Genomic DNA, 55805 nt, shown 5'->3' on the forward strand with positions numbered 1-55805 from the left:
TCTTGTTTGCCGTTTCGCGGAGGCGATCAAGCGCCTCACGCTCCGTCAGCGCCGCGCCCCAGGCAAGCGGCGTCTTCTGGCGGATGGAGGACGGCACGGTTGCGTCGATGAGGCCATCGAGGCTGTTATAGCCGATGACCTTGAGCATATCCGTCATTTCCGACGGAGACGGCCCGATGTGACGACGGTTTGCGAAGTCGTAGGGCTGGTAGTCGGTGAAATGGAACTCTGTGGGAGTCGTCATTACGCGATAAGCTCCTTATAGGCGGCTTCGTCCAGAAGCGCGTCGGCATCGGCTGCATTGGACAGCTTCAGCTTGAAGAACCAGCCGGCTCCCTGCGGATCGGAGTTGACCAGCGACGGATCCTCAACGATGGCCTGGTTGATCTCGACAACTTCGCCATCCAGAGGACAATAAACGTCGGAGGCAGCCTTCACGCTTTCCACCGTCGCAGCATCGCCATCCTTGGAGAAGGTCGAGCCGACTTCCGGCAGTTCAACGAAGACGAGGTCGCCAAGCTGTTCTGCTGCGTGGCTGGTAATGCCGACAGTGGCGACGTCGCCTTCAATCTTCAGCCACTCATGTTCTTGAGTAAATTTCAGCATGGGAATCTCCGCGGATTAGCGTTTGTATGTGGGGGTGATGAAGGGCAGGGCGGCGACGGTCACCGGCAGGTACTTGCCGCGCACTTCTGCGAAAATCTCTGTGCCGGGTGCGGCAAAGTCCTGTGGAACGTAGCCCATGGCAACCGGGCCTTCGACGGTTGGACCGAAGCCACCCGAGGTGACTTCACCCAGTTCCGTCTTGCCTTCGGCATCCGCAAACAGCTTTGCGTGGCCGCGCACCGGGGCCTTGCCTTCCGGCTTCAGACCCACGCGACGACGGGAGGTTCCGTTGGTCAGTTCACCCAAGATACGTTCGGCACCGGGGAAGCCGCCTGCGCGATCGCCGCCCGTCCGGCGGGCTTTCTGGATTGCCCATTCCAGCGATGCCTCGATGGGGGACGTCGTCGTGTCGATATCGTTGCCGTAGAGGCACAGGCCAGCTTCGAGGCGCAGGCTGTCGCGGGCACCAAGACCGATCGGCTCACAGTCAGGGTGCTCCAGCAATGCGCGAGCAATGGTTTCGGCCTTATCGGATGGAATGGAAATTTCAAAACCGTCTTCGCCGGAATATCCAGACCGGGACACGATGCAGGGCACGTCCAGCAGCGGCACTTCGCGTACATCCATAAACTTCATGCCTGAGACGCCCGCCCACAATTCGGCAAGAACGGCTTCCGCACGGGGGCCCTGAAGAGCGATGAGGGCGCGGTCTTCAAGCAGCGTTACGTCGCACGTGTCAGACAGGTGCGCTTTCATATGGCTGAGATCGGCGTCCTTGCAAGCCGCATTGACCACGACGAACAAATGGTCGCCGCGGTTGGTAATCATGAGGTCGTCGAGGATGCCGCCGGTTTCATCGGTGAAGAAGCCGTAACGCTGGCGGCCTTCCTTCAGGCCCAGAATATCGACCGGCACCAGCTTTTCTAAAGCGAGCGCAGCATCTTCCAGCTTGCCGGACTTTGCTTTCACGATGACTTGCCCCATGTGGGAGACGTCGAACAGGCCAGCGGACGCGCGGGTGTGCAAGTGCTCTTTCATCACGCCTGCAGGATACTGCACGGGCATATCGTAGCCCGCAAAAGGAACCATGCGGGCGCCAAGCGACAGATGAAGGGAATGAAGCGGGGTGACTTGTAGCGCGGCGGTATCGGCCAAGAACGCCTCCAGGGTAGCGCGATTCCGCGCGGGCTCATGTCATGACACTGTTAAAAGTGCCGGGTTCAAGAGCCCCCTCTGTCCTTTTCGCCTGAGATTGTTATCCCTTCGGCGAGCCGTCCTTATGCAGGTGGCTTCTCTCCAGAGTTCCGTCCCATCCGTTGGTCCTTTTGCCTGAGAGTTTCCGGGGCGGTTGCTCCTTCGGCACCGCATTCAAGCGGTTTCTCCCAACGGGATGGAAGCTCATTATCTGCTAAGCCACTTTCTTGGCAAGGACCAAATGACGCAGCGAAACAGTTTTTTGTTCAGCTTGCGCCATCAGGTAATTGAGCCGCAGCGCGGACGACATTGGTTAGGCAATGTGGGCTTCAACTGTCTTTCTTTTCCGGTAGCGTCTTGCGCTTAGTCGATGCTATGTCTTCAAGTTCTTTTTCTGTCATGGACTTAGCCATGCTTTTTGAAGCACCTTGTAAACGTGATTTTGGCATGTCGCCACGCTTGGCTGCAAGTGCGGCACCGGCGGCTTTCTGTTGGGACTTGGATTTTGCGGGCATGGAAACGGCCTCCTTGCTGTCTTTGACCAGGCAAAGAACGTGTCTTTTAACGGACCGGTTCCGCACTCTCGCAATTGCACTTTGATTTACAGCAAAAAGCGCGATATCGCTTCGTGGCATGAGAGGTTTCATGAGCAAAAAACCGGCACCATCGATAAAGCTGCTGCGCATATTATGCGCCACGCTGATGCTGTCGCTTGGTTTTGCTCATAAGCCCGCCGTCGCAATTGCCGCCACAACAGTAGTCCTGGACGAATCCTACCGCCTTCCGGATGGAAGTTTTGCAGAGATCTGCGAGGGGCATACAGGTGTGCAGACGGCACATGAACGGGGCAGGGCAAACCACTCCGACATGCCCTCGCTGTTTTGTGAGGCCTGCCTTCTGGTATCCTCGATCCTGCTGCCAGCCCCTGATGCAAATTCATGGGTGAGGACGCAATTTGCCTGGCTTCTGAACCGGCCCAATCTTGTGGTCGCCGCCGCGCGTCATGTCGATGATCCAAGACCACGTGCGCGTGCGCCTCCCTCTTTCGCTTGATCCCAGACACTAGCCCGACAGGGTTTCCTAAAAAAATGCACGATTGGCGCTGCCTTTGAGAGCCGCCATCTAAAGGATCAAGACATGACCATTCGCAAAGTCACCGCCCTTGGCGCGCTTGCCGCAGTAACCTTCTCCATTCCCGCACTTGCACATACCAGCTTCGTCAATCCCACAGCCGAGCAGGACAGCACCATTGTTGCAGCACTTCAGGTGCCGCATGGCTGCGAAGGCGGGCTGGCAACCACCGAGGTGCGCGTCGAGCTGCCTGAGGGGTTCATTGCGGCCAAGCCACAGCCGAAGCCGGGCTGGGAGCTGGAAATCATTTCCGCCGACTACAAGAAAACCTACAGCAACCACGGAAAAGACGTGAAAAGCGGTCCGGTGGAAATACGCTGGAAGGATGGCGATTTGCCCGACGCCTTTTACGACACCTTTAATATCCAGGGGAAGGTTGCCGGGGTGGATGCCGGAACCGCTTTGCCATTCAAGGTAACGCAGCTATGCGGCGCCAAGGGTAGCGTCAAGTGGGATCAGATTGCCGAGGCAGGTCAGGATCCGCACTCTCTGGACAACCCCGCACCGACCATCAAGGTTGTCGCTAAAAAGGTGGGTGCTGCCGGGCACGATCATGGTGCTGCTGATCATACGGCTGACGTCGTGAAGGTCGGCGCACTGGAAGTTTCAGGTGCTGCATCCAAGGCAATGCTGCCGGGACAGCCTGTTGGCGGCGGCTTTGTCACGATCAGGAATGATGGAACGTCTGACGACCGGCTGGTGGCCGTGGCCTCGCCACTCGCTGGCCGCGCTGAAATTCACGAAATGGCCATGGTCAACGATGTCATGAAGATGCGCAAACTGGATGCAGGCATCGTCATTCCCGCAGGCAAGACGGTCGAACTGACGCCGGGCGGCCTGCACTTCATGTTCTTCAATGTCAGCAAACCGTTCGCCGAAGGAGACAAGGTGCCGGTCACGTTGACGTTCGAGAAGGCTGGTAAGGTCGATGTGATGATGGATGTCGGGTCTGCCAAGGGTGAGCAGGAGCATCATCACCACAATTGATGAAAGAGCGACCGGGGCTGACATTCAGCCCCGGTCACTTTTCAATCCGGATCTTGTTGCGGGATTTCCTGGCGTTCCTTGTTGTCCTCATAGGCCTCGATAACCTCTTCAAGGGTCGCTTGCGGGTTCTGCTGTTGGCCCGCGGTGAGGAAATGAAGCGAAAGCGCGTTTTGCTGGACGACGATCGGCGGCTGCCCGACGTCGGAATCATCCACGTTGCCGGTTTTGACGGCCAGTTCGCGGGCGGCCTGCTCGACTTCTGTCTTTCTGGAAGGACGCTGGATCGCCTTGATGGAGTCGGCGACATAGCCGGCGGTGGTCGCCGAAACTGTCAAGACTTGCACCATGCGATCACCCTCCTGGTCTTCAATTGATCAAGCGTATCACCCCCGGCTTTTGCCCCGATTAAATCCTGCGGGTGCATTTTATGAGAAATTTAATGAATTGGTGGGGCCGCTTTTCCGCGTGAGTGGGCTGCGGGAATTTCTCTTTTTCACCGTTTGTCGTAGAAACAACAAACATACCGCTTCTGGAGATTCTTCATGCTCAACATCGCGCTTGTTGCCCTGGGCGGCGCAATCGGTTCCGTCGCCCGCTATCTCGTGGGTATCTGGGGTTTGCGCCTTGGCGGCCCCAATTTTCCCTGGGGTACCTTGACCGTCAATGTCGCAGGCGCTTTTCTGATAGGGTTGATGGTGGAGATGATCGCGCGCCGTTTCGACGCTTCCGCGGAAATGAGGGTCTTTATCGTCACCGGTATCCTCGGTGGTTTCACCACATGGTCTTCATTCACGCTGGATGCTGTCGTTCTGTTTGAGCGCGGAGATTTGGGGCTGGCGGCGGTTTATCTTGCGGCAAGTCTGTTCGTTTCTTTTGCGGCAATCTTCGCCGGGCTGGCCTTAGGCCGCGCTTTGTTCTAAAGGCAACGGAAAATACCGCACGCTGACGATGCGGGCACGAGAAAAGAAAGACTGGAATTGCCATGGCAGGTATCGAGCACATCAAGGTCGAAGCCGAAGAAGCCGGAATGCGCCTCGATCGCTGGTTCAAGATCCACTATCCAGGTCTTGGCTTTGGTCCGCTTCAGAAGCTGTTGCGTTCCGGTCAGGTTCGCGTCGATGGTGGCCGGGTGAAAACCGATGCGCGCGTGGAAGCGGGACAGACGGTGCGCGTTCCGCCGCTCGATGTTGACGCCAAGGTAAAGGGCGGCCCCATCAGCTCCAGCGACCTCAAGAATTCCGACGATGTCGAGCTCTTGAAGCGTATGTTGCTGCACGAAGACGAGAAAGTCTTTGTCTTCAACAAGCCTGCGGGCATTGCGGTTCAGGGTGGTTCCGGCGTCAACCGTCATATCGATGGGCTCCTTGAGGCATGGACCAGTTCCAAGGGTGAGAAGCCGCGTCTGGTTCACCGTATCGACCGTGATACGTCCGGCGTGCTTGTCGTCGCCCGCACCAGAGGTGCCGCACAGAAGCTGACAGCAGCCTTCCGTGAACGCGATACAAAGAAGACCTACTGGTCGCTGGTCAAGGGCGTGCCGCGCAAGCACAGCGACAAGATCTCATCCTGGCTGGTCAAGGAACAGACGCCGGATGGCGACCGGATGCGCATTGCCAAACATGGCGAAGAGGGCGCGGACCACGCTGTTTCGTACTACCGCGTGATCGATACTGCCGCGCAGAACCTCGCGTGGCTGGAGATGGAGCCCTATACGGGCCGAACCCACCAGCTGCGCGTTCATGCGTTGCACATGGGCCACCCCATTATCGGCGACCCCAAATATTATGTCGAAGATCCGAACTGGGACTTTCCGGGCGGCATTCAGAAGCGGCTGCACCTGCACGCCCGTCGTATCGACATTCCGCATCCCTCCGGTGGGCGTCTGCGCGTAACCGCACCCTTGCCGCCGCACATGGTGCAAAGCTGGAACCTGCTGGGTCTTGACGTGGCCGATGGCGACAGGGACGACGAATGAAGCTGGTTCTCTTCGATTGCGATGGCACGCTGGTCGACAGCGTGGGTCTCATTCATGAGGTCATGGCGCGGACCTTCGTGCATTTCGGTTTCGACCGCCCTGACGTGGCGCTGACGAAATCGATCATAGGCCTGACGCTTGATATCGCCATTGCGCGTATGCAGGGCAAGCCTCATGTCGATGACCAGGCGACCGCCATGACCGCGCATTACAAGGCTATCTTCGCCGAGACCAGGGCAGAGCCAGGTTTCGAAGAGCCTCTGTTCGATGGCATCAGTGCGATGATTTTAAAACTCGCCGAGCGCCAGGAAATATTGATGGGCGCGGTTACGGGCAAGTCCCGGCGTGGCCTCAACCTCATCATGGATACGCACGGCTTTCGCAAGCATTTCATCGTATCTCGGACTGCAGATGATTGCCCTTCCAAGCCGCATCCGGGCATGGTGACGGAATGCTGTGACGAAACTGGAATGTTGCCCGCCGACACCATTGTTATCGGCGATGCGATTTACGATATGCAGATGGCAAAGGCAGCCGGTGCCACGGCAATTGGCGTGGCCTGGGGCTATGCCTCGGTGGATGATCTCTGGAAAGCCGGAGCCGATGCCATTGTCCATCATCCAAGCGAAATTCCCGGACATATTCCGGGCTGAGAAGGACGTATCATGCGCGACCTGTTGAATGATCTGACGGAAGGCCTGAGCCACCCGGATCCCATCCGCCGTTCCCAAATCCAGATGCAGAAACCTTTGCCAAAGCGTTTTTACAAGGAGGTCACGGTAGGCGAGACGGAAGAGGGTGCATTCAATGTTCTTCTCGACGGTAAAGCCATGCGTACGCCCGCAAAGAGTGCCATGGTCGTGCCGACGCGGGCACTTGCCCAGTTGCTGCGCGATGAGTGGGACGCACAGGTCGACGTCATAGATCCGAACCTGATGCCGGTCTCGCGCCACGTCAACACAGCTATCGACGGCATTGCCGCCGATACGCAGGCGGTGTTCGAGGACATACTGCGCTTCTCGTCCAGCGATCTTCTCTGCTATCGCGCTGGCGAGCCCGAGGCGCTCGTCGCGCGTCAGGCGGAGCATTGGGACCCTGTCATCGATTGGGCGTCGCATAAGCTTGGAGCGCGCTTCATACTGGTCGAAGGCGTGATGCATCAGGAACAGCCCCGCGAGGCAATTGCGGCCTTTGCGGTGACCCTGCGCAAATACGACACGCCGATCCAGCTTGCGGCTCTCCACACGATGACGACGCTGACGGGATCAGCCATTCTGGCGCTTGCGCTTGCAGAAGGCGAACGCAGCCTTGAAGAAGGATGGGCGCTGGCGCATCTGGACGAGGACTGGACTGCCGAACAATGGGGCGAGGACGAAGAAGCGCAGATCAGGCGCGCAAAGCGGCTGGTTGAAATGCGCGCTGCGGTTGATGTTCTCAAGGCTTCCAGAGACGCAGGCGTGTAGCCTCTTAACGCTTTTCTAACCGTAATCGTGGATGGTGGACGCTGAACCTGACGTTAGGGGAGCGTCTATCCATGCATCACTCGCTCAAGCGCCTCGGCATTGTTTTGCTGGCGTCTTTTGCGCTCATGTCTTTCAGGCTGGAGCCTGAAGTGAGCGACAGCGACAAGCTGCTGTTTGACGTGCGTGGTGCTTTCGTTGCCGCGCGGCCAGACGTTTCCGGCGAGCTGATGCAATCCATCCAATACCAGATTTCGAACGCCATTCGCTCCACAACCCGGGACCGGGGGCGTCCGCGCGTCGTACTGACCATTCGCGTCATGAATGTATCCAGGGGATCCTTCATTCTTGGGGAGCGCGCATCCGCCCGCGTCGTTGTTCGCGCGGCTGCGGTGCAGACGGGTGAAGTCATTGCGCAGGCAGCCTTTACCGCATCCATTCTGGGTATCGATAAATCCCTCATCGATCACGAGCTGGCCACCGGCATCGCAGAGCGCGTCATCACGGAGTTTCGCCTCAACCGTCCGGCCCCGCTTGCAACGGCCTTGTTTCCGGGGCGATTTTAATAGACCGTCATATACTTGAGTTAGGGAGCGCGTTCGTGACCTTGGGAGCATATGATGAAATACACCGGCGTCGTTGGTTTGGCAGTTCTGCTTGTCATGCCTTTTAGTGTGCAGGCTACCGAAAACCGTGTCGATCGCATCAGGCCAGATGCACCCGCTCTGGCGGCCTATGGCAATTATCCGGTTGGCGTACGCACGATTACCGCCGTGAATGCGGATCAGGTCGATGTTGTCAACATTGAGCCCGGCAAACCATTTCCGCGATATGAACGCAAGCTCGCTTTGGAAGTCTGGTATCCGGCCACCAAGGCCGGGCAGGGAGATGACTATCACGTCTTCTTGCGGGATGGAAAAACCGAGGTTTCCATCAAGGGGCGGGCGCAACGAGATGCCGAACCCCTGAAACAGGACGGCAAGACATTTCCGCTCATCATCGTTTCACATGGTTATCCCGGCAATCGTTATTTGTTGACGCCGCTTGCGGAGAACCTTGCCAGCAAAGGCTATGTCGTCGCGTCCATCGATCATACCGATAGCACATACAACGACCCGGGCGCATTCGGCAGCACATTGGTCAATCGGCCGCTCGACCAGCGCTTCGTGTTGCAGGAAATGGCGCGGCTGGGCGATGACAAGGCCAGCTTCCTTTCCGGTCTCGTCGATGTGTCGCATACGGGACTGATCGGATATTCCATGGGTGGTTACGGCGCCGTCGTCACCGCTGGCGCTGGCGTTTCCGAAAAGGCAATCGCGGCGGACTGGAGTGCAAAGCAGCGTGCGCTTGCCATTCACGCGGCGGGAAGCAAGGACCATGCGGATCTGTTCGATCGCCGTTTCAAGGCCATCATCTCAATCGCGCCCTGGGGAATGCAGCGCGACATGTGGGACGAACAGGGCCTCTCGGAAGTAAAGGTGCCGATGTTCTTCATGGCAGGCAGCGCCGATGATGTTTCTGACTACTCCAGGGGCATAAGACGCATCTTCGAAGGTAAGATGCCCGTCGACCGCTATCTGCTGACATTTGCCGATGCCAACCACAACGCGGCAGCGCCCATGCCCGCACCTGTCGAAAGCTGGCAGATGAGCGAGAAGCTCGGTTTTGCCCCCTTTGAACATTACGCCGACCCGGTGTGGGACACAGTGCGGATGAACAATATCGCGCAGCATTTCGCAACCGCGTGGTTCGATCTCAAGCTCAAGAATGACCAGAGCAAGGCTCCGTTTCTTGAACTGGTTGAGAATTCCGACAAGGGTGTATGGGCGGCAAACAAGGATGGCAGCTTCAAGCCGGAGCACAGCTATTGGACCGGCTTTGCCAACCGCACAGCCAAGGGCCTGCGGCTGGAACACCGCAAGCCCGATTGACGTCTGAAAGCGTGTCTCAGCCCAGACGCTCCGCGTGCCATTTCAGGTGGTCGTCCATGAATGTGGAAATGAAATAGTAGGAGTGGTCATAGCGTTCGTGCATCCGCAAGGTCAGCGAGATGTCCGTTTCCTTGACCGCTTCCTCAAACAACCAGGGGCGAAGCCCATTTTCCAGGAAGTTGTCGGCCTTGCCCTGATCGATGAGGAATTCCGGGAAGCGCGCGCCATCCTCCACCAGCGCGCAAGCATCATATTGCCGCCACGCTGTCTTGTCAGCTCCCAGATATTTCTCGAAAGCGGGCTCCGACCAGTCGGCGGAGGAGGGCGCGACGATGGGGGCGAAGGCTGAGCAGCTTTTGAAGCGATCAGGGTTTTTCAGCGCAATCGTCATAGCGCCGTGGCCGCCCATGGAATGGCCGAAAATACCCTGCCGGCTCATATCGACGCGGAACTGTTCTCCAATCAGAGTTGGCAGTTCCTCGGTGATGTAGTCGTACATCTGGTAATGTCTAGACCAGGGTGTTTCGGTTGCGTTGAGGTAGAAGCCCGCGCCCTTGCCCATCTGCCAGTTGGTCAGTTCATCCGGCACGTCATTGCCACGCGGGCTCGTATCCGGGCAGACGACAACAAGGCCAAGCTCTGACGCCATGCGGCGGTACTCGCCCTTGTCCATGACGTTGGCGTGGGTGCATGTCAGGCCCGAAAGATACCAGAGCACCGGGCAGGGCTCCTGAATGGCCTTTGGCGGAACATAAACCGCAAACGTCATCTCGCAATTCGTGGTCTCGGATTCATGGGAAAACACGCCTTGCATGCCGCCGAACGCAGAGTTTTGAGAGATGATTTTCATGGCGTATTCCTTATGTGGAGAATGAATTCAGCCCGCCAGCGAAACGGCAGCGTTGACTGCCGCAGCCACAAGCACGGTGTTGAAGAAGAAAGAAACGATGGAATGCAGGAGAACGACCTTGCGCATCGATGTTCTGGTAACGGCGACATCCGATGTCTGGGCCGTCATGCCGATGACAACGGAGAAATAAAGGAACTCGTGGATGCCGGGATTGTCTGTCTCGGGAAAGTCCATACCGCCGCGAGGTTCGGTTTTTCCGGCACTTGCCGAAGGGCGCCAGAACAGGTGGGCGTAGTGGACGGCCGTCATGGTGTGAATGGTAAGCCAGCCCAGAAAGACGGAGAGAAACGCAAGCGTCAGGGACCACACGGTTTCTCCCGCCGTGTGGTTGAGGGCAACGAACAGCGACACGACGGAGACGGCGACCGCAAAAAATGTAATTGCGATGATGGCAACTGCTGGCAGATCGTCACTGTCCGCATGTGCTTTCAAATGCGCGGCTGTTAGGCGAGGCACGTGCGAAGAGAAAATCGCGAGATAGGTCACAAAGAAGACAATGGCTGCACCCTCGATGGCGATTGAGGGGCTGAGAACGAGGAGAGCCGCCAGCGTGGCAAGGCTCAGCGCGGCCGCAATCAGAAAAGGTCTGTGCCTGGCGTAATTTCTGGCTTTGGACTGCGGCTTTGTCATCGACGTGGTCTCCGTATGCGCTACTTCTTGATGCGGCGGCACATGCGGTCAAGCGTTTCAAGAAATTGCGAGCGGTCCTTCGGTGAAAAAGCGGCGTTATAGCCCTTGCTTTCCCCGGTTTCGCGCAAATGGGCACCCAGATCGCGCATTGCCGTTGCCATACCGATATTGCTCTTGTCGAAGCCGCGACCCGTTGGCCCGGTGACTTGAGCGCCGTTGGCAACGCAACGACCCGCCAGCGGTACATCCGCCGTAATGACGATGTCTTCCGGTCCGGCACGCTCGGCAATCCAGTCATCGGCAGCGTCAAAAGAGCTGGAAACGATAACGTTCTTGACCATGGGGTCGCGGGACGGTCGAAGCCCGGAATTGGCGACGAATGTCACCTCCAGCCCGTGGCGTTCGGCAACTTTCAATATTTCCGGCTTAACCGGACATGCATCGGCATCGACATAGATTTGCGGCATCAGTATTTCTTCTGAAGATCAGGCGTTGAATGTCTTTTAGAAGGGCAGCCGGAAATTCCCAAGCGCTAATTATGCGCAGGCTGTGCGGCACGTACAGGCGAGGGGTCGCTTCGCAGGCCGATCTCCGCAAGAACGAGCGAGCAAATGCTGGCGACGACGAAGCCCGCCGCAAGATAGAGTGAATTTCCATCATAGAAACGGCCGAATACGAGAGCAAAGACTGTCGAAACGAGGCTTGATCCTGATGCGATGATGGACGCGCCAAAGCCTGCAATTTCGCCCAGAGACTGCATGGCCAGCGCGTTGAGATTGCCAAACAGCAGTCCGGTCGCAAAGAAGGTGACGAAGAGCGTTGCAAGAAAGGCCGGGAAGGGCAGTTCGTTATCGAGCAAAAGGCAGGCCGACATCATCGACACGGCTGAACCAGCAAAGCCGATGAAGGCCGCGCGCGCCATGGCCTCCATGCCGAAGCGTTGGACCAGTCTTGAATTGAGAAAGAAGGCCAGTGCCATGGAGATGGCAAGGCCAGCAAAATACAGGGGCAGGCTCTCTGTGACGCCATAGGCATCGTGGAAAATATCCGCAGCCGTGCTGAGATAGAGCAACTGAGCGCCGAAGACGAGGCCGGTCGCCACGGTCAGCAACATCACGCGGGCATTTGCAACTATTCTAAAGCCGTTGGTCAGGAGAAGGCGAGGGCGGACAGGAATGCGCCGGTGCGCGGGAAGAGTTTCCGGATGGCGGATGGCCAGCCAAAGACCGAGGGTAAGCGCAATCAACAGATAAGCGACGAAGATGCTGCGCCAGCCAGCGACGGAAATCAGCCCCATGGCAAGAGCAGGGGCAATCATAGGCACCAGAATAAAGAGCGTAAACATGAGTGACATGACGCGCGCCATCGCGCTGCCGTCGAATTGATCGCGGATCATGGCGCGTGTCGCGATCTTCGGACCGGAGACACCGGCACCCTGTAAGAACCGCCCCAGAACGACCATTTCCAGAGATTGGGATGAGAGTGCTATGAGCGTCCCGATTGCGTAGAGCCCAAGCCCAAACAGGAGGGCGCGCTTTCTTCCGATCGCGTCAGACAAAGGCCCGAGCAACAGTTCACCAAATGCCATACCGAAGATGAAAAGCGAAATGACATGCTGCGTCGAAAGAAGCGGCGTGGCGCCGAACTCCTCTCCGATTGCGCGCAGACCTGGCAAAAGAGCGTCGATACTGAGCGCTGTCAGCGAGGTCAAAGATGCATAGAGAATAAGGCTTTCTCGAAATTTCATGTGGCAGGCCGCTTGCGTCATCCAAATACGACCGTGCCTATATCAAATGAAAGTTGTGGCAAAGCCTCTTCATCCCAACGTGCTTTTATCCTGCCGCTGGCAGTCACCATCGTGCTGTCCGTGCTCGGGAAATGCCTCGGCAATGTCAGACAGCGTGACGCTTGCAAATCTTCGGCGCAAAAGCTCTTCTGCCTCATTGAAGACGCCCTTCAACGTCCCGTTGACTGCCTGCTCGATAGGGCATCCGGGCATGTCATAGGCGGGTCCGACGGCAAAGATCGATGGCTCGCCAACGGCTTGGTAGACATCGAGAAGAGTGAGCTCGCTAAGGGGGCGTGCCAGTGTCCAGCCTCCGCCGTGACCCTTAACGGAGCTGACATAACCTCTGTCCCGCAAACCCGCCATCGTCCGCCTGATCACCACGGGATTGGCATCCAGCATATGCGCGATCATCTCGGAGGTCATCGCCCCGTCATGACGGCCCATATGAATAAGGACGTGAAGCATCCGTGAAAGCCGACTGTCCTGCCGCATGTTGTTTTCCTCATCGCACCTGGTGGAGGCACTCTAGCACAATCAATTTTCAAGTTACAATCGAAGTGTCGTGAAGCGTTGACATCAAAAATCACGACACTTATGATGTTGCGAGAAAAAGGAGTGTGTCATGAGCGAGAATATTTGCGACGTCATCATAATAGGCGGCAGCTACGGGGGGCTCTCTGCGGCGATGCAGTTGGGGCGTGCCCGTCGAAAGGTGCTGATCATTGACGAAGGCAAAAGGCGCAATCGCTTTGCTTCACACTCACATGGGTTCATTACGCAAGATGGCGCGGATCCCGCAGCGATTGCCGCGAAGGCTCGCGAACAGGTCATGCGGTACAGCACGGTGGGTTGGTTGGCGGGGCGCGCAGAGACCGCACAGTGCCGCGAAAATTCCGACGCAGAATCGTTTTCTTTCGAAGTGACTGTTGGGACAGATAAATTCATCTCCCGTCGCCTGGTCCTCGCTCTCGGGGTGAGGGACATTCTTCCCAGCATTTCCGGCTTGAGCGAGCGATGGGGAAAGAGCGTGTTCCATTGCCCCTATTGCCATGGCTATGAATTGAACCAGGGCGAGATCGGTGTTCTCGCGGGCTCGGAGCTTTCCATGCATCACGCCTTGATGCTTCCGGATTGGGGGCCGACAACCTTGCTCGTCAACGGGGCATTCGACCCGACTTCGGATCAGGTCGCAGCCCTTGCAGCTCGTGGTGTTACCATTGATACAACGCCAGTGGAGGCGATTAGGGGCCACGCCGATGTGCAACTCGCCGACGGACGCATTTTACCCTTTGCCGGTCTGTTTGCGCTTGCACCGTTCGAAATCGCAACATCGATCCCACAACAGCTCGGCCTCGATATGGAGCACGGACCTTTGGGCTCGACTATCAAGACCGATGCAATGAAGGCAACAAGCGCGCCCGGCATCTTCGCCTGCGGCGACGCCGCCCGTCCGATGGCATCGGTTGCTCTGGCTGTAGGCGATGGGAGCCTGGCGGGCGTCAATGCCCACAGATCATTGATGTTCGGACCAGGCTTGTTACGATGAGGCGGGGTGTGATTTCAAAGCGGATGAGGCAATTTTCTCAGGCCTTTGCACTGAAATGACAGGAAACGGGTGGTCACGAAGAAAAAATAGACGCCTGAAAAACGGCGGCAATCTGCTGCAAGCGATTCTAGGATTTCCACATGCTGTTTGACCTTCCTGACCCTGATACACTTTACGCCGCCCTGCTTGCCAGAAACGAAAGTTTCGACGGCCAAGCCTTCGTTTGCGTCTCGACAACCGGCGTTTTTTGCCGGTTGACGTGCCCTGCACGAAAGCCGAAGCGGGAGAACTGCACGTTCTTTCCCACGATCGGCCAGTGCATCGAGGCTGGTTTCCGCCCTTGCAAGCGCTGCCATCCGCTTCAGGCCGCCGCGCTTGCAGATCCTACAATTGCCGCCCTGCTGCAGGAACTGGACAAGCGTCCTTATCTGCGGTGGTCCGAAGACCATGTGGCAAAGCTCGGTTATGACCTCTCGACGGTGCGACGAAGCTTCAAGCGGCAATTCGGGATGACATTTCTTGAAATGGCTCGCCAACGCCGCATACGGGAGGGCTTTGAGACGTTGGCTCTGGGTGGAAAGGTCATTACCGCGCAGCATGAGGCCAGCTTTGACTCTGCCAGCGCGTTTCGTGCCGCATTTGCTCGTCTGCTTGGCAAATCGCCAGCCGAGCTGCAATCCGATAAGCTGCTGCGGGCAACATGGATACCAACGCCGCTTGGCGACATGATCGCCGTCAGTAGCCGAAACCACCTTCATCTTCTGGAATTCGTGGATCGAAAGGGGCTGCCCGCCGAGCTGAAGAAGCTGGAGCGAAATTCTAAAGAGGGCATCGGTATTGGCACCATGCCTCCTTCGGAGCAGGCTGCGGCAGAGCTTGCCGAGTATTTCGCTGCCCGTTCTGCCAGGTTTCTGACGCCACTCGCGGCACCGGCAAGCGCTTTTACCCAGCACGTTTGGGATGCCCTGCGGCAGATACCGGCAGGCGAAACCCGAAGCTACTCGGACATTGCCCGCCAGATCGGGCATCCTGCGGCCACACGCGCCGTGGCCCGTGCCAACGGCGCAAATCAAATAGCCATCATGATCCCTTGTCATCGCGTTATCGGGGCCGACGGTTCTCTGACCGGCTACGGTGGCGGGCTTTGGCGCAAGCAGCGACTGATTGAAATCGAGCGAGATCTCAAGAAGGTGACCTGTTCGGCATCAACGGTCATCGATTAGCGTCAGGTGGCTATCGACAGGGCAGGGCGGCGCTTGACGTCGCTGCCGCGCTCTCACTCACACCGGATGTCACGGCAAGAAACGGGTGGTCGCCGCCTTGCCCAGTCGCCTATGGCTAAGCTCCACGCAAGGAGCAAATCATGGGAATGTTGCAAGACAAGGTAGCCATCATCACAGGCGCATCATCCGGGATAGGTCGTGCGGCAGCATTGCTGTTTGCTTGCGAAGGTGCTGCCGTCGTTCTCAACGCCAGAGGCGGTCCGGGTTTGGAAAAAGTCGCTGATACGATACGCAGTCAAGGCGGCAGAGCTCATATCGTGGCTGGTGACGTCAGTCGTGCGGAAACACATGACGAACTCACCGCTGAAGCGCTGCGAATGTTCGGCGGTCTGGATATCGCTTTCAACAATGCTGGAATGGTTGGACCATTGAAACCACTTGCGGATGTTTCCGTGTCGGAATGGCAAGAGACGCTTGCAACAAACCTGACGTCAGCATTCATGGCAAGCCGAAGCCAGATCCCCGCCATGCTCGAAAGGGGCGGTGGCTCCATCATATTTACGTCCAGTTTCGTGGGAACCAGTGTCGGTCTTCCGGCAATGGGTGCCTATGCGGCTTCCAAGGCGGGGTTGATGGGGCTGGTAAAGGGCATCACTGCGGACTATGCGAGCAGAGGGATCAGGGCCAATGCCCTGCTTCCCGGCGGATCGGATACTGCGATGGCTGGCGATGACGCGCAGAAGGAGTGGGCCGCTGGCCTTCATGCCATGAAACGCATTGCGCAACCGGAAGAAATCGCGAAAGCCGCGCTGTTTCTTGCCAGTCCCATGGCAAGCTTTGTCGCCGGTTCTGCATTATTCGCAGATGGTGGAAACTCGGCCGTCAAATAGGCATGAGCTCTCACGAGAAGGCGCGACCGGTGTTAAAACACACCGGTCGCGCGCAGTCGTGTCAGCCCTTGATGAAGGCAAGCAGATCAGCATTCAGCACATCGGCATTGACCGTCAGCATACCATGCGAGAAGCCAGGGTAGGTCTTCAGCGTGCCGTTCTTCAACAGCTTGACCGACTTGTGGGCCGAGTCAGCGATCGGGACGATCTGGTCGTCTTCGCCGTGCAGAACCAGTGTCGGAACGCTGATGTTTTTCAGGTCTTCCGTCTGGTCCGTTTCGGAGAAAGCCTTGATGCCGTCATAATGGGCCTTCGCGCCACCCATCATGCCCTGACGCCACCAGTTCTGGATCACGCCTTCATGCACTGTCGCGCCATCGCGGTTGAAGCCATAGAAAGGACCAGCCGGAACATCGCGGAAGAACTGCGCCCGGTTGGCAGCAAGTGCGGAGCGGAAGCCATCGAAGACTTCCATGGGCAGGCCTTCCGGGTTGGAGGCGGTCTTGACCATGATTGGCGGAACGGCAGAAACGAGAACCGCCTTGGCAACGCGACCGGCAGGCTCGCCATGCTTGGCCACGTAGCGCGCAACTTCACCGCCGCCGGTGGAATGGCCGATGTGAACGGCGTTCTTCAGGTCCAGCGCTTCAACGACCGCGAAGGCGTCGGACGCGTAGTGGTCCATGTCGTGACCTTCCGAAACCTGTGCAGAACGGCCATGACCGCGCCGGTCATGCGCTACGACACGGTAGCCCTTGGAAAGGAAGAACAGCATCTGCGCATCCCAATCGTCCGAAGACAGCGGCCAGCCGTGATGGAAGACGATTGGCTGTGCGTCCTTTGGACCCCAGTCTTTGTAGAAGATTTCAGTGCCGTCCTTGGTCGTTACGAATGCGCTGCTCATGGTATGATCTCCTATTGAAGTTGATTGGATTTGTGGTTGCGCGAAGGCGAGCGAGGTGAGATTCAGGCTCGCAATGGCCGCGCTTCCAATTAACAGGTTGCGTCTCGACACCGAGAAGTCGTCTTGAAAAGATGCCATCTTCGTCTGTTCCTTGCGCCTTGGGAGTTGCTTTTGACTTGAGCAAACTAACGCGGTGACCTAATGCTGCCACGTGGCAGAAATGACTTTATCGGTGGCAAAAGCGACAATGCGTAAGAACGAACAAAAACTGATCGAGATTGGCCTTCTGATCTACCCCGGATGCCAGCTCGCTGCGATCTATGGGCTTACAGACCTGTTTCGTATTGCTTGCGAGTGGTACCCGGATATGCTGACCACCACCAATCGACCTTCGTTGAGAGTCAGTCACTGGACGCTGGAGGAGGGTGGTGTTCACTGTACATGGGATTCTCATTCAGACAAACCTCATGTACTCGACTACATCATTTCTCCACCCAGCATCATCATGCCCGAGAAAATGGAGAGAATGGCGCCAGCATCCGAGTGGATATCAACCCATCACGCAAAGGGTGCCATCGTCTGCTCCGTCTGCGCGGGCGCTTTTGTCTTGGCGGAAACCGGGTTGATAGACGGCAGGCGGGCAACCACCCATTGGGCCTTTGCAGACAGGCTGGCAGAGCAGTTTCCGAACATCAGTGTTGCTTCTGAACATATGATCATCGACGATGGCGATGTGATCACTGCGGGCGGAATCCTCGCTTGGGCTGATCTGGGTCTTCTCATCGTCGAAAAACTTCTAGGGCAGGCGGTGATGCTCGAGACTGCCCGCTTCCTCATCGTCGATCCGCCTCGTCGCAGCCAGAGCCGTTACAAGACTTTCATACCTCGCTTCGACCATGGGGACGCGGATGTGGTTCATCTTCAGCACCAGTTCCATGCGGCACCCGAGCTACAAAAGTCCATCGCCGCCTTGGCAGACAGCGTCAATCTTTCCGAGCGAACACTCCAGCGGCGCTTCTTTCGCGCAACGGGATTGAAGGTGACAGAGTACCTCCAAAATGTCCGCATCATGAAAGCGCGGCAACTGCTTGAAACGACGAACAGTTCTGTCGAGAGCATCGCCTGGACGGTTGGCTACGCGGATCCGGCAGCATTCCGCAAAATATTCGCCCGACTTACCGGCGCGACGCCCAATACCTATCGCGGAAGCGCGAAATCTAATTGAAGAGCGGATGAGCGAGCGGGCCGCAGATCTGCAATGATTCACCGGTCTACCAGTTTGACGTCGACATTTTGCTGCTCACTGTCGATTTGATCAGTACGGCAAGAGGCGACACTGTGATGTGGACGAAACGCACCCAAAGCCAATTATCGCATAAGATAGATTATGGAACTTTTTGGTTGATGTGGTTGTCAGCATTGCCATATCGTCGGTAATCGATAGACACGTCAAATCAATGCCTTATAGCGACTTTCTCAAGTCCCTATATCTCTCCGGAGGTTTCCCTGCGGCGCATTTCTAGTTCTTCGCTGTAGCGCCTGAGCGTGTGGCTTTCTGTGAGTTGGCCCACTGGTCTGTTTTCGATTTTGTCGTTGACGACGGCCAGTGCTTCGCTTTCCGTGGCGTCGAAGGCTGCTGCGGCCTGGCGGGCGTTCATTGTTGGTAGAAGAACATCGCTCTTGTATCGCAGATAGCTCTCAAGGCTGATTGTCTTGGAGTCTCGCTCCATCGGGTCGGCGTAGATTTCCGGTACCAGGATGATCCCGGCGTAACGTCCGTCGTCGTGGGTCATGATGACGCGTTGGGTTGAGCCAAGCGGGTATTTCTCCTTGAAGGCCGCAAGGCCGATGCTGACGCGCTCTTTGCGAATGTCGGCGCGCATCATCTTGCCAACCGTCAGATCACGGATCCAGCCAATGTCGTGCGCGCTGCGGATGCTTTCGCCCCGAAGATGAAAACGCCAGGTCGCGAAGGAATAGCCGAAGGTGGTGCGTACCACCAGCGAGGTGGTCATCACGGCAGCGAGGACGAGAACAGTGATCTGGAAGTCGCCGGTCAATTCCAGCGCCAGGAATGTCATGGTCAAAGGCCCGCCAATGATGGCGGCGGCAAAGGCGCTCATGCCGATGACGGCATAGACGACGGGCTGCGTGTCGCCGTAACCGATATAGGGTGCGCAAATCGCGAAGATCTTGCCCAGCAGAGAGCCCATGAACAGTGACGCGAAGAACAGGCCTCCACGGAAACTGGAGCCAATAGAAATCGCGCTGGCGGAAGCCTTGAGAAGGAAAAGTCCCGCGAGGCCTGCAATCGTCATATCTGCATTGAGATTGATGTGGAGCGCGCCGTGCCCGCTGGAAAGAACCTGCGGCGAAATCAGCGCCAATGCTCCAACAACAATGCCACCCATGGCCGGTCTTAGCCAAATGGGTATGCGGCTTTTCCTGGCTGTCTCTTCAATAAAGGAAACCGCCTGCATGAGAACGATGCCGATGCCAGCGCAGACAGCACCGAGGAAAATTGCCGGAACGTAATCGGGCGGCGTAACGGTGTTTGAGCCAGCAATATCGATGCTGAGCCCATGCTGCGATAAAAGTCCGGTGACGATCGTTGCGACCAAGGCGGATACGACCAGCGGCGCCAGCGTGACGATCGTGTAAGTGCCTATAATCAGTTCAATGGCATAGAACGCACCCGTCAACGGGGCGTTGAAGGCTGCGGCAATAGCTCCGGCGGCACCACAGCCGACGAGTATGCGCATGTCCCCTCGCCTCAGCTTCAGGTTCAGGCCGAGCTTGGATGCGATGCCACTGGCCACCTGCGTATAGCCGGCTTCCAGGCCAACGGATGCCCCGAAGCCGTTCGAGATGATGTTCTGTACGCAGACGATCACACTGTCCGTGAGTGATAAGCGACCACCGTGCAAAGCGTTGGCTTCAATCGGGTCGATCATCGGTTTCTTGCGTGTCTTTGAGATCACGAAGATCATGACGCCCAGAATGATGCCGCCAGCGAGCGGGCCTACCAGGACAATGTAGCCGGAAAGATCACTGCTGCTCAACCGCTCGACGCCAAACACAAGGACATGGAGCGCCGTCGTTATAGCGCCAATCAGAGCAACGAAAAGACCGGCTGCGGCGCCGACGAAGATGGCGAGAACGACAAGTGCAACTTCGCCGCGCCGGAACACGGCGCGCAGTCTGCTGGAGCGAAGATTGTCGAAGAAGCTTGCCATACTGGGAGCACGGAAAGGCTTGGACGACATGTTGATTCCTCCGGCGAATTGCTGTGCCTCTGGTCGCCACTCCAGCAAATATAGGCCGTTGGTGCGCTGCGGTTTTCAGTTCAAACCGTCAGGTCGCCCGAGACTTCAAGTTCAAACTGCATCTGGTCGTAGCCCGGTTCCACGTGCTCAGGTGTTTCGCGCATGACTATGTCATAATCGAGAGGCGTATGCATGTGGGTCAGGATGGCACGGCGGGGGCGAAGTTTTCCAATCCACTCCAGCGCTTGCTCCATGGAGAGATGGCTCGGATGATAGCGATATTGCAGCGTATCGATGACCAGCACGTCAAGCCCGCTCAACTTTAAAACGGAGTCCGCCGGAAAGTCGCTGACATCGGTGCAATAAGCGACGGAGCCGATGCGAAATCCGAGTGAGTGCGTGTCTCCGTGCTGCTGCATGTGCGGCACGAAAGAGATCGCCCCGCCGTCACCCGTAATGGTGATTGGCGTGTCCAGATCCTCGATCAGATGAGGCGCGACGATTGGCGGATAATTGCTGCCCGGCGGCGTTTCGAGGCAGTAGGGAAAGCCATCGCGAATGCGCTGCATCGTCGCTACGTCCGCATAAATGGGGATTCGCTTGCGTGTCGAGATGAAGAAGCCGCGCAGATCGTCTATGCCATGTAGGTGATCGGCGTGAGCGTGGGTATAGAGCACAGCGTCGATATGCGTGACCCTCGCAGCAATCAGCTGCGTGCGTAGATCAGGCCCTGTGTCGATGACGACGGTGGTGGTACCGCCATCCGGTGCAATCTGCTCAACCATGAATGCGGCCCGGGTGCGCTGGTTCTTGGGATTGTCGGGATTGCAATCGCCCCAATCCCCGTTGATGCGCGGCACTCCGGGAGACGAACCACAACCGAGTATCGTGAACCTCCGCCGAAAGTCTGCCACAGCTACACCTTCGTCATCTTGGAGAAGCAGCGAAATGCATTCTGCGTGGTCAGTTCAGCCATTTGCTCGTAGGAGATGCCGTGAACCTCCGCCAGGACTTCTGCCGTGTTGACGACATAGGAGGGTTCGTTGCGTTTGCCGCGCCAGCGCTTCGGTGCGAGATAGGGCGCGTCCGTTTCCACCAGCAACCGGTCCACTGGTATGGTGGCTGCGATGTCGCGAATGTCCTGAGACTTCGGGAATGTAAGAATGCCGGAAAACGACACGTAACCGCCGAGTTCTACGCCGGCTTGCGCCAACGCCGGCCCCGCTGAAAAGCAATGCAGGATGAAGGGGAAAGCACCCTTCCCGCTTTCTTCCCGCAAAATCGCAATCATGTCGGCATCAGCGCTGCGGCTGTGGATGACGAGCGGAAGTTGGGTGATGCGCGCTGCTTCGATGTGGCGTCGCAGGCCGGTTTTCTGGTCTTCCGGCTTCTGCGTGTCGTAGAAATAGTCCAGCCCCGCCTCGCCGATCGCCACGATCTTTTCATGGCTGTTGGCAAGCCGGACCAGATCGTCAGCGGTAATATCGAGTTCTTCGTCGGCATTGTTGGGATGCGTGCCAACGGAACAGAAGACCGACGGGTATTTCTCCGCGATCTTGAGCAATTCCGGCAGCCGGGCGACGCGGGTGGAGATCGTCACCATCTGGCTGACGCCGGATGCGTGAGCGCGTGCGATGATATCGTCGCGCTCCGCATCGAAATCGGCAAAGTCCAGATGGCAATGGGTATCGATCAGCATCTGCGTTAAGCCTCTGGCGCCACATAGCGCGGGAACACCGGCTTTGGTGCCTCAAGCGGAGTGCCGGGAACGAGACGCCCACCCTCACCCAAAGCTGCGAAGTCGCGCTTGTCGGCGGGTGCGGCAACGAGGTCCAGCAGCTTTTCACAGGAGCCGGGCATGAAGGGCTGCAGCAGAATGCCGATCTGGCGAACCACCTCTGCCGTCACGTACAGGACTGTGCCCATGCGCTCCGGGTCGGTCTTTTTCAGAGCCCAGGGTTCCTGGCCCGCGAAATAGCGGTCCGTTTCGGAAACGACGGCGATAATGGCGGCCAGCGCCTTGTGGATCATCTGCCGGTTCATTTCTTCGCGGCATGTTGCCTGCAGGGCATCAGCCGCGGCCAGCATCGCCTTGTCTTCATCGGTAAAGGCGCCGGGTGTCGGTACCTGTCCGTCGCAGTTCTTGACGATCATCGACAAGGAGCGGCTGGCGAGATTGCCGATACCATTTGCCAGATCTGCATTGATGCGGGTGGCGATGCCCTCTTCGCTGTAGCTGCCATCCTGTCCGAAAGACACTTCGCGCAGGAAGAAGTAGCGCACCTGATCCAGACCAAAATGGTTGACCAGATTGACGGGATCGACAACGTTGCCAACCGATTTCGACATCTTCTCGCCCTTGTTGAGCAAAAAGCCATGGGCATAGACGCGCTTCGGCAGCGGCAAGCCGGCGCTCATGAGGAATGCAGGCCAGTATACCGCGTGGAAGCGGATGATATCCTTGCCGATGATGTGAACGTCGGCAGGCCAGTACTTGGCGCGCGGGCCGTTTTTGTCTTCGATATAGCCAGTCGCGGTGATGTAGTTGGTCAGTGCGTCGACCCAGACATACATCACGTGCTTTGGATCATCCGGTACCTTGATGCCCCAATCAAACGTGGTGCGCGATACCGAGAGGTCCTTGAGGCCGGATTTGACGAAGGAGATGATTTCATTGCGCCGCTCTGCGGGACCGATGAAATCCGGCTGATCCTCATAGAGCTTCAACAGCTTGTCCTGATATTCGGACAGCTTGAAGAAGTAGCTTTCTTCCTCGACCCATTCGACCGGCGACCCCTGGGGTCCATAGCGAACGCCATCGGCGCGGACTTCCGTCTCGTCCTCGGCGCAATAGGCTTCGTCGCGCACGGAATACCAGCCAGCATAGCTGTCCTTATAGATGTCGCCCTTCTGCGCCATCAATTTCCAGATGTTGCGCGACGTCTCATGGTGACGCTCTTCCGTTGTACGGATGAAATCGTCATTGGAGGCATTGAGCAGCTTCCCCATTTCGCGGAACTGATCGGAGTTGCGCTGTGCCAGTTCTTCTGGCGTGATGCCCTCGGCGCGCGCCGTCTGCTGCATCTTCTGGCCATGCTCGTCCGTGCCGGTCAGAAAGAAGACATCCTTTCCGTCCAGACGCTGAAACCGCGCCATGGCATCCGTCGCGATCAGTTCATAGGCATGGCCGATATGCGGCTTGCCATTGGGGTAGGAAATCGCTGTTGTGATGTAGAAAGGTGTCTTGTCTGTCATGACGCTCGATCGATTTTTACGGACTGTTTTTGAGATAGACCGCTCTTAGCCTATTGTTCGCACAAGCGAAAGCGAAAGCCGTAAAATTGTCCGGCTTCAGGCCGAGCGCATATCTTCAAGGATGGAAAGCACCATCTGCTTCTTGTCGAGATTATAGGCCTGAGCAATTGTGATGCGCTCCGTCAAGGATGACGACAGGCGGGCGTGGCGCTCTGCGGTGCTGAGGTCTCCAGCCATGGCCGCCGCCCTCGCCCGCTCCATCAGCGCTTCGGTCGCATGTTCCATGAAGAAGCCGAGCACGATATCACCGTCTTTTTGCGCCAGAACATCCGCCAGCTTGTGCATCTGCTTGCGGGCTGAAGGCCCGGTCGCCGTCATGACCTCGCCGAAGACATCGATAATATCCGAGCCGCCGTAATTGAGCAGTTTCAGCGCCTGGGAAATGCTGCCCTTGGATGCTTCCAGAAGCGTATCGCGCTTTTCCGCAGACATGGAAAGGCCCAGATGCTGAAGTGCCTTTTCCATATCGTCATTGCCCAAGGGAGCAAGACGCAGCGGCATACAGCGTGAGCGAATTGTAGGCAGCAGCTTTCCCGGCGCATGGGAAAGCACGAGGAACAGCGCCCGCTTCGGCGGCTCTTCAAGGATCTTAAGGATCGCGTTTGCCGCATTGCGGTTAAGGTCGTCGGCCGGGTCGATGATAACGATGCGCCAGTTGCCAGTGCCAGATGTTTGCGAAAAGAAATGCCCTGCCCTGCGTACTTCGTCCACCGTAATAGCCGACTTTACCTTGCCGGTTTTCTCATCGACTGGTCGCGTCAAATGCAGCAGATTGTGCGACGCACCAGATGAAATTTGGCGGCTGACGACAGAGTCCATATCGGGGTCCGCCAGCCGCTCCGGCGCTTCCGATGGCTCCGGGTGAGACAGGACATGGTTGGCAAAGCGAAAGGCCAGCGTTGCCTTGCCGATGCCTTCCGGCCCCTCGATCAAAATGGCATGGTGGCCTTTACCCGAGCGATAAGACTGCGCGAGAAAAAGCTCGGCCTCTTCGTGGCCGAACAATCTGGTGTTTTCCTGTGGCGCTATTGCGCCATCCAGCACGCCCGGTGTCTCGCTCATTCCGCTACGTCCGAAATGGCGGCCAATTTGGAAACCATTGGCTCAACGAAGGACAGCACGTCTTCCGCCACCTTTTCCTGCGGCTGTTCGGCATTGACGATACGACAGCGGCGCGGCTCGTTGAGTGCTATGTCGAGATAGGCTTCGCGGCGCTTCTCATGCGTTTCCAGCTCTTCCTTTTCGAAGCGATCGGGTGTCGCGCCAATATCGGCACGTTTGCGCGCTCTCGCCAGTCCTGCCGTGGCGGCAATGTCGAAGATCAGGGTCAGGTCCGGCATCGTCCCATCGATTGCGATGCGTTGAAGTGTCTCGATGAATTCCGGCTCAAGATTGCCTGTTGTGCCCTGATAGACGCGAGAGGAATCAAGGAAGCGGTCACACAGAACAACCGCGCCTCTCTGCAACGCCGGACGTATGACCTCTTCGACATGGTCATTGCGCGCGGCGGCAAACAGCATTGCTTCCATTCGCACACCGAAGGGTTCGGCAGCGCCCGAGAGAAGAACATGCCGAACTGCCTCCGCGCCGGGAGATCCGCCCGGCTCCCGCGTCACGACGACTTCAAGCCCACGCGCACGCAAGGTCTCGGCAAGAACGCGAATCTGGGTGGATTTGCCTGCGCCCTCTCCACCTTCGAAGCTAATGAACAATCCGGTATTTTCGGGCAATGTTTCTTCCTGACTACAGCACTCTATGCCGATTTGTATTTAACGCATATCGCCCGGTTGCGAAACCATGAAGACTACAGCCAGAAAAACAGCAGTTCTTTCAATGCGCCAGTCGCGTTCTGAGTGAGTGTGCCCTTGGCGACTGCCTGTTGCGTGTAAAGCGGTACCTCACGCAGAAGCTTCTCTCCAGAAAATATTCTCAGCGTTGCGGCCTTGTGATCAGCTTCAAGCGGGGCGTTGAGCGGCCAATTATAGACGATGCGACCCGAAAGTCTTTCGGGATTGTTGATCGGCACCAGCACGCTGACGTCCTCATGCACGGCAAGATCAATGGATGACACCGCCCCGCCATACACGGCAATTGTCCCGACGGCCTCTTGATCCTTGAAGAGATTGCGCTTTTCGAAAGCCGTCAGACCCCATTCAACGACGCGTCGCGCCTCTTCCTGTCTGGTCTTGTCATCCGGCAGGCCTGCGAGCGCGAGATAGATGCGCCTGCCGTCACGTTCTGCAGAAACCACCGTGGAGAAGCCTTGACCCTCGGCAAAGCCAAGGCCCATCCCGTCTATACCATTGCCGAGAAGCGAGTTCTTGTTTCGCTGGAAAATCCGGTTCCATTCGAAGTCTGGCTTGCTGAACAGGCCGTAGCGATCGCCGAAGCTGCGATGAATGTGGCTGGCGAGAACCACCATGTCTTTTGCGGTGGTCTGGCTGACCTGATCGGGCAATCCGGTTGAGTTTGCGAAGGAACTATTGGCCATGCCGAGCTCTTTCGCCCGAGCTGTCATCCTCTTGGCAAATGCGCCGTCGGATCCCGCCATCCCCTCTGCCACAATCAGGCAGCCGTCATTCGCGTTCTGTACGATGATGCCCGTCAGCAGGTCATTGATGCTGACCGAGGATTTCAGCGCTGCAAACATGGTGGAAGTGCGTGACGGCGCGCCGCCAGTACGCCAGGCATATTCGGAAACCGGATAGCTGGTTTCAGGGCTTACCTCACCCTTCGAAAGCGCGCTGACAACGAGCTCCACCGTCATGAGTTTGGCAAGGGATGCGGGCGGAAACGGGGTGTTTTCATTGACCGAAAGAAGGACCGTGCCTGTCTCTGCATCGATCATATAGGCCTGTTGCGCCTTGGTAACGACCGGGGCCGTCTGCGCATTCGCAGCCACTGCACCGATGTTCAGACAAACGGCAGCCATGGCAGCAGATCTAAGATATCGTTTGATTGTTTCGCGCATCAGGACGTTGCCCGCCGTCATAAGTTGTTAAGCCTGCGTGACCTGGTTTGATCGACGTTGCCGCCCCGGCGACACGCCTCTCCAGAATCATGACGCAGGCTGGCATAGTATGCGCAACACTTCGAAAAAGGGCAAAGCTCAGCGAGCCTTGCCCTGCTTGTTTTTCACGAATGAAAGGATCGACTGTTCCGTCAGTTCAACACGTTTGACGAGAACGGCGTCAAATGCGCTTGCCGACTTTGAAACAGGTGCATCCTCAGAATAGGCAGAGGCAAATCGTGCCGAGGGTGTTGGCGCGCGAAGATAGTTGCCCTCCGGCCGTTCAGTGATGAATGGACCGATTTCCGGCAGGATAACGAACTGCTCAGCACCCTGTCCCATGACAGGGGCTGGTCCATTGACCAACGGCATGGCCTGCAGTGCCTGGCTCTTCTTGGAGCCGACCAGTGCCATCTGCGCGGAGCCGCCATAGGCGGGGCTCTGCGGAATAGGAATATTGTTAGGCGAAGCTGAAGCAACCATCACGCCTGTTGCGATCTGGCCCTCGGGGTTGATGCCCGGTCCACGCGCGCCCTTCGGCACGTAGGATGCCATCAGATACGGCATGTCATGACCATCGAGCGGAGCACGCCCGACATATTGAACGCGGACACTGGCAGTGCCCGTCCGCTTCATGTCCAAAAGATCGGCCGTCTTGCTGGACACGTCGATAAGGCGACCCTCGTGGAAAGGCCCACGGTCGTTGACGCGAACGATGACGGAAGAGCCGTTCTCGACATTGGTGACGCGAGCATAGCTGGGCAGCGGAAATGTAGGATGGGCAGCCGACAGGTGTTCCTTGTCATAAGCCTCACCATTGGCCGTCAAACGCCCATGGAATGCAGAACCGTACCAGGATGCCAGGCCGGATTTGTCGTAGTTCTGTTCTTCCTTGGGGAAGTAACGGCGGCCTTTGACGGTGTAGGCATTCCCGACGAGGAAACGACCGCCGCCCTTGGGAATGTTTGCACCATCAGCCACACGCGGGCTTGCCTTTACGCCATACTCGGACTCGGAAAAATATTCCTTGCTGCGCTTCGGCTTGGTCTCAGTTTTCGACGTCGTCGAACAGGATGCTGTCGCTGCACAGAGAACGGCAAGGCCGAGCCATCTGGCGCTCACACCAACTTTCATAAACGTGGAATTCAAATCCTATGCCCCGTGCTGCTGCTGGATTGTCTTTCGACAACCCCTCTCTCGCCTCGATGGATATGCCCCTGACACCGAAGCACCTAACAGGCCCTTAATCTTGCCCGTAACATGGCGAAATTGCGAATGGCACATGCGATTTCGATAAAATTGTACGTAACGTGGTTAACCATTGGTTGACGCCCAGCCTGTGGAGACCTTGCGCATTGCGCCTTCAGATGGATTGACGGAACGACGCAAACAGTTGTAAAGCCTCGCTGGAAACGGATGGGTGTCCGAGTGGTTTAAGGAACCGGTCTTGAAAACCGGCGTGCGGGAGACCGTACCGTGGGTTCGAATCCCACCCCATCCGCCAGCATGTTCAGACTGCTGAAATTAAGGCGTCCCGTTGGCGCGTTGCCTCCACAATCATTGATAGCAAGCGGCTGCTTTCGTTGTGGCAAAGCGGGTCACGTGCGTTTTACGGTCGGATCGACAGGCACCTTGGGATCTCGTCAAAAGCAGTTGTGAGTCCAGTGCAGCCCTTTATAAGGTGCGCTTAAAACGGTGATTCTTGAAAGGCGTTTGCAGTATGTGGATTGAAGTGACGGCGGTGAGTAACAATCAGAAGCTGGCTATCAATTTTGATCATGTCACGCAGATTTCTCCGCTTTCCCAGGGCACGCTGGTGCTGCGGCTTGGGAATGAGCGGGTTCATGTCATGGAGAGCTATGACTATATCGTCGCCCGTCTTCATGCGGCGGCGCCGAAGTAAGGTTATATGCCAGCAAAAACGGCGGCGAGAGCAAGGGCCGCCGGCACGGATTGAACGAACAGGATCTTCCTGCTGGCCGTCGCGGCACCAAACAGCCCCGCGACAAGGATGCAGGTCAGGAAGAATACTGAAAACAGGTATCCCTGCTCTCCTTGCATCAAGCCGAATAAGAGACCTGCGGCGAGAAATCCATTGTAGAGCCCCTGATTGGCGGCCAAGACCTTGCTGGACTTTGCAAATTCTTCCGTGAGGCCGAAAGCCCTGCGCCCTGCGGGTTTTGTCCAGAGAGCCGTCTGCAGGATCAATATATAAATATGCAAGACGGCAATCAGCACGATCAATAGATTGGCAATCAATATACGCCCTCCTCGACGCTTTGGCGCGCCGAGGATGCGCCTCGGGCATTTAACCCGAAGCGAGCTTCGACTGCGACATTTATGGCTTCAGCAATACCTTGCCGGACTTACCTGAAGCTAGCGATGCCTTGACCGCCTGGGAAATGTCGGCAAGGCCATATACGCCCTCCACCGGAAGAACGATGGTGCCGCTGGCGACATGCTGGATCAATTCGCCGATCAGGCGGCGGCGTGTGTCCGGCTCCATGGTGCCGATGACTGTGCTGCCCCAGAACCCCTTGATGGTGAGCTGCTTGAAAATGACCGGTCCGGAGGGGATCTGCATGGGTTCGCCCGTCATGCTGCCAAAGGATACCAGCAAGCCGTCCTCTCCCAGAAGCTCGACAATATCCTTGCTGGCAGAGCCTCCGATGGAATCAACACCCGCTTTGATGGGCTGTTCCCCGGTGAGCGTCCGCACGGTCTCCCGCCAATCGTTTTGTGCCGTGGAAACGGCGTTCTTGATGCCAAGCTCTTCGAGCTCCTTTACACCTTCATCGCGCCGGACAAGATTGATGACATGAATGCCCCGCGCCTGTGCAAGCATGGCGACAGCTTTTCCAACTGCACCATTGGCTGTGTTCTGGATGATCCATTGATTCGGTTTGACGCCGAGAAATTCGAGTAGCGCCATGGCGCTGAATGGCATGGCGATAAGTTGGGCTGCGGCTTCATCGGATATTGCGTCTGGCACGGGCACGAGGCCTGCAGCAGGAGCAAGGAAGAACTCGGCCCAGGCACCGTGCACGCCGGCGGCTGTAACGCGCTTTCCAATCAGCGCGCTGTCTACGCCCTCGCCCACTGCCTCAACCGTGCCCACCGCTTCGCTGCCGCCGACTGCACCCGGCAATGGCGGCTTGTAGCCATAGCTTCCGCGCACGGTCCAGATGTCATGATTATGTATCGGCGAAAGTATCATGCGGATAAGGACCTGGCCTTTACCCGGTTCTGGCGTCGGGGTCTCTGCAAGGTGCAATACGTCTTGAGGCTCTCCGAAAACGTCATGAGATGCAGTGCGCATGTCTTTATTCCTTTTCTTGAAAATGAATTGTTGGCTGAGTTTTCACTGAATAATGCGGCATTGCTGTGAATGTTGAAAATGGCGGATTTTCAAAAGAAAAAGCCGACCTGATGGCCGGCTTTCGAATTCTATATTGGCTTGCTGCCGACAGCCTTAGCGGCAGACGCGGATGCTTTCCATGTGCCAGCCGCCGTCATAGGCGTTGCGGACCTGGCGGTCCTCAAACCAGCAGCGCGGTGGCGGTGGTGGTGGCTCGACATAGCGCGGGCCGCTGTCCCGGGCCAAGGCGCCACCTATGAGGCCGCCAAGAACGCCTGCAGCAATGCCGCCAGCGATAACCCGGCCATCATGGTCACGATGTCGGCGAGGCGGATCGCGATAGGGTGGCGGCGGTGGACCGCGGCGATCATAACGATAGGGACCATCGTAATATTGTGCCGATGCGGTCTGAACACTGGCTAGAACTGCGCCGCTTGCGATGACACCGGCAAGCGCTGTGAGAAGAATCTTTTTCATTGCGGGCTTCTCCATGTGAGCCGAACCATTGTGCGGTAACGCCTCAATATGCCCGTAAAATGGCACGCAATTGATGAACAAGTGCTGAACGCAGGAGGCCGGCGATGCCATCGTCTTCCCCTCGGTTTTAACCTTTTGTCAGGAGGCGTACCGTTAGCCGGGACACTGACCTTTCGCGTCAAGGTTATAGTAGCTATGCGTCAATTGCTTCCTCCACGGGAGGAGCTCCCAAGTCCTGAAAGCCAATCAGGCAACATCTTAGCCCCGCCTCTGTGGTGGGGCCTTTTTTTCTTGGCTAATGCGCTGAAATCTTTTTTTCAGTCGACACGCAACCGATTTGCATTTCACCAGTTATGCGACCGAGACTAAGTCTCGGTTCCCCTCTCGACTATGACCCGCCATGAGCGGGTTTCTTTTTGCAAATTACGTCAAACCTACTGACGCAATTATTTCTGGAAGCGTACCGCACTGGCGTGAAGTGCACTACTGGCTAGGCAAAGCTCGTATTAATATCCGCGCATCGCTCAAGGGCCTTGCCCGTTTTTCCCCGAGCGACCAACCTGCCCCGCTTCGACATGCGGGGCTTTTTTGTTTCTGGAGACTTCGAAGGCTAAGAGCGCAGATAGATGGAGGTGTGAACGTCTAGTCCGGGCTGTGCATTGCGCCGCTCGTTCAGCAGGTCGCGAAAAAGCTCGACAATCGCGGGCGGCAGGTTTCTGGAGAATTCGTCGAATATCTCGTTGGCTCTGTTCCACGAATAGATGGCGACCAGCGTGAAGATAAGAAGCAAAAGCCAGGGCCACAGCGGTTTGCGTCGTCTTTGAACTTCTGTATGACGCTCGTCGGTCATTGTGCAAACACCTTCGATTGCTGCGTTACCTGTTTTGGTATCGAGGTTCTCCGCCAGGGGCATAGGCGGCTTTCTGCTGAAAACGGAAGATGTTTCCACACTGCGCACAGCGTATCATGTATTCGGCGGGATTGCCCGATGGCCGTTCTGCCCGAAAGCCAGCTGGCATTTCATCTATACGAAAATCGACATCCGAATGGCTCTTCTCATCGATCTCGGATGCCTCGGCAAAGCCACTGTGGCCGCATTTGGAGCATTCTAGTTTCCGGGAATATCGATCGCGAGAAGCCATGGTCCGTCCTTTGGTTTCGGGACAGGTAGCAACAGCAGGTCGGCAGTTCAATAGATATTGCCTTTCTGTTGCCCGGTTCACACCGTCTTGTTTTCACACACGCCCAGCATTTTATCGGCTTCAGATACCATTCATAAACCACTTGGTAACGCCATCGCTCTAAAGTTGGCAGTTGAAAAGTCTGGCGGGGCGTGTCGGACGGAACAGTGGCATGCGATTAATGAGTTCAACCGTGTTGAAAAAACTATCTGAGGTACTAGGGCGCGCGGTAAGCGCCAAGTCTTTCGTGAAGGTTTTCATGTTTGCGATGGCTATGGCGACGGCAACGACCGCCACCACGCAGATTGCGAAGGCTGACCCCAAATATGCGGGTATCGTCGTGGATGCGAAAACCGGCAAGGTTCTTTATAGTGAAGATCCTGATGGTTTGCGCTATCCAGCCTCGCTGACCAAGATGATGACGTTGTACCTGACGTTTGAGGCCTTGAATGCTGGTCGCTTCACGCTCGATTCGCGGGTTCCGATTTCCGCGAATGCTGCCAAGGAGCCTCCTTCGAAGCTTGGAGTTCGGCCGGGCAACAGTATTACTGTCGAGCAGGCGATTCTCGCTCTGGTGACTCGCTCCGCAAACGATGTCGCTACGGCACTCGGTGAGTATATTGGTGGGTCGGAAGAGCGTTTCGGTCGCATCATGACTGCCAAGGCTCGCGCTCTGGGAATGACGCGCACCACCTATCGCAATGCGCATGGTCTGCCCAATACGGCACAGATGACCACCGCTCGCGACCAGGCTCGCCTCAGTGTCGCTCTGCGCCAGCATTTCCCGCAATATTATGGGTACTTCAATACCCGCACGTTTACATTCGGCAAGCAGGTCATCGGCAACCACAACAGGCTTGTCGGAACTGTTCGCGGTGTTGATGGTATCAAGACCGGTTATACCCGTGCAGCCGGAAGCAATCTGGCGACATCCGCGCAGCTCGATGGCCGCTCGATCGTTGCTGTCGTGCTTGGTGGACGTTCCAGTGCCGCTCGCGATGCAACGATGCGCAAGCTCGTGGCGGAATATCTTCCGAAGGCGTCGCGTGGTGGCGAAAGCAACCTTATCGCAGCAACGCCTTCCGCGCCGATCGAAGAGCCAGTCGCGGTTGTTGCAGCGGCTCCTGCTGCCAGCGGCCTTCCAAATGCCGGTCCGGTTCCGCAGGCCCGTTACGCAGATGAGACTCCGGTTTCCGCCTTTGCGCCTGCCCCTGCAAATGCTGCTGTTGCGGCAATGGACATGGCCACCCGCAACAAGCAAGCCGTTCGTCCTACGCCAGCCGCACCGGTCAACATGAAGCCTGACCGCTCTCTGGTGACGAATTCGACGAAGGTCGATAACATCGTGACGGCATCGACGGCCCCTGCCCCATCTACCTCCGCAAATGCTGGATGGGTCATACAGATTGGCGCCTCTCCTGACGAAGGCTCTGCACGCAATCTGCTCCAGTCCGCACAGGACAAGGGAGGCAGTCTGCTCCGCACGGCAAAACCTTTCACGGTCGCTTTCAACAAGGATGGCGCCCAGATGTATCGTGCCCGTTTCGGCGGCTTCGGTGACCAGAACCAGGCGGTGAACGCTTGTAATGTTCTCAAAAAGAAAGGCATCAGCTGCTGGGCATCGCTCCAGTAAGCGGAAGACGTTTCGGGAGCCGGTGATGCTGATTCAAATTCATGGCCGGTTCCTTTCCTCGAATTGTATTGTGTAACGAGGCTTTCCAGATGGCGATCAACGAAAACTATTCGGACATTGCAGCAGGCAAAGGCAGACAACAGAGTCTTTCCGTGCTGCATCCGATCCACGAAGCAGCAATGAGAATTGCGGACTTGGGGCTGAACAGATCACGCCACAAGACGCGCGACTTGGTCAATCTCCTGCTTTGCCATGGCGCCCGCGCCTGGCGCAGCAACCAACCCGTTGCGAAGATCCATCTTCATATCGCATCCCGCTCAGGGCAAAGCGCTATCCATATGCGTCTGCGCTAACCGAGTACTGCCCATAAAAAAGCCCTGCGAAACATGTGTTTTGCAGGGCTTTTTCTTGTCATTTTTCCCGGTCTAACCGGCGGCATCTTTCCCAAAAAAAAGCGGCGGATGATCTTTCCGCCGCCTTCTTTTGCTATCAGCTGTCACCCTCAGGTGCAGCGTCGTCATTCGCGTCGGCGATCAGGCCGTCGGCTTCCGCCTCGCCAATCGCTTCAACTTCTTCCTCACCTTCCGGCTCGTTGATGCGCTCGACCGACACGACCTTTTCGTCCTTGGCGGTGGAGAAGATCGTCACACCCTTCGTCGCGCGGCTGGCGATGCGAATGCCGTTCACGGGCACACGGATCAGCTGGCCACCATCGGAAACGAGCATGATCTGATCGTTATCCTCGACCGGGAAGGCTGCAACCAGTTCGCCGATTTCTGCCGTCTTGGACGTATCGGTGGCGCGAATGCCCTTGCCGCCGCGTCCAGATGTACGGAAGTCGTAAGAGGAAGACCGCTTGCCGAAGCCCTTCTGGGAAACGGTAAGGACGAACTGTTCGCGGGCCTTAAGCTCCTTGTAGCGCTCGTCGCTGAGTTCACCCTCTTCCGCGACCTCTTCGCCAACCAGCGTGATATCTTCTTCGTCAACGCCCGCGGCGCGGCGTTCTGCCGCCGAACGCTTGAGGTAGGCTGCACGCTCCCATGGCTGAGCATCGCTGCTGCCAACAATGGTCATGGAGATGATGCGGTCACCCTCGCCCATGTTGATACCGCGCACGCCAACCGAATTACGGCCAGCAAAGACGCGAACATCATCGACGGAGAAGCGGATGCACTGTCCAAGCGCAGTCGTCAGCAGTACATCATCGCGATCGGTGCAGGTTTCGACGGAGAGGATTTCATCGCCCTCCTCGTCCAGCTTCATCGCGATCTTGCCGTTGCGGTTGACCTGTACGAAATCGGAAAGCTTGTTACGACGCACGGTTCCACGTGTTGTGGAGAACATCACGTCGAGCGTTTCCCACGTTGTCTCGTCTTCTGGCAGCGGCATGATGGTGGTGATGCGTTCACCCGCCTCAAGCGGAAGCATGTTGATCAGTGCCTTGCCCTTGGACTGAGGTGTGCCGATTGGCAGACGCCAGACCTTTTCCTTATAGACAATGCCGCGCGAGGAGAAGAAGAGGACCGGCGTGTGCGTATTGGCCACGAAAAGCCGGTTCACAAAATCCTCGTCGCGCGTTGCCATGCCGGAGCGGCCCTTGCCGCCACGACGCTGCGCCTTATAGGTCGTCAGCGGAACGCGCTTGATATAGCCAAGGTGCGAAACGGTAACGACCATGTCTTCGCGGGCGATGAGATCCTCATCGTCCATGTCAGGGCCGCCTTCCATGATCTCGCTTCGACGTGGCGTGCCAAACTCATCCTTGATCGCAGCAAGCTCGTCCTTGACGATCTGCTGAATGCGGATGCGCGACGACAGAATGTCGAGATATTCGCTGATCTCGGCGCCGATCTTGTTCAGTTCGTCGCTGATTTCATCGCGGCCAAGCGCTGTCAGGCGGGCCAGACGCAATTCGAGAATGGCGCGCGCCTGTTCTTCCGAGAGGTTATAGGTGCCATCTTCGTTGATGCGGTGACGCGGGTCGTCGATCAGCAGGATCAGGCTTTCCACATCTTCAGCCGGCCAACGGCGTGTCATCAGCTGCTCACGCGCGGTTGCCGGGTCCGGAGCCTGACGAATGACGCGAATGACTTCGTCGATATTGGCGACGGCGATTGCGAGACCAACCAACACATGCGCGCGATCACGCGCCTTGCGCAGCAGGTACTTGGTGCGGCGGCTGACGACTTCTTCGCGGAAGGAAACGAAGGCGCGCAGCATGTCCAGCAACGTCATCTGTTCCGGCTTGCCGCCATTCAGCGCCACCATGTTGCAGCCGAACGAGGTCTGCAATGGCGTGTAGCGATAAAGCTGGTTCAGAATGACTTCGGCATTGGCGTCACGCTTCAACTCGACGACGACGCGGTATCCCTGGCGATCGGACTCGTCGCGAAGGTCGGAAATGCCTTCGATACGCTTGTCCTTGACCAGTTCAGCCATCTTCTCGATCATCGAGGACTTGTTCACCTGGAAGGGAACTTCCGTGATGATGATCTGCTCGCGGTCGCCGCGCATCGGTTCGATGGTGGCGCGGCCGCGCATGATGACGGAGCCACGACCTGTTTCATAAGCGGAGCGAATGCCGGAACGACCGAGAATGAAGGCACCCGTCGGGAAATCCGGTCCGGGGATGATCTGCATGATTTCCGGCAGCTCGATTTCCGGATTGTCGATCAGCGCAATGCAGCCCTCGACAACTTCGGAAAGATTGTGCGGCGGAATATTCGTGGCCATGCCGACGGCGATACCCCCCGCGCCGTTGACCAAAAGGTTCGGGAACTTGGCGGGAACAACCACCGGCTCGGACAGAGTGCCGTCATAGTTGTCGCGGAAGTCGACGGTTTCCTTGTCGAGGTCATCGAGCAGCGAATGCGCGGCCTTTTCCAGACGGCACTCTGTGTAACGTTCAGCCGCCGGTGGGTCGCCATCGATGGAGCCGAAGTTGCCCTGCCCGTCGATCAATGGCAGCCGCAAGGACCAGTCCTGCGCCATACGCGCCAGCGCGTCGTAAATCGCGGAGTTGCCGTGCGGGTGGTATTTACCCATCACGTCCCCGGTGACACGGGCGCACTTTACGTATTTCTTGTTCCAGTCGATGCCAAGCTCGGACATGCCATAGAGAATACGGCGATGAACTGGTTTCAGTCCGTCACGAACGTCTGGAAGCGCGCGGCTGACGATAACGCTCATGGCGTAATCGAGATACGACCGCTGCATTTCCTCCATGATGGAAATCGGCTCTATGCCTGGCGGAAGCTTTCCGCCGCCTGGGGGGCTCTGGTCAGTCAAATCGGATCACATTCTATGTTAAGAATCGGATGGATTTTTATAGCGGAAACAGCACGAAAGCGCCAATTTCCAGAGCAGTTTTGAACAGTCTTTTGCGTCATTTGCAAGACGATACACAGTTTTCTCCCTCCCTGCGGCAAAATCCGCCAAATCGGGGTTTCAAACGCGTCACGACTTACCTACCATCGAAAGAAAACAGGCTGCGGACCCGACCAACGTTTCATCGGCGCGCTGCCCATAAATGGGAAAAACATGGCAAGCACAGAACTCCTGGTCAATGCACTGACCACCATGCTGGTAACGCTCGACCCGCCGGGCCTTGCGCCTGTCTTCCTGGCCCTCACGGCTGGCATGACGCGCGCCCAGCGCGGTCAGGTCGCGCTTCGCGGCTCGATCATCGCCTTTGGCATCCTGGCGCTGTTTGCGTTGTTCGGTGCTTCCATCCTCAATGTGCTTGGTATTTCACTCGGCGCATTCCGGATTTCGGGTGGTCTGTTGCTGTTCTGGATTTCCTTCGAAATGATTTTCGAGAAACGCCAGGAGCGGAAGGAAAAGACCTCCGAGATGGCGATCACGCTTGATCATATCCAGAATATCGCCGTCTTTCCGCTGGCCCTGCCGTTGATTGCCGGGCCGGGCGCGATATCGGCGACCGTTCTGATCTCAGGCTCGATGCAGAACACATTCGAGAAGATCATTTTCATTCTGCTTCTGGCTTTCAGCATGCTGCTGGTTTTCGCAGCGCTACTGGCCGCAGATCGGCTGGATCGTTTTCTCGGCAATACGGGACGCGCCATCCTCACCCGCCTGCTCGGGGTTCTGCTGGCAGCGCTATCGGTTCAGTTCGTGGTTGATGGTGTGAAATCCGCCATGGCATCCTGACAGAATAGGGACAGCAGAGGCTTTTCTGCTAGAAGGCAGATTCCCGCCGAGAATCGAGAGTTTGCCCCATGCGAAATCTGTTGCGCCTGATTGTGCCCGAAGCGATGCCGGTCAGTTATAAAGAACGGATTCGCTCCGCCTCAGGCGCGTTGATCGGCATTTTCATTACGGGGTTTATCGGGCATGTGACTGTCGGCAACAGCGCTGCTCTGCCGGCTCTCATCGCCCCTATGGGCGCATCCGCGGTGCTGCTGTTTGCCGTGCCCTCCAGCCCGCTTGCGCAGCCCTGGTCCATACTCTGCGGCAATATTCTCTCGGCTGTCGTGGGTGTGACGGTTGCCATGCTGGTGACCGATCCGTACGTTGCTGCAGCGCTTGCCATCAGCATCGCTATCGCGGCCATGATGGCGCTTCGTTGCCTGCATCCGCCAAGCGGTGCGGTGGCGCTGACGGCGGTTCTGGGCGGGCCCGCCATCCATCAACTCGGCTATGGTTTCGTGCTCTGGCCCGTGGCGGGAAATTCGCTGGCACTTCTGGCCGTCGCCGTCATTTTCAACAATCTCTCGGGCCGGCGCTATCCTCATGCCATGCGAGCTCAAGCCGCAGGCCACGGTACGAAAGACCCGGCGCCCATAGAGCGCATTGGATTTTCGTCCGCTGACCTGGATGACGTCTTGAAGGATTTCGATCAGGTTCTGGATATCGACCGTGACGATCTGGAGACCATTCTACGTCGAACGGAACTACGCTCCTACCGCCGCCGCGCCACGCATCTCGATTGCGCCAGCATCATGTCCCGCGATGTGGTGGGCGTTGCTCCCGATGATGCGCTGAAAACCGCCCATGAGTTGATGCGAAGCCACCATTTCAAGGCCTTGCCGGTAACAAACGACAGCGCAGAAGTCGTCGGCATAGTCACCCAGACGGATCTGCTCGACAAGGCAAGCTGGACAAACGGCCGCCCTACAATCGGTCTTCTTCAGCGCGTAAAGCTGATCTCATCGGGACGCAGCGCCCCGAATGGTACCGTCAAGGACATCATGACATCGCCGGTAAAAACCGTGTCACCGACGACGCCGATAGAAGAGGCCATCATCATTCTCGCCGAACAGGGCTTGCATTACCTGCCGGTCGTTGATGACAACAACAAGCTCGCAGGCATCATTTCACAATCGGATGTGATGGTGGGAATGCTGGCCGATAAGGCGGAAAGCCAAGACTGAGGACAGATCGGGCGATGGAGTTATGCCAGAACGTCAGGCAATCGATGATCGCCAATTCTCTTTCGCCGGGCTGAACGCAGGTAAACCGCTGAGAGGGGTTGCGAGGTGCATCACATGCCCTTCTCAATCCTTTTGATCAGGCCGTGCCTATCGCTTAGCCTTCAAAATCCGCTTCCAGATGGTGCCACCAAGAAACTTGTTGAAGACCAGGAAGTAGGCAACCATTAGGACGAAGGCTAGCAAAGCGGGCATCCCGTTAAGCTCGAAGCCATTTTCCGTCCGCCCTCCGAACAAGGTGGCCACCAGGAAGCCGAAGACCCAGAAGGCGGTGAAGAAATCCAAAATGAAGGCAAGTACGATGCGCCAGGTAGCGGGTTGACTGCTAGACGTCGCCGGTTCTGTCATGCTTGCCTCTCAAATTGATGTTCTGAAATCAGAACGGGATGTCGTCATCCATATCGTTGGAGAAGTTGCCCGCTGGCTGGCCGCCACGCGATGAGCCGCCGCGGGAGGACGATGGCTGGTCGTTGCCGCCGCCGTAATTGCCACCGCCATAGGAGCCGCCACCGAAGTCGTCGCCGCCACGGCTTGCACCGCCACCGCCACCTTCGCCGCGACCATCAAGCATTGTCAGTGTGGAGTTGAAGCCCTGCAGCACGATCTCCGTCGAGTAACGGTCAGCACCGGTCTGGTCCTGCCATTTGCGGGTCTGAAGCGCACCTTCGATGTAAAGCTTGGCGCCCTTCTTTACGTATTGCTCGATGACCTTGCAAAGACCTTCGTTGAAAACAACGACGGAATGCCATTCCGTCTTTTCTTTGCGTTCGCCGGAATTGCGGTCGCGCCAGCTTTCGGATGTGGCGATGCGCAGGTTGGCAATCGGCCGACCGTCCTGCGTGCGGCGAATTTCCGGATCTGCACCGACGTTCCCGATCAGAATTACCTTGTTTACGCTGCCAGCCATCTTCTTATCCTGTCCACTGGCCTTTCCAGCCAGCATTCTCCGGTTCAAAATTTTGAGCACCATAGACCATGGTGTGCCGCCATGGGCAGAAAATGGAACGACAATCCACAAGGAATGTTCTTCGCAACATGCCCACTTGCTAATCGTTCCTATTTTGTTCTATTAAACACCGATTGATGAGTCAAGCGCAGCGAAATGCAGACAAGAAAAGCGCGATATACCTCGACACGCCGTTCACCGTCATTACATAAGAGCCCAACGCCTCCCAACGAGTAATTCCGAGCCTCCTCATGAGTGAATTAAAGACGATTTCGATCCGCGGCGCCCGCGAGCACAATCTCAAGGGTATCGATCTGGATTTGCCACGCAACAAGCTTATCGTCATGACGGGGCTGTCCGGCTCGGGAAAGTCGTCGCTTGCGTTCGATACGATCTATGCTGAGGGCCAGCGGCGATATGTGGAAAGTCTCTCTGCCTATGCGCGGCAGTTTCTGGAGATGATGCAGAAGCCGGACGTTGACCAGATCGAAGGTCTTTCCCCGGCGATTTCCATCGAGCAGAAAACGACGTCGCGCAACCCACGCTCGACGGTGGGCACGGTTACCGAAATCTACGATTATATGCGCCTGCTCTTCGCGCGCGTCGGCGTTCCCTATTCGCCCGCGACGGGGTTGCCGATCGAAAGCCAGACCATCAGCCAGATGGTAGATCGCATCCTCGCCTTTGAGGAAGGGACACGCCTTTACATTCTCGCGCCCATGGTGCGTGGCCGGAAGGGTGAGTACAAGAAAGAGCTGGCGGAGCTGATGAAGAAAGGCTTCCAGCGCGTCAAGGTAGACGGGCAATTCTACGAAATTGCCGATGTTCCCGCTCTCGACAAGAAATACAAGCACGATATCGATGTCGTCGTCGACCGCGCAGTCGTGCGACCGGATATGGCAGCGCGTCTGGCCGACAGCCTCGAGACCTGTTTGAAACTGGCAGATGGCCTCGCCGTCGCGGAATTTGCCGACAAGCCCCTGCCTGCCGGGGAAACATCGGCCGGCGGCTCCGCTAACAAATCGCTGAACGAGACACACGAGCGGGTGCTGTTTTCCGAAAAATTCGCCTGCCCCGTTTCCGGTTTCACCATTCCGGAAATCGAGCCGCGGCTGTTTTCCTTCAACAATCCATTCGGTGCCTGCCCGACCTGTGACGGGCTTGGTTCCCAGCAGAAGGTCGATGTGGCGCTCATCGTGCCGGAGCCTGCACGCACGCTCAAAGATGGCGCAGTCGCGCCTTGGGCAAAATCATCGTCGCCCTATTATAACCAGACGCTGGAAGCGCTTGGCAAAGCCTTCGGCTTCAAGCTCTCGAGCCGCTGGAACGACCTCTCGGACGCCGCGAAGAAGGCTATCCTGCACGGCACAGATGACAAGATAGAATTCGAGTATCAGGATGGCGCGCGGTCATACAAGACGGTGAAGAACTTCGAGGGCATCGTTCCCAATCTGGAACGTCGCTGGAAGGAAACCGACAGCGCCTGGGCACGTGAGGAGATCGAGCGTTACATGTCGGCGGCACCCTGCCCCGCCTGTGACGGTTATCGCCTCAAGCCCGAGGCTCTTGCAGTCAAGATCAACACGCTGCATATCGGTCAGGTTACGGAAATGTCGATCCGGATCGCGCGTGACTGGTTCGAGGCGTTGCCTGAGTCCCTTAACGCAAAACAGAATGAAATTGCTGTTCGTATCCTCAAGGAAATCCGTGAACGCCTCCGCTTCCTCAATGATGTCGGACTGGATTATCTCAGCCTTTCGCGAAATTCCGGGACGTTATCTGGCGGCGAAAGCCAGCGTATTCGTCTGGCGTCTCAGATCGGCTCGGGCCTGACTGGCGTTCTCTATGTCTTGGACGAACCGTCCATTGGCCTCCACCAGCGTGACAATGCCCGGCTGCTTGATACGCTGAAGCACCTTCGAGACATCGGCAATACGGTTATCGTGGTGGAACATGATGAAGACGCCATTCTGACGGCTGATTACGTTGTCGATATTGGCCCGGCTGCCGGCATTCACGGCGGTGAGGTCATTGCCGAGGGGACGCCGCAGGAGGTGATGGCGAACCCCAAGTCGCTCACAGGCAAATACCTTTCCGGTGAGCTGGGTGTCGCCGTGCCAAGCGAGCGCCGCAAGGCGAAGAAGGGCAAGGAAATCAAGGTCGTCGGTGCTCGGGGTAACAATCTCAAGAACGTAACCGCGTCAGTCCCGCTTGGTGTTTTCACAGCCGTTACCGGCGTATCGGGCGGCGGCAAGTCTACGTTCCTCATCGAAACGCTTTACAAATCGGCAGCGCGCCGCGTCATGGGTGCGCGCGAGATACCGGCAGACCATGATCGGATCGACGGCTTTGAATTCATCGATAAGGTCATCGATATCGACCAGTCACCGATCGGTCGTACTCCCCGTTCCAACCCTGCGACTTACACTGGCGCATTCACGCCTATTCGCGACTGGTTTGCGGGGTTGCCGGAAGCCAAGGCAAGAGGCTACGCGCCCGGTCGCTTCTCTTTCAACGTCAAGGGTGGCCGTTGCGAAGCCTGTCAAGGCGATGGCGTCATCAAGATCGAGATGCACTTCTTGCCGGATGTCTATGTGACCTGCGACGTTTGCCATGGGAAGCGCTACAACCGCGAGACGCTGGATGTCACATTCAAGAGCAAGTCGATCGCCGACGTGCTGGATATGACGGTTGAGGAAGGGGTCGAGTTCTTCTCTGCCGTTCCCGCCGTTCGCGACAAGTTGCAGTCGCTGTTCGACGTTGGTCTCGGCTACATCAAGGTCGGGCAGCAGGCCAATACGCTTTCGGGCGGCGAGGCCCAGCGCGTCAAGCTTGCCAAGGAATTGTCGAAGCGCTCAACCGGTCGGACGCTCTATATTCTCGATGAGCCCACGACAGGCCTTCACTTCCACGACGTGAACAAGCTGCTTGAAATGCTGCATGAGCTGGTAAATCAGGGCAATTCGGTTGTCGTCATTGAGCATAATCTCGAAGTCATCAAGACGGCAGACTGGGTGATCGATATCGGTCCCGAAGGCGGAACGGGTGGTGGCGAAATCGTCGCGACGGGTACGCCGGAGCAGATCGTCAAGGAAAAGCGTTCCTATACCGGCCAATTCCTCAAGGAGTTGCTGGAGCGTCGTCCGGACAAGAAGGTTCAGGCGGCTGAGTGAGACTGGACGCAGGTCATTGCTAAGGGATGGGGAATGAGATGAGCAAAGCAGGCACGATCCGGACCGGCATCGGCGGTTGGACCTTTGAGCCCTGGGAGGGCACGTTCTATCCCGACAAGCTTCCCAAGAGGCGTCAGCTCGAACATGCCAGCAGTCAGCTTGCGGCGATTGAAGTGAACGGCACCTATTACGGAAGCCAGAAGCCTGCAACATTTGCGAAATGGGCATCCGAAGTCCCTGATGGATTCATATTCTCGCTTAAAGCCAGCCGCTTTGTTACGAACCGCAAAGTGCTTGCGGAAGCGGGGGAATCCGTCGCCAAATTTCTGACGCAAGGGCTGACGGAGCTTGGCGACCACCTCGGGCCTATCTTGTGGCAGTTTGCTCCAACGAAGAAATTCGAGCCGGATGATTTCTCGGCCTTTCTCGAACTCTTGCCGGAAAAACAGGATGGGCTAACGCTTCAGCACGTCGTGGAGGTTCGGAACCCGAGTTTCCAAGTGCCTGAATTCTTAGAGCTTCTTGCGCGTCACAAGGTCGCTGTTGTCTGCGCGGATCACCACGACTATCCAATGCTGCCGGATGTAACGGCAGATTTCGTCTATTGCCGTCTGCAAAAAGGCGAGGATGATATCGAGACTTGCTACCCGCAAAAGGATGTTGAGGCGTGGAGCAAGCGTCTCGAAACCTATGCGAAAGGTGGCGTCCCCGACGATCTGCCTTTGATTGCACCTGAGAGGAAGATTGAGAAGAGGGCCCGCGATGTTTTCGCCTTCTTCATCAGCGGTGGCAAGGTCAATGCACCGCGGGGTGCCCAGTTGTTGCAGAGCATGGTCTGAGTGAACCGGTTCAACGGAGAACCGATATGACGTCGCTTGCGATGTAATCCTCCAGTCGGAGCCGACGCGCGCGGTGGTGCTGCGAAACACCGCAGATGGTCTCATGCGTGACAGTCTGGTCGTGTTGCGTCTGTGCGGTGCGGTCTCGGCTGCGGGAAGCAGATATCGGTTGTTTGAAACAATTCGCAGTCTAGATCGGCCAGTCTCAGCCCTGTAAAGACGTTCAGACTGCGACAGTCTCTGGTGAGTTTTCGAAATTGACGGCGGCGAAAGCTGCCGCGATGACCTCCGGCCCTGCGCCCGGGCGCGTAGCGTCGCTCGAGAGAATTTGACGGAACCGGCGGGCGCCAGGCAGTCCTTGGAACAACCCAACCATATGGCGGGTAACGTGGTTCAGGCGGCCGCCCTTGGCGACATAATTTTCGGCATAGGCCATCATCTTGTCCCGTACGCCGAGCCAGTCCGGTTCAACCGCCGTTTCGCCGTATATCCGGCTGTCGACATCGGCGAGAATGGATGTGTTGTGGTAAGCCGCACGGCCAACCATCACGCCATCCATATGTTTCAGATGGTCATCGGCCTGATCGAGATCGGTAATTCCTCCATTAATTCCAATGAAGACATCGGGATGATCCTCCTTCATTCGGTAGGCAAGGCTGTAGTCCAATGGTGGGATATCGCGGTTTTCTTTGGGGGATAGTCCCTGCAGCCAAGCCTTGCGGGCATGGATCCAGATCGCCTGCGCGCCTGCCGAAACAACTTGGCCAATGAAATCCGGCAACACGGTCTCCGGCTCCTGATCATCTACGCCGATGCGGCATTTTACCGTCACAGGCACTGCCGCCACTGCGTTCATGGCTTCCACGCATCGTGCAACAGTCTCGGGCTCCCGCATGAGGCAAGCGCCGAAGGTACCGGATTGCACCCGGTCAGAAGGGCAGCCGACATTGAGGTTGATTTCGTCATATCCATAATCAGCTGCAATTCTTACGGCCTCGGCAAGCTTGGCCGGGTCCGATCCGCCGAGCTGCAACGCCACGGGATGTTCTTCAGCGTGGTAACTAAGCAGCCTCTCTCTCTGACCATGAATGATCGCATCCGCTACGATCATCTCCGTATAGAGAAGCGCGTGGGCGGAAAGCTGCCGATGGAGAAAACGGCAATGCGTATCCGTCCAGTCGATCATCGGGGCGACTGCGAAGATCTTGCTTCCGTTGGCGAGTGCTTTTTCATACATGGATCGAGAAACCTTTTCTTGCGTGGGCTTCTAACCCAATGTTGCTCATAAAGCCAGTTTTCAAAGGGGCGGGATTTTAAACTGGAAATCGGGGCAGAATCGCGGGACAAACAGGGCCTGAAAATGAGGAGCCACGCCTATGACTGCGACCGTTATTCCCGTTCCGCCGACAACTTTGCTGCCGGTGGAGGGTACTGCCGAAACATTTCCTGTTCGGCGCGTCTATTGCGTTGGCCGCAATTATGCCGATCATGCAATCGAGATGGGCCACGATCCCTCCCGCGAGCCGCCGTTCTTTTTCCAGAAAAACCCCGACAACCTTCTGCCTGCTGGCAAGGATTTCCCCTACCCGGCCTTGTCTGCCAATGTGCATTACGAGGTTGAATGCGTGGTCGCGCTGAAAAGCGGCGGCTCCGATATCTCCCTTGACGACGCCCTCGATCACGTCTGGGGTTACGCGGTCGGGATCGATATGACGCGGCGCGATATGCAGGATGCGCTCAAGAAGATGGGGCGATCCTGGGAAAGCGCAAAGGCGTTCGAATTTTCGGCCCCTGTGTCACCGATCGTCCCGGCATCGAAAATCGGTCACCCGGCGAAAGGCGCTGTCTGGCTTGATGTGAATGGCGAGCGCAAACAAACCGGCGATCTGGCCCAGATGATCTGGAAGACCGCTGAAATCATCGCCGAACTTTCCAAGATGTTCACGCTTGCCGCTGGTGATGTCATCATGACAGGTACACCTGCGGGCGTCGGACCAATCGTGCGCGGCGATCGCATCGATTGCGGGGTCGAAGGTGTTGGCACCCTGTCCGTAAGGGTTGCGTGAGAGGAAGTGCGAGATGCCGATTTACTGCCTTGCTGAAAGGGTGCCGCAGACCCCTGCCCCGGATCGTTTCTGGGTAGCGCCCGATGCCAATGTCATCGGTTCTGTTATCCTTGGTGAGGATGTCGGCGTCTGGTTTGGTGCCACCTTGCGCGGTGATAACGAGCCCATCACGGTGGGCCGTGGCAGCAACATTCAGGATGGTGTGATGATCCATTCCGATCTCGGCTTTCCAGCGACGATCGGAGAAGGCTGCACGATCGGCCACCATGCGATCATCCATGGCTGCACCATTGGCGACAACTCCTTGATCGGCATGGGCGCCACGGTGCTGAACGGCGCAAAAATCGGCAAAAATTGTCTAGTGGGTGCCAATGCGCTGATCACCGAAGGAAAGGAATTTCCTGATAATTCGCTGATCGTCGGGTCGCCCGCGCGGGCCATACGCACACTGGATGATAAAGCGGTAGAGGCGTTGAAGGCGTCTGCGCAGAGCTATATCCGCAACTGGCAACGCTTTGCGAAAGACCTGCAGCCTGTCTGACTATGGTCAGGCGGCGCAGGCCTCGCAGAGACCTCTGATCTCGATTGTCGTCTTCTCTGCCTTGAATTTCTGGTTCTTGACCCAATCGCCCAGGCGATGGTCGATCTGGTGATCGTGAAACTCCGTGACCTGACCACAGGCATTGCAGATTGCGAAGGCGACCGTGCCGTGGTGATGCGTGCAGCAATCCGTCTGCGTGTGTGAGCAGGCAACAAATGCGTTGAGGCTTTCCAGCCGGTGGACGAGGCCGAACTCGATCAGCTTTTCCAACGCCCTGTAAACCTGCAGCGGCGCACGAAAACCGGCATCTCGCAGCTTGTCGAGTATGACATAGGCACTAAGCGGCGCCTGCGATCTCGTGAGGGCATCGTAAACGAGGGACTGGTTCTTGGTGAGATTTTGAGTTGTCATGGACGACCTCCTTGCTCTGCGCTGCGTCCAAGCTTGGGCGAAGGCAAAAGACTCACGATGAAAAGCATAACGGCGGCGACGACGATGGATGGACCGGACGGCGTATCGTAATGCAGCGAGCCCATTAGCCCGCCTGCGACGGCAAGTGCGCCAATAAGCGACGCTAGCACAGCCATGATTTCCGGCGTTGCCGAAAAGCGGCGCGCCGTGGCCGCCGGAATGATGAGCAGCGACGTGATGAGCATTATGCCGACAATCTTCATGGCAATGGCAATGACAAGTGCCATCAGCAGCATGAACAACAATTTGGAACGCTCGGGGCGCATTCCCTCGGCTTCCGCCAGTTCCGCATTGACGGTTGACGCGAGCAAGGGCTTCCAAAGCAAGGCAATCGCAACCAGCACCACCACGCCGCCGCCCCAGATGAGGTAAATGTCCGCAGGCGTAACGGCGAGAATATCGCCGAAGAGAAATGCCACGAGGTCGATGCGGACCCAGGTCATGAAAGCCACGATGACAAGGCCGAAGGCCAGCGCAGAATGCGAGAGAATGCCAAGCAGGGCATCTGCCGACAGGGCCTGACGACGCTGCAGGAAGAGCAGAAGCAAGGACACGACCGTTGCGACCAGAAAAACGCTGATGATCAGGTTCAATTGAAACAGCAGTGATAGCGCGACACCGAGCAGCGCCGAATGGGCCATCGTATCGCCGAAATAGGCCATGCGCCGCCAGACGACGAAACAGCCCAGCGGGCCAGCCATGAGCGCCACGCCTATTCCGGCCACCATCGCTCTTACGAAGAAATCGTCAAACATGCTTGGCTCCGTGGGCATGGTGGCCGTGATCATGAGTGTGATCGTGATGACCACAGCCGCAACCATCCATCTCATCGCCATCGTGCCCATGTGGGTCGTGATGGTGACCGTCGTCTGGATGGCAGTGATCTGTGACCGAGCCATCCGCGTGCTGCACGCGACCGTCCGGCAAATGGGTGTGGTCATGGTGATGGCTATAGACCGCAAGGCCCCGCGCGCCCGCTCCACCGAAGAGCTTCATATATTCCGGGCTCTGGCTGACAGCCTGCGGTGTTCCGCGGCAACAAATATTGCCGTTCAGGCAGATGACCGTGTCGGTCTCGGCCATCACCACATGCAGATCGTGCGAGATCAGCAGAATGCCGCAGCCCGTTGAATTGCGGATCGTCTTGATCAGATCATAAAGCGCAATTTCACCTGAGAAATCGACGCCCTGGACCGGTTCATCGAGAACGAGAAGATCCGGCTTGCGGGCGATGGCGCGGGCCAGCAGCGCGCGCTGAAACTCGCCGCCGGACAGATGCTGTACTTCTGCCTTGGCAAGGTGAGTGATGCCGGTGGCATCAAGTGCGGCATCGATTTCGCGCGGCGGCAGCGCACCGGTCAGCGTCATCAATCTTCGGACAGTCAAAGGCATCGTCCAGTCGACAGAGAGCTTCTGCGGTACGTAACCCACCTTGAGCCCGGGAATTTGCGAAACTCGGCCCTCGTCCGGTTTCAGCACGCCCGTTGCCATTTTCGCGCTGGTGGATTTGCCGGAACCGTTGGGTCCGATCAGCGTCACGATTTCGCCGCGGCTGACAGAAAATTCCACGCCACGCACCAGCCAACGGCCATTGCGGCGAATGCCCGCATTGGAAAGAGAGACGAGATGCCCATCACGTGCGGGCGCTGAATAAAGCATTTGTTTTTCCAATTGTCGGTGTTGCCTATGGCTATCGCATACGTTATAGCGTTACGCAACATATGTAATAACATAACATACTTTCTCAAGTGGAGCATACCGCATGAAAACTATCGCTACGCTTCTTCTGGCTTCTGCCGCAGCAATCGCATCATCGAATGCCATGGCAGCCCCGAACGTCGTTGTGTCGATCAAGCCGATCCATTCGCTTGTGGCCGCAATCATGCAGGGCGTGGCCGATCCGCAATTGATTGTCGATGGCGGCGCGTCTCCTCACACCTATAGCCTCAAGCCTTCCAATGCGCGGGCAATTGAAAATGCAGATGTCGTTTTCTGGGTTGGTGATGGCCTTGAAAAATTTCTGGAAAAGCCCCTGCACTCGCTGGCTGGCAAGGCGACGGTTGTGGAACTGGACAATGCGAGCGGCATCGAAAAGCTGCCCTTCCGTGAAGGCGGACCTTTCGAGGCTCATGACCACGGCGAACATGGAGACCATGATCACGCGGAAGAAGCCAAGGACGGCGAAGGCCACAAGGGCGAACACAAGCACGAACATGAGCATGAGCACGCTGGAGGTCACGACCATGACGAAGGCGAATTTGATATGCATCTGTGGCTCGATCCCGCCAATGCAAAGGCCATGGCTATCGAAATCGAAAAGACCTTGATGACGGCAGATCCGGCCAACGCGAAGTCCTATCAGGACAACACCAAGAAGCTGGTCGAAAATCTGGATTCCCTGGATAAGGAGATCAAGGAAACGGTTGGCCCCATCAAGGACAAGCCGTTCATTGTCTTCCATGATGCCTATCAGTATTTCGAGCACCGCTATGGCGTTAAGACAGCCGGTTCGATCACCGTCAGCCCTGAGAACCCACCCGGCGCAGACCGCATCAAGAAGATCCATGCCAAGGTTCAGGAACTGAATGCGACCTGCGTATTTGCAGAACCCCAGTTCGAGCCCAAGCTCGTCAATGTTGTCATTGAGGGGACGAAGGCGAAATCTGGTACGCTCGATCCGGAAGCTGCAACGCTTGAGGCGGGCCCAGATCTCTATTTCCAGCTGATGCGCGGTGTCGCGACCTCACTAAAGAACTGCCTTTCTTAAGGTTCGGACGATGATGAAGGGTGGCCTGTGCCGCCTTTCATTTTCAACGCAAATGTAATGGTATAACATATTTGGAGCGCAATGTGATGCGGAAACTCCCAGTCACAGTTTTGTCGGGTTTTTTGGGCGCCGGAAAAACGACCGTCCTCAACCATATTCTGAGCAATCGGGATGGCCTGAGGGTGGCAGTCATCGTCAACGACATGAGTGAAGTGAATATCGATGCGGCGTTGGTCAGGGATGGCGGTGCCAATCTATCCAGAACGCAGGAACAGCTTGTCGAAATGACCAACGGCTGCATCTGTTGCACGTTGCGGGATGATCTTCTCAATGAAGTTCGCCAGCTGGCAGAGCAGGACAGGTTCGACTATCTGCTGATCGAGTCCACCGGAATTGCAGAACCCCTCCCCGTCGCCGCAACATTCGACTTTCGGGATGAGAACGGCCATAGCCTCTCCGACGTCGCGCGGCTGGATACGATGGTGACGGTTGTCGATTGCGCCAATCTGCTCAAAGACTACGGATCCACGGATTTTCTTTCGGATCGCGGTGAAACGGCAGGCGAAGGTGATGAGAGGACGCTGGTCGATCTTCTGGTCGAGCAGATCGAGTTTGCCGATATCGTCATTCTGAACAAGGTCTCCGCTGCGACGGATGAACAGCAGGACGCGGCGCGCAAGATCATTGCTGCGCTTAATCCAGACGCGCGGCTTATCGAAGCGGATTTTGGAAAGGTCGAAACCAAGGCTGTTCTCGGCACCGGGCTTTTCGATTTCGCCAAGGCCGAGACCCATCCTCTCTGGTTCAAGGAGTTGCACGGTTTCAAGGACCATGTGCCGGAAACCGAGGAATATGGCATCAGCTCCTTCGTATACCGCGCCAAACGTCCGTTCGATCCCGCCCGCTTCAACGCCTTCATCAATCGCGATTGGCCCGGCGTGATACGTGCCAAGGGGTTTTTCTGGATTGCAACGCGGCCGGACCATGTGGGTGAGATCAGCCAGGCCGGAGCCTTGGTCAAGACCGGCAAGATGGGGCTTTGGTGGTCATCCGTCCCGAAGCAACACTGGCCGGAGGACCCTGGGTTCGAGCGCATGTTGGCGCCTTACATGGATGAGGTCTGGGGAGATCGTCGGCAGGAGATTGTCTTTATCGGCGCTGATCCAATGCGCGAGGCGGATATTCGCGCCGCACTGGACGCTTGCCTGCTTGAAGCATCCGCCTTTACCCCGAAGGCCTGGCGCTCACTGGAAGATCCCTTCCCGGACTGGGGGCGACGGGCGGCATGAGGAACCAGAGAACGCAATCTAAGTTCCGGTGTGAAGCCATCACCGACGACATCGCCCGTGAAAACGACTGTGGCCATGGAGTTGATCCACGGCCACAGGATATGTCGAATGGTGGTTTAACGCGCGGAGGAAAGGCCGATAATGAGACCGCTTACGGCATTGATCAGAAGATACTGATTATCAACGCGGACCCAACGCTCGCCGCGACGCGGTTCTCTCAGGTTATGGCGACGGTAATCACGCCGATCTATAAAGTGACGACGCTCTTTCGCAGATAGGCGCTGGCCGCGATCCCAACGATGTTTATTCACGATCACCTTTTTCTTGGTGATTGTTTTCTCAACCGTAACATGACGGCCGGGGCGGTCGTCATGGCGGCCCTGTGCCTGTGCCATGGGAGCGACCAGCACTGTGGCAGCGAGAAGAACGGATAGAAACTTTTTCATCGGTATGTCCTTTCCTGAAGTGATGACTAGAACCTATCGTCACGACAATGAATGGAAAGTGAACCGCATATTAAAAATCAGTAATGTTCGCTTGCGCTTAGGCGCATCACTTAAAGTTTATGATCAGATTTCATCCGGCAAAATAGCCGCCCCGAAAGTCAAGGCGGCCAGGTTTTGATCACTTGAGCTCGGCAGATTTTGCCCAGAGATTGATGTCGGCATCCTTGGCGAAGCGGTCGATTTCCACCAGTTCCTCTGCCGTGAAATCTGGCTTTTCCAGCGCTTTCACGCAATCTTCCACCTGCTCTGGGCGGCTTGCGCCTATCAGTGCGGTGGTGATGCGTCCGCCGCGCAGAACCCATGCAATTGCCATCTGCGCAAGCGTCTGCCCGCGCCGTTCCGCGATTGCATTCAGGCCCCTGATGTTTTCGATGTTGCGTTCATTGAGGAACGCGGGGTTCAGCGACTTGCCCTGGCTGGCGCGGCTGGCTTCCGGCACACCGCCCAGATACTTCGTGGTCAACATGCCCTGCGCGAGCGGTGAGAAAACGATTGAGCCAATACCGAGCTCTTCCAGCGTATCGACCAATCCGTCTTCTTCGATCCAGCGGTTGATCATCGAATAGCTTGGCTGGTGAATGATGCAGGGCGTGCCGAGTGCCTTGAGAATGGCGGCAGCCTCGCGTGTGCGCTGTGAATTGTAGGAAGAGATGCCAACATAGAGCGCTCGGCCGGAGCGGACAATGTGGTCAAGCGCGCCGCAGGTTTCTTCCAGCGGCGTGTCGGGATCAAACCTGTGGGAATAGAAGATGTCCACGTAGTCCAGGCCCATGCGCTTGAGGCTCTGGTCGCAGGATGAGATCAGGTATTTGCGGCTACCCCATTCGCCATACGGACCGGGCCACATGTTGTAACCGGCCTTGGAGGAAATCACGAGTTCATCGCGATAGCCTGCAAAATCCGTCCGCAATATCTCGCCGAAAGCGGTCTCTGCGCTGCCCGGAGGTGGTCCGTAGTTGTTGGCGAGATCGAAATGAGTGATACCCAGATCAAACGCCTTGCGGCAGATGTCCTGCTTCGTCTTGTGTGAGAAGTCGTTGCCGAAATTGTGCCAGAGGCCCAGCGATATTGCCGGAAGCTTCAGGCCCGATGTTCCGCAGTGATTGTACTTCATGGACGCGTAACGGTTTTCAGCCGGTTGCCAGGCCATCTTGTTCCTCCCAGTGTGGATTGTGCCGTCGGCGAATGCGACGGCGGTCGATGTGTTGTCGGTAGACCCTATTGAGATATCCCGCCTTGTTCAACCTTGCGACTGAGACGAGAAGAGATCGAAGATTTTGAATGTGGGGTGCAAGGGGAAATCCTTGTCTCGCGCCGAAAATACGATGCGTCGTGTTTCGCCGGCCGCCAGATCGAAAAGATTATCCGAGTAACGCCCGGGAATATCCGCCTCGATCATGACAAACAGAGCGAGCCCTCTTGCCGATATCTCGATCTCGAACTGCCCGTCTGACAATGCCTTGACGTGTTGTTCCAGGCCGGATGGCTGCAGCTCAAGCGCCTTGTACGTTTCCAGCACGTGATGCCCCTCGCCGGTCATGCCGTTCGAGGCTATGAAATTCCACGATAGCAGGGTGCCCTCCGCAAGCTGGGAAAGGTCGATTTCCGTCATGTCGGTTGCCGCATCCGGGCCGCAGGTGCCACTGGCGGACTTCAACGGTGTGCGTGTACCATCGGTGGACAGTGCGAAGATGTTCATGTCGATATCCACCTCCTCTGCCATGTCGTTGACCATCGCGAACCGCACGGTGCTGCCCTCCCCGCTGGGAATGGCTGAAACCGTGACCGGCTGGAAAAAGCGGCGCGCGGCATAATGAAGTGCCTTCCAGCTGCCGCCATAGTCGAGGCTTGACCATGAGGCCACAGGCCATGTGTCGTTCAGCTGCCAGTAAAGCGTTCCCATGCAGTGCGGCTTGAGCGAGCGCCAGTATTCAACGGCGGTCTTTATGGCCAGCGCCTGCTGCACCTGGCTGATGTACACGAAACTCTCGAAGTCTTTGGGAAAGCGGAAATAGCGGAACATGGTGCCCGCAATCCGCTCGTTACCACCGGCATTTTTCTGGTGCAGCTCGATGACGGGCGAAGAAATGTTCATGTCCTTCTCGTCCGCATATGTCTTGATGACAGGCATGGAGGTGTAGGACTGAAAACCGAATTCGGAGCAAAAGCGTGGTTTGACGCTACGATAGTTGTCGAATGATTTGTTCTCGTGCCAGACAGACCAATAGTGCATGTCGCCGGAGCCATCTGCGTGCCATGCATCTCCATAATCCAGATATCCGGAGGCCGGGCTTGAGGGCCACCAGAGGGCGCTTGGAGCGGCAGCCTTCAGGGCATTTTCGATCGTCCGGTTCAGCCGATCATAAGCGACGAGGTAGCGGTCTCGGTTGTTTCGGGACTCCTCGAACCAGTTCAAGGCACCGACAAGCTCATTGTCTCCACACCACAGGGCGATAGATGGATGCGAAGACAGGCGTTTAACCTGATAGGAAACCTCATGCTCGACATTATCCAGAAAATCGTCCGTGCAAGGGTACAGATTGCAGGCAAACATGAAATCCTGCCAGACCATCAGACCCAGTCGGTCGCAGAGATCGTAGAACCAGTCCGCTTCGTAAAAACCGCCTCCCCAGACCCGGATCATGTTCATGTGGGCTTCAACAGCCGAAGACAGAAGATCCTCAGTCTTTTCCCGGCTGGAAAGCGAATGCAGCGCATCGGCAGGTATCCAGTTTGCGCCGCGGCAGAAGATTTCCCGCCCATTGACGCGAAATGCAAACCGACTGCCCGCCTCATCCTTGTCGGTCAGAAGTTCAATGGTTCGAAAGCCGATCTGCTTGGTGACGATCTCGTCAGGAAGTTCGACCGTCAGCGTAGAGAGCGATTGTTCACCGCTTCCGGCTGGCCACCACAAGTTCGGTTTCTCAACGAAGAACACATGCCGCAAGACCGTTTCGCCGGCGTTAAGCCCGCAATCAAGTCTCAACCTTTCTCCATCCAGCGAAAGATGGACGGGAACGCTTGCAGCATAGGCGGCATGAAGCGTGACCTCGACGTGCAGTTCCACGCCGCCGTCCAGGTGGTGCTGCGAGGTGGAGACATGCTCAATGCGTGCCGTGTCGAGCCGCCTCAGCGCGATGTTTCCATATAGGCCAAGCGGAGCAATGGCGATGTTCCAGTCCCAGCCGAAATGGCATTGCGGCTTGCGCAGCATATTACCATGCGGGATGGGAGAGTTTCCGGGGTGATAGGGAACGTAGAACGGCTGGGCTGCCTGCCTGTCCGCGCCGGCCTTGATGCTGGAATGGAAGTGGATGCGGATGGAGTTGTCTCCCGGCTGAAGCGCCTTGGAAACATCAGGCCGGTAACGACGAAAGCAACTGTCCGCAGACAGCACAGGCACGTCGTTTACGAAAATAACGGCAACGGTGTCGAGATATTCGACGTCGAGATACCACTCGGCGTCAGCATCATCGATATGGAAATGGCGTTCGATAATCCAATCCCGATGCGCCACCCACTGAACGTCGATCTCATTGCGCCCGAAATATGGGTCTGGGATGATACCCGCCTGACGAAGCGCCGTGTGGACGTCTCCTGGGATTTCGATGGTCGTGCTGTGGTCACCTTCAACGGAAGTGAGCGTCCACTCGCCGCGAAGGTCTGTGAACGTTTCGTTCGCAAATGATGCTGTCATGTCCTGCCCTACAGTTCCGTTTCCTCAGGTGATTGTTTGATCATTAAACTGCGGCAAATCTTCCACCGTTTCCCGATCTTTCCATTCACCTTCCCAACGGCAACGTTACCGGAAATGGCGGCGCGGGTCACGTGCCAGTGTCAACACACTGAGCGCCTAACACCGGAAAGCTGTGTTTGTTGCGGCAGATGAGGGCAATTGAGCCAAGTTTTTCGCAGCGCAGATATGACATCGAGTCCAAGGGGCAAATCTGCATCGTTGCGGTAAAACGATGAGAGGGGGCCGCAGGATGGCTGCTCGGCACTTTGCATCGACGAAAAAGCGATCTACCATAAGAAATGATATTTTTGTGAGTGTCGAAATGAACGATGGCATGAATTCCGGAACGAGCGGCCAGCCACTGGCAGGCTATGAGCGCCCTACCCTAAAAACCATCGCCTATATGACAGGGCTCGGAATCACCACCGTGTCTCGTGCCTTGAAGGACGCTCCGGATATCGGCGCCGACACCAAAGAGCGTGTGAGACAGGTTGCGCAGCAGATCGGGTATCAGCCCAACCGCGCCGGTGTTCGTCTGCGAACAGGCAAGACCAATGTCATCGCGCTCGTTCTCAGTGTCGATGAAGAGCTGATGGGTTTTACCA

At 57.0% G+C, this 55805-nt stretch carries 59 protein-coding genes, 1 tRNA gene and 1 riboswitch (2 of these 61 cut by a window edge); of the genes, 25 read left to right on the forward strand and 35 right to left on the reverse strand.

The features are described from left to right. The 4 genes from gcvP to ASF69_RS18250 all read right to left on the reverse strand — a co-directional run. Positions 1 to 244: the 5' portion of an aminomethyl-transferring glycine dehydrogenase gene (gene gcvP, locus ASF69_RS18235; protein WP_062589615.1), read on the reverse strand. Its footprint begins 2621 nt before the window's first position; only the first 244 of its 2865 coding nucleotides appear in the window; the start codon lies at positions 242 to 244; its stop codon lies beyond the left edge, outside the window. Further along, the gene (gene gcvH, locus ASF69_RS18240; protein ID WP_062589616.1) at positions 244 to 606 is read right to left on the reverse strand and encodes a glycine cleavage system protein GcvH; all 363 of its coding nucleotides are present in this window, start codon (positions 604 to 606) and stop codon (positions 244 to 246) included. The genes gcvP and gcvH overlap by 1 nt, the downstream gene beginning before the upstream one ends. A 15-nt stretch (positions 607 to 621) precedes the next feature. Then, the gene (gene gcvT, locus ASF69_RS18245) at positions 622 to 1761 is read right to left on the reverse strand and encodes a glycine cleavage system aminomethyltransferase GcvT (protein ID WP_062589617.1); all 1140 of its coding nucleotides are present in this window, start codon (positions 1759 to 1761) and stop codon (positions 622 to 624) included. A gap of 152 nt (positions 1762 to 1913) precedes the next feature. Further along, positions 1914 to 2001: riboswitch (glycine riboswitch) on the reverse strand. Between the two features lie 128 nt (positions 2002 to 2129). Next, on the reverse strand, positions 2130 to 2315 hold the full coding sequence (locus ASF69_RS18250; RefSeq protein ID WP_062589895.1) for a DUF3008 family protein: 186 nt from the start codon (positions 2313 to 2315) through the stop codon (positions 2130 to 2132). Positions 2316 to 2445: 130 nt separating this feature from the next. On the opposite strand from ASF69_RS18250, the gene ASF69_RS18255 reads away from it, so the two are divergent. Together ASF69_RS18255 and ASF69_RS18260 are read left to right on the forward strand one after the other, a co-directional pair. Next, a complete protein-coding gene (locus ASF69_RS18255; protein WP_062589896.1) occupies positions 2446 to 2853 on the forward strand; it encodes a hypothetical protein in 408 nt (135 codons plus the stop codon). 84 nt (positions 2854 to 2937) lie between these two features. Further along, on the forward strand, positions 2938 to 3918 hold the full coding sequence (locus ASF69_RS18260) for a copper chaperone PCu(A)C (RefSeq protein ID WP_062589618.1): 981 nt from the start codon (positions 2938 to 2940) through the stop codon (positions 3916 to 3918). 41 nt (positions 3919 to 3959) lie between these two features. Here ASF69_RS18260 and ASF69_RS18265 read toward each other — a convergent pair whose 3' ends face one another. Next, on the reverse strand, positions 3960 to 4265 hold the full coding sequence (locus tag ASF69_RS18265; RefSeq protein ID WP_062589619.1) for a hypothetical protein: 306 nt from the start codon (positions 4263 to 4265) through the stop codon (positions 3960 to 3962). 195 nt (positions 4266 to 4460) lie between these two features. On the opposite strand from ASF69_RS18265, the gene crcB reads away from it, so the two are divergent. The 6 genes from crcB (at position 4461) to ASF69_RS18295 (ending at position 9284) form a co-directional block, all read left to right on the forward strand. After that, a complete protein-coding gene (gene crcB, locus ASF69_RS18270) occupies positions 4461 to 4838 on the forward strand; it encodes a fluoride efflux transporter CrcB (RefSeq protein WP_062589621.1) in 378 nt (125 codons plus the stop codon). A gap of 62 nt (positions 4839 to 4900) precedes the next feature. After that, complete coding sequence (locus ASF69_RS18275) at positions 4901 to 5893, forward strand: RluA family pseudouridine synthase (protein WP_062589623.1); 993 nt, start codon at positions 4901 to 4903, stop codon at positions 5891 to 5893. Next, positions 5890 to 6546, forward strand: a complete 657-nt coding sequence (locus ASF69_RS18280) for an HAD family hydrolase (RefSeq protein ID WP_062589625.1) — start codon at positions 5890 to 5892, stop codon at positions 6544 to 6546. Before ASF69_RS18275 ends, ASF69_RS18280 begins: the two co-directional genes overlap by 4 nt. A 12-nt stretch (positions 6547 to 6558) precedes the next feature. Further along, positions 6559 to 7356: an ATP12 family chaperone protein gene (locus tag ASF69_RS18285; RefSeq protein ID WP_062589627.1), complete on the forward strand. Its 798-nt coding sequence runs from the start codon at positions 6559 to 6561 to the stop codon at positions 7354 to 7356. A 71-nt stretch (positions 7357 to 7427) separates the two neighbouring features. Continuing rightward, positions 7428 to 7919 carry a hypothetical protein gene (locus ASF69_RS18290; protein WP_062589629.1) on the forward strand — a complete coding sequence of 164 codons (492 nt, stop codon included), beginning with the start codon at positions 7428 to 7430 and terminating at the stop codon, positions 7917 to 7919. A 54-nt stretch (positions 7920 to 7973) separates the two neighbouring features. Next, the gene (locus ASF69_RS18295; protein WP_062589631.1) at positions 7974 to 9284 is read left to right on the forward strand and encodes a dienelactone hydrolase; all 1311 of its coding nucleotides are present in this window, start codon (positions 7974 to 7976) and stop codon (positions 9282 to 9284) included. Positions 9285 to 9300: 16 nt separating this feature from the next. On the opposite strand, the gene fghA is transcribed toward ASF69_RS18295, so the two are convergent. From fghA to ASF69_RS18320, 5 genes are all read right to left on the reverse strand, one after another. Beyond that, the gene (fghA, locus tag ASF69_RS18300) at positions 9301 to 10134 is read right to left on the reverse strand and encodes an S-formylglutathione hydrolase (protein WP_062589632.1); all 834 of its coding nucleotides are present in this window, start codon (positions 10132 to 10134) and stop codon (positions 9301 to 9303) included. A gap of 27 nt (positions 10135 to 10161) precedes the next feature. After that, positions 10162 to 10824: a DUF1345 domain-containing protein gene (locus tag ASF69_RS18305; protein ID WP_062589634.1), complete on the reverse strand. Its 663-nt coding sequence runs from the start codon at positions 10822 to 10824 to the stop codon at positions 10162 to 10164. 20 nt (positions 10825 to 10844) lie between these two features. Continuing rightward, on the reverse strand, positions 10845 to 11291 hold the full coding sequence (locus tag ASF69_RS18310; protein WP_062589636.1) for a YaiI/YqxD family protein: 447 nt from the start codon (positions 11289 to 11291) through the stop codon (positions 10845 to 10847). Between the two features lie 65 nt (positions 11292 to 11356). Continuing rightward, on the reverse strand, positions 11357 to 12571 hold the full coding sequence (locus tag ASF69_RS18315; RefSeq protein WP_062589638.1) for a multidrug effflux MFS transporter: 1215 nt from the start codon (positions 12569 to 12571) through the stop codon (positions 11357 to 11359). A 69-nt stretch (positions 12572 to 12640) separates the two neighbouring features. Further along, positions 12641 to 13105 carry an Rrf2 family transcriptional regulator gene (locus ASF69_RS18320; protein ID WP_062589640.1) on the reverse strand — a complete coding sequence of 155 codons (465 nt, stop codon included), beginning with the start codon at positions 13103 to 13105 and terminating at the stop codon, positions 12641 to 12643. 130 nt (positions 13106 to 13235) lie between these two features. On the opposite strand from ASF69_RS18320, the gene ASF69_RS18325 reads away from it, so the two are divergent. The 3 genes from ASF69_RS18325 to ASF69_RS18335 all read left to right on the forward strand — a co-directional run bounded on the left by ASF69_RS18325 (position 13236) and on the right by ASF69_RS18335 (position 16272). Beyond that, positions 13236 to 14159, forward strand: a complete 924-nt coding sequence (locus ASF69_RS18325; RefSeq protein WP_062589641.1) for an NAD(P)/FAD-dependent oxidoreductase — start codon at positions 13236 to 13238, stop codon at positions 14157 to 14159. A gap of 140 nt (positions 14160 to 14299) precedes the next feature. Continuing rightward, the gene (locus tag ASF69_RS18330) at positions 14300 to 15382 is read left to right on the forward strand and encodes a trifunctional transcriptional activator/DNA repair protein Ada/methylated-DNA--[protein]-cysteine S-methyltransferase (protein ID WP_062589642.1); all 1083 of its coding nucleotides are present in this window, start codon (positions 14300 to 14302) and stop codon (positions 15380 to 15382) included. Positions 15383 to 15522: 140 nt separating this feature from the next. Continuing rightward, entirely contained in the window at positions 15523 to 16272 is a 750-nt protein-coding gene (locus ASF69_RS18335; protein WP_062589643.1) for an SDR family oxidoreductase, read from the forward strand. 61 nt (positions 16273 to 16333) lie between these two features. Here the strand turns inward: ASF69_RS18335 and ASF69_RS18340 are convergent, their stop codons facing one another. Beyond that, positions 16334 to 17176: an alpha/beta hydrolase gene (locus ASF69_RS18340; protein WP_062589644.1), complete on the reverse strand. Its 843-nt coding sequence runs from the start codon at positions 17174 to 17176 to the stop codon at positions 16334 to 16336. A gap of 247 nt (positions 17177 to 17423) precedes the next feature. On the opposite strand from ASF69_RS18340, the gene ASF69_RS18345 reads away from it, so the two are divergent. After that, entirely contained in the window at positions 17424 to 18401 is a 978-nt protein-coding gene (locus tag ASF69_RS18345; RefSeq protein ID WP_062589645.1) for a GlxA family transcriptional regulator, read from the forward strand. 259 nt (positions 18402 to 18660) lie between these two features. Here ASF69_RS18345 and ASF69_RS18350 read toward each other — a convergent pair whose 3' ends face one another. The 8 genes from ASF69_RS18350 to ASF69_RS18385 all read right to left on the reverse strand — a co-directional run bounded on the left by ASF69_RS18350 (position 18661) and on the right by ASF69_RS18385 (position 27916). Further along, positions 18661 to 20442 carry a chloride channel protein gene (locus tag ASF69_RS18350; RefSeq protein ID WP_082469779.1) on the reverse strand — a complete coding sequence of 594 codons (1782 nt, stop codon included), beginning with the start codon at positions 20440 to 20442 and terminating at the stop codon, positions 18661 to 18663. 80 nt (positions 20443 to 20522) lie between these two features. Next, positions 20523 to 21356, reverse strand: a complete 834-nt coding sequence (locus ASF69_RS18355; protein ID WP_062589646.1) for an MBL fold metallo-hydrolase — start codon at positions 21354 to 21356, stop codon at positions 20523 to 20525. A 2-nt stretch (positions 21357 to 21358) separates the two neighbouring features. Then, complete coding sequence (locus ASF69_RS18360) at positions 21359 to 22141, reverse strand: TatD family hydrolase (protein WP_062589647.1); 783 nt, start codon at positions 22139 to 22141, stop codon at positions 21359 to 21361. A gap of 5 nt (positions 22142 to 22146) precedes the next feature. Beyond that, positions 22147 to 23697: a methionine--tRNA ligase gene (metG, locus tag ASF69_RS18365; protein WP_062589648.1), complete on the reverse strand. Its 1551-nt coding sequence runs from the start codon at positions 23695 to 23697 to the stop codon at positions 22147 to 22149. Positions 23698 to 23793: 96 nt separating this feature from the next. Then, entirely contained in the window at positions 23794 to 24819 is a 1026-nt protein-coding gene (locus ASF69_RS18370) for a DNA polymerase III subunit delta' (RefSeq protein ID WP_062589649.1), read from the reverse strand. Next, entirely contained in the window at positions 24816 to 25487 is a 672-nt protein-coding gene (gene tmk / locus ASF69_RS18375) for a dTMP kinase (RefSeq protein ID WP_062589650.1), read from the reverse strand. Before tmk ends, ASF69_RS18370 begins: the two co-directional genes overlap by 4 nt. A gap of 74 nt (positions 25488 to 25561) precedes the next feature. Next, complete coding sequence (locus ASF69_RS18380; protein ID WP_062589898.1) at positions 25562 to 26728, reverse strand: D-alanyl-D-alanine carboxypeptidase family protein; 1167 nt, start codon at positions 26726 to 26728, stop codon at positions 25562 to 25564. 138 nt (positions 26729 to 26866) lie between these two features. After that, complete coding sequence (locus ASF69_RS18385; protein WP_082469780.1) at positions 26867 to 27916, reverse strand: septal ring lytic transglycosylase RlpA family protein; 1050 nt, start codon at positions 27914 to 27916, stop codon at positions 26867 to 26869. Positions 27917 to 28181: 265 nt separating this feature from the next. Between ASF69_RS18385 and ASF69_RS18390 the strand changes: the two genes are divergently transcribed. Both ASF69_RS18390 and ASF69_RS18395 read left to right on the forward strand, forming a co-directional pair. Next, positions 28182 to 28271, forward strand: a tRNA-Ser gene (locus tag ASF69_RS18390). A 237-nt stretch (positions 28272 to 28508) separates the two neighbouring features. After that, on the forward strand, positions 28509 to 28670 hold the full coding sequence (locus ASF69_RS18395; protein ID WP_156462111.1) for a hypothetical protein: 162 nt from the start codon (positions 28509 to 28511) through the stop codon (positions 28668 to 28670). A 2-nt stretch (positions 28671 to 28672) separates the two neighbouring features. Here ASF69_RS18395 and ASF69_RS18400 read toward each other — a convergent pair whose 3' ends face one another. The 6 genes from ASF69_RS18400 to ASF69_RS23815 all read right to left on the reverse strand — a co-directional run bounded on the left by ASF69_RS18400 (position 28673) and on the right by ASF69_RS23815 (position 31744). Then, the gene (locus ASF69_RS18400; protein ID WP_200939106.1) at positions 28673 to 29026 is read right to left on the reverse strand and encodes a DUF1304 domain-containing protein; all 354 of its coding nucleotides are present in this window, start codon (positions 29024 to 29026) and stop codon (positions 28673 to 28675) included. 79 nt (positions 29027 to 29105) lie between these two features. Continuing rightward, entirely contained in the window at positions 29106 to 30086 is a 981-nt protein-coding gene (locus tag ASF69_RS18405) for a zinc-binding dehydrogenase (RefSeq protein ID WP_062589653.1), read from the reverse strand. Between the two features lie 153 nt (positions 30087 to 30239). Beyond that, positions 30240 to 30602, reverse strand: coding sequence for a hypothetical protein (locus ASF69_RS18410; RefSeq protein ID WP_062589900.1), 363 nt, complete (start codon positions 30600 to 30602; stop codon positions 30240 to 30242). Next, on the reverse strand, positions 30599 to 30784 hold the full coding sequence (locus ASF69_RS23810) for a CxxxxCH/CxxCH domain-containing protein (RefSeq protein WP_348271383.1): 186 nt from the start codon (positions 30782 to 30784) through the stop codon (positions 30599 to 30601). Before ASF69_RS23810 ends, ASF69_RS18410 begins: the two co-directional genes overlap by 4 nt. A 428-nt stretch (positions 30785 to 31212) precedes the next feature. Continuing rightward, on the reverse strand, positions 31213 to 31452 hold the full coding sequence (locus tag ASF69_RS18415; RefSeq protein WP_082469781.1) for a hypothetical protein: 240 nt from the start codon (positions 31450 to 31452) through the stop codon (positions 31213 to 31215). Positions 31453 to 31477: 25 nt separating this feature from the next. After that, the gene (locus ASF69_RS23815; protein WP_082469782.1) at positions 31478 to 31744 is read right to left on the reverse strand and encodes a hypothetical protein; all 267 of its coding nucleotides are present in this window, start codon (positions 31742 to 31744) and stop codon (positions 31478 to 31480) included. Positions 31745 to 31955: 211 nt separating this feature from the next. On the opposite strand from ASF69_RS23815, the gene ASF69_RS18425 reads away from it, so the two are divergent. Together ASF69_RS18425 and ASF69_RS18430 are read left to right on the forward strand one after the other, a co-directional pair. Beyond that, entirely contained in the window at positions 31956 to 33416 is a 1461-nt protein-coding gene (locus ASF69_RS18425; RefSeq protein WP_062589656.1) for a D-alanyl-D-alanine carboxypeptidase, read from the forward strand. An 89-nt stretch (positions 33417 to 33505) separates the two neighbouring features. Then, the gene (locus ASF69_RS18430; RefSeq protein ID WP_062589901.1) at positions 33506 to 33769 is read left to right on the forward strand and encodes a hypothetical protein; all 264 of its coding nucleotides are present in this window, start codon (positions 33506 to 33508) and stop codon (positions 33767 to 33769) included. 136 nt (positions 33770 to 33905) lie between these two features. Here ASF69_RS18430 and gyrA read toward each other — a convergent pair whose 3' ends face one another. Next, positions 33906 to 36704, reverse strand: coding sequence for a DNA gyrase subunit A (gyrA, locus tag ASF69_RS18435; protein ID WP_062589657.1), 2799 nt, complete (start codon positions 36702 to 36704; stop codon positions 33906 to 33908). Between the two features lie 252 nt (positions 36705 to 36956). Between gyrA and ASF69_RS18440 the strand changes: the two genes are divergently transcribed. Continuing rightward, positions 36957 to 37586 carry a MarC family protein gene (locus ASF69_RS18440; protein WP_062589658.1) on the forward strand — a complete coding sequence of 210 codons (630 nt, stop codon included), beginning with the start codon at positions 36957 to 36959 and terminating at the stop codon, positions 37584 to 37586. A gap of 68 nt (positions 37587 to 37654) precedes the next feature. Continuing rightward, positions 37655 to 38809 carry an HPP family protein gene (locus ASF69_RS18445; protein ID WP_062589659.1) on the forward strand — a complete coding sequence of 385 codons (1155 nt, stop codon included), beginning with the start codon at positions 37655 to 37657 and terminating at the stop codon, positions 38807 to 38809. A gap of 147 nt (positions 38810 to 38956) precedes the next feature. Here the strand turns inward: ASF69_RS18445 and ASF69_RS18450 are convergent, their stop codons facing one another. Next, entirely contained in the window at positions 38957 to 39214 is a 258-nt protein-coding gene (locus ASF69_RS18450) for a hypothetical protein (protein WP_062589660.1), read from the reverse strand. A gap of 28 nt (positions 39215 to 39242) precedes the next feature. Beyond that, positions 39243 to 39773 (reverse strand): single-stranded DNA-binding protein, encoded by a 531-nt coding sequence (locus ASF69_RS18455; protein ID WP_062589902.1) that lies wholly within the window; start codon positions 39771 to 39773, stop codon positions 39243 to 39245. Positions 39774 to 40063: 290 nt separating this feature from the next. Between ASF69_RS18455 and uvrA the strand changes: the two genes are divergently transcribed. Both uvrA and ASF69_RS18465 read left to right on the forward strand, forming a co-directional pair. Beyond that, positions 40064 to 42985 carry an excinuclease ABC subunit UvrA gene (gene uvrA / locus ASF69_RS18460; protein WP_062589661.1) on the forward strand — a complete coding sequence of 974 codons (2922 nt, stop codon included), beginning with the start codon at positions 40064 to 40066 and terminating at the stop codon, positions 42983 to 42985. 38 nt (positions 42986 to 43023) lie between these two features. Then, the gene (locus ASF69_RS18465) at positions 43024 to 43824 is read left to right on the forward strand and encodes a DUF72 domain-containing protein (protein ID WP_062589903.1); all 801 of its coding nucleotides are present in this window, start codon (positions 43024 to 43026) and stop codon (positions 43822 to 43824) included. Between the two features lie 223 nt (positions 43825 to 44047). Here the strand turns inward: ASF69_RS18465 and dusA are convergent, their stop codons facing one another. Further along, positions 44048 to 45061 carry a tRNA dihydrouridine(20/20a) synthase DusA gene (gene dusA, locus ASF69_RS18470; RefSeq protein ID WP_062589662.1) on the reverse strand — a complete coding sequence of 338 codons (1014 nt, stop codon included), beginning with the start codon at positions 45059 to 45061 and terminating at the stop codon, positions 44048 to 44050. 139 nt (positions 45062 to 45200) lie between these two features. Here dusA and ASF69_RS18475 point away from each other — a divergent pair, with 139 nt between their 5' ends. Both ASF69_RS18475 and ASF69_RS18480 read left to right on the forward strand, forming a co-directional pair. Next, positions 45201 to 45890: a fumarylacetoacetate hydrolase family protein gene (locus ASF69_RS18475; protein WP_062589663.1), complete on the forward strand. Its 690-nt coding sequence runs from the start codon at positions 45201 to 45203 to the stop codon at positions 45888 to 45890. 13 nt (positions 45891 to 45903) lie between these two features. Further along, the gene (locus ASF69_RS18480) at positions 45904 to 46431 is read left to right on the forward strand and encodes a gamma carbonic anhydrase family protein (protein ID WP_062589664.1); all 528 of its coding nucleotides are present in this window, start codon (positions 45904 to 45906) and stop codon (positions 46429 to 46431) included. A gap of 6 nt (positions 46432 to 46437) precedes the next feature. Here the strand turns inward: ASF69_RS18480 and zur are convergent, their stop codons facing one another. The 3 genes from zur to znuC are packed head-to-tail and all read right to left on the reverse strand — an operon-like array spanning position 46438 to position 48561. Beyond that, positions 46438 to 46842, reverse strand: coding sequence for a zinc uptake transcriptional repressor Zur (zur, locus tag ASF69_RS18485; protein WP_062589665.1), 405 nt, complete (start codon positions 46840 to 46842; stop codon positions 46438 to 46440). Next, entirely contained in the window at positions 46839 to 47657 is an 819-nt protein-coding gene (gene znuB, locus ASF69_RS18490) for a zinc ABC transporter permease subunit ZnuB (protein ID WP_062589904.1), read from the reverse strand. The genes zur and znuB overlap by 4 nt, the downstream gene beginning before the upstream one ends. Next, positions 47650 to 48561, reverse strand: coding sequence for a zinc ABC transporter ATP-binding protein ZnuC (znuC, locus tag ASF69_RS18495; protein WP_062589666.1), 912 nt, complete (start codon positions 48559 to 48561; stop codon positions 47650 to 47652). Before znuC ends, znuB begins: the two co-directional genes overlap by 8 nt. 103 nt (positions 48562 to 48664) lie before the next feature. On the opposite strand from znuC, the gene znuA reads away from it, so the two are divergent. Then, positions 48665 to 49669 carry a zinc ABC transporter substrate-binding protein ZnuA gene (znuA, locus tag ASF69_RS18500; RefSeq protein WP_062589667.1) on the forward strand — a complete coding sequence of 335 codons (1005 nt, stop codon included), beginning with the start codon at positions 48665 to 48667 and terminating at the stop codon, positions 49667 to 49669. Between the two features lie 83 nt (positions 49670 to 49752). Continuing rightward, the gene (zigA, locus tag ASF69_RS18505) at positions 49753 to 50958 is read left to right on the forward strand and encodes a zinc metallochaperone GTPase ZigA (RefSeq protein WP_062589905.1); all 1206 of its coding nucleotides are present in this window, start codon (positions 49753 to 49755) and stop codon (positions 50956 to 50958) included. 116 nt (positions 50959 to 51074) lie between these two features. Here the strand turns inward: zigA and ASF69_RS18510 are convergent, their stop codons facing one another. From ASF69_RS18510 to ASF69_RS18520, 3 genes are all read right to left on the reverse strand, one after another. Further along, positions 51075 to 51404, reverse strand: a complete 330-nt coding sequence (locus ASF69_RS18510; RefSeq protein ID WP_062589668.1) for an RcnB family protein — start codon at positions 51402 to 51404, stop codon at positions 51075 to 51077. Between the two features lie 178 nt (positions 51405 to 51582). Then, entirely contained in the window at positions 51583 to 52614 is a 1032-nt protein-coding gene (gene mgrA / locus ASF69_RS18515; protein ID WP_062589669.1) for an L-glyceraldehyde 3-phosphate reductase, read from the reverse strand. A 90-nt stretch (positions 52615 to 52704) separates the two neighbouring features. Further along, positions 52705 to 55161, reverse strand: coding sequence for a glycoside hydrolase family 2 protein (locus ASF69_RS18520; protein WP_062589670.1), 2457 nt, complete (start codon positions 55159 to 55161; stop codon positions 52705 to 52707). A 361-nt stretch (positions 55162 to 55522) separates the two neighbouring features. Between ASF69_RS18520 and ASF69_RS18525 the strand changes: the two genes are divergently transcribed. Continuing rightward, positions 55523 to 55805, forward strand: partial view of a LacI family transcriptional regulator gene (locus ASF69_RS18525; protein ID WP_062589906.1) — the 5' portion only. The gene runs 779 nt beyond the window's last position; the window shows 283 of its 1062 coding nt (coding positions 1–283); it begins with the start codon at positions 55523 to 55525; the stop codon falls past the right edge of the window.

The sequence above is a fragment of the Rhizobium sp. Leaf311 genome (genome assembly GCF_001423445.1).
Classification (GTDB): Bacteria; Pseudomonadota; Alphaproteobacteria; order Rhizobiales; family Rhizobiaceae; genus Agrobacterium.

Coding starts and splice junctions, on each gene's coding strand:
- ASF69_RS18250 (WP_062589895.1), bottom strand. CDS start 2,315: ATGCCCGCAAAATCCAAGTCCCAACAGAAAGCCGCCGGTGCCGCACTT.
- ASF69_RS18260 (WP_062589618.1), top strand. CDS start 2,938: ATGACCATTCGCAAAGTCACCGCCCTTGGCGCGCTTGCCGCAGTAACC.
- ASF69_RS18510 (WP_062589668.1), bottom strand. CDS start 51,404: ATGAAAAAGTTTCTATCCGTTCTTCTCGCTGCCACAGTGCTGGTCGCT.
- metG (WP_062589648.1), bottom strand. CDS start 23,697: ATGACAGACAAGACACCTTTCTACATCACAACAGCGATTTCCTACCCC.
- ASF69_RS18290 (WP_062589629.1), top strand. CDS start 7,428: ATGCATCACTCGCTCAAGCGCCTCGGCATTGTTTTGCTGGCGTCTTTT.
- crcB (WP_062589621.1), top strand. CDS start 4,461: ATGCTCAACATCGCGCTTGTTGCCCTGGGCGGCGCAATCGGTTCCGTC.
- ASF69_RS18345 (WP_062589645.1), top strand. CDS start 17,424: ATGCGTAAGAACGAACAAAAACTGATCGAGATTGGCCTTCTGATCTAC.
- ASF69_RS18440 (WP_062589658.1), top strand. CDS start 36,957: ATGGCAAGCACAGAACTCCTGGTCAATGCACTGACCACCATGCTGGTA.
- ASF69_RS18475 (WP_062589663.1), top strand. CDS start 45,201: ATGACTGCGACCGTTATTCCCGTTCCGCCGACAACTTTGCTGCCGGTG.
- ASF69_RS18380 (WP_062589898.1), bottom strand. CDS start 26,728: ATGCGCGAAACAATCAAACGATATCTTAGATCTGCTGCCATGGCTGCC.
- ASF69_RS18520 (WP_062589670.1), bottom strand. CDS start 55,161: ATGACAGCATCATTTGCGAACGAAACGTTCACAGACCTTCGCGGCGAG.
- fghA (WP_062589632.1), bottom strand. CDS start 10,134: ATGAAAATCATCTCTCAAAACTCTGCGTTCGGCGGCATGCAAGGCGTG.
- ASF69_RS18295 (WP_062589631.1), top strand. CDS start 7,974: ATGAAATACACCGGCGTCGTTGGTTTGGCAGTTCTGCTTGTCATGCCT.
- ASF69_RS18265 (WP_062589619.1), bottom strand. CDS start 4,265: ATGGTGCAAGTCTTGACAGTTTCGGCGACCACCGCCGGCTATGTCGCC.
- ASF69_RS18455 (WP_062589902.1), bottom strand. CDS start 39,773: ATGGCTGGCAGCGTAAACAAGGTAATTCTGATCGGGAACGTCGGTGCA.
- mgrA (WP_062589669.1), bottom strand. CDS start 52,614: ATGGCCTGGCAACCGGCTGAAAACCGTTACGCGTCCATGAAGTACAAT.
- ASF69_RS18405 (WP_062589653.1), bottom strand. CDS start 30,086: ATGCGCACTGCATCTCATGACGTTTTCGGAGAGCCTCAAGACGTATTG.
- znuB (WP_062589904.1), bottom strand. CDS start 47,657: ATGTTTGACGATTTCTTCGTAAGAGCGATGGTGGCCGGAATAGGCGTG.
- ASF69_RS18310 (WP_062589636.1), bottom strand. CDS start 11,291: ATGCCGCAAATCTATGTCGATGCCGATGCATGTCCGGTTAAGCCGGAA.
- ASF69_RS18320 (WP_062589640.1), bottom strand. CDS start 13,105: ATGCGGCAGGACAGTCGGCTTTCACGGATGCTTCACGTCCTTATTCAT.
- ASF69_RS18360 (WP_062589647.1), bottom strand. CDS start 22,141: ATGCTGATCGATACCCATTGCCATCTGGACTTTGCCGATTTCGATGCG.
- ASF69_RS18450 (WP_062589660.1), bottom strand. CDS start 39,214: ATGACAGAACCGGCGACGTCTAGCAGTCAACCCGCTACCTGGCGCATC.
- ASF69_RS18340 (WP_062589644.1), bottom strand. CDS start 17,176: ATGAGCAGCGCATTCGTAACGACCAAGGACGGCACTGAAATCTTCTAC.
- znuC (WP_062589666.1), bottom strand. CDS start 48,561: ATGCTTTATTCAGCGCCCGCACGTGATGGGCATCTCGTCTCTCTTTCC.
- ASF69_RS18350 (WP_082469779.1), bottom strand. CDS start 20,442: ATGTCGTCCAAGCCTTTCCGTGCTCCCAGTATGGCAAGCTTCTTCGAC.
- zur (WP_062589665.1), bottom strand. CDS start 46,842: ATGACAACTCAAAATCTCACCAAGAACCAGTCCCTCGTTTACGATGCC.
- ASF69_RS18480 (WP_062589664.1), top strand. CDS start 45,904: ATGCCGATTTACTGCCTTGCTGAAAGGGTGCCGCAGACCCCTGCCCCG.
- ASF69_RS18285 (WP_062589627.1), top strand. CDS start 6,559: ATGCGCGACCTGTTGAATGATCTGACGGAAGGCCTGAGCCACCCGGAT.
- ASF69_RS18465 (WP_062589903.1), top strand. CDS start 43,024: ATGAGCAAAGCAGGCACGATCCGGACCGGCATCGGCGGTTGGACCTTT.
- ASF69_RS18315 (WP_062589638.1), bottom strand. CDS start 12,571: ATGAAATTTCGAGAAAGCCTTATTCTCTATGCATCTTTGACCTCGCTG.
- ASF69_RS18415 (WP_082469781.1), bottom strand. CDS start 31,452: ATGACCGACGAGCGTCATACAGAAGTTCAAAGACGACGCAAACCGCTG.
- dusA (WP_062589662.1), bottom strand. CDS start 45,061: ATGTATGAAAAAGCACTCGCCAACGGAAGCAAGATCTTCGCAGTCGCC.
- ASF69_RS18255 (WP_062589896.1), top strand. CDS start 2,446: ATGAGCAAAAAACCGGCACCATCGATAAAGCTGCTGCGCATATTATGC.
- uvrA (WP_062589661.1), top strand. CDS start 40,064: ATGAGTGAATTAAAGACGATTTCGATCCGCGGCGCCCGCGAGCACAAT.
- ASF69_RS18425 (WP_062589656.1), top strand. CDS start 31,956: ATGCGATTAATGAGTTCAACCGTGTTGAAAAAACTATCTGAGGTACTA.
- ASF69_RS18335 (WP_062589643.1), top strand. CDS start 15,523: ATGGGAATGTTGCAAGACAAGGTAGCCATCATCACAGGCGCATCATCC.
- ASF69_RS18275 (WP_062589623.1), top strand. CDS start 4,901: ATGGCAGGTATCGAGCACATCAAGGTCGAAGCCGAAGAAGCCGGAATG.
- ASF69_RS18430 (WP_062589901.1), top strand. CDS start 33,506: ATGGCGATCAACGAAAACTATTCGGACATTGCAGCAGGCAAAGGCAGA.
- ASF69_RS18330 (WP_062589642.1), top strand. CDS start 14,300: ATGCTGTTTGACCTTCCTGACCCTGATACACTTTACGCCGCCCTGCTT.
- ASF69_RS23815 (WP_082469782.1), bottom strand. CDS start 31,744: ATGGCTTCTCGCGATCGATATTCCCGGAAACTAGAATGCTCCAAATGC.
- ASF69_RS18370 (WP_062589649.1), bottom strand. CDS start 24,819: ATGAGCGAGACACCGGGCGTGCTGGATGGCGCAATAGCGCCACAGGAA.
- ASF69_RS18410 (WP_062589900.1), bottom strand. CDS start 30,602: ATGAAAAAGATTCTTCTCACAGCGCTTGCCGGTGTCATCGCAAGCGGC.
- ASF69_RS18445 (WP_062589659.1), top strand. CDS start 37,655: ATGCGAAATCTGTTGCGCCTGATTGTGCCCGAAGCGATGCCGGTCAGT.
- gcvH (WP_062589616.1), bottom strand. CDS start 606: ATGCTGAAATTTACTCAAGAACATGAGTGGCTGAAGATTGAAGGCGAC.
- ASF69_RS18325 (WP_062589641.1), top strand. CDS start 13,236: ATGAGCGAGAATATTTGCGACGTCATCATAATAGGCGGCAGCTACGGG.
- ASF69_RS18280 (WP_062589625.1), top strand. CDS start 5,890: ATGAAGCTGGTTCTCTTCGATTGCGATGGCACGCTGGTCGACAGCGTG.
- znuA (WP_062589667.1), top strand. CDS start 48,665: ATGAAAACTATCGCTACGCTTCTTCTGGCTTCTGCCGCAGCAATCGCA.
- ASF69_RS18305 (WP_062589634.1), bottom strand. CDS start 10,824: ATGACAAAGCCGCAGTCCAAAGCCAGAAATTACGCCAGGCACAGACCT.